This window comes from Staphylococcus simulans (genome assembly GCF_002902285.1).
Classification (GTDB): Bacteria; Bacillota; Bacilli; order Staphylococcales; family Staphylococcaceae; genus Staphylococcus; species Staphylococcus simulans.
Map to the genome: position 1 here is coordinate 1 of NZ_PPRU01000039.1, position 57,671 is coordinate 57,671.

Annotated in this window: 60 protein-coding genes, 2 rRNA genes, 1 pseudogene and 1 other annotated feature (1 of these 64 running past the window's edge); of the genes and pseudogenes, 46 read left to right on the plus strand and 17 right to left on the minus strand. The window is 37.7% G+C overall.

The genetic code is table 11. From position 1 onward, the window contains the following. Together CD112_RS09185 and rrf are read left to right on the plus strand one after the other, a co-directional pair. A 23S ribosomal RNA gene (locus CD112_RS09185) occupies positions 1-196 on the plus strand; the annotation flags it as partial. A gap of 70 nt (positions 197-266) precedes the next feature. Further along, positions 267-381, plus strand: a 5S ribosomal RNA gene (gene rrf / locus CD112_RS09190). Between the two features lie 106 nt (positions 382-487). On the opposite strand, the gene CD112_RS09195 is transcribed toward rrf, so the two are convergent. The 3 genes from CD112_RS09195 to pdxR all read right to left on the minus strand — a co-directional run bounded on the left by CD112_RS09195 (position 488) and on the right by pdxR (position 3,611). After that, positions 488-1,654 (minus strand): MFS transporter, encoded by a 1,167-nt coding sequence (locus tag CD112_RS09195; RefSeq protein WP_226956283.1) that lies wholly within the window; start codon positions 1,652-1,654, stop codon positions 488-490. A gap of 99 nt (positions 1,655-1,753) precedes the next feature. Beyond that, positions 1,754-2,224 (minus strand): GNAT family N-acetyltransferase, encoded by a 471-nt coding sequence (locus CD112_RS09200; RefSeq protein WP_002481304.1) that lies wholly within the window; start codon positions 2,222-2,224, stop codon positions 1,754-1,756. 19 nt (positions 2,225-2,243) lie between these two features. After that, complete coding sequence (pdxR, locus tag CD112_RS09205; protein ID WP_096754484.1) at positions 2,244-3,611, minus strand: MocR-like pyridoxine biosynthesis transcription factor PdxR; 1,368 nt, start codon at positions 3,609-3,611, stop codon at positions 2,244-2,246. A 96-nt stretch (positions 3,612-3,707) separates the two neighbouring features. Between pdxR and pdxS the strand changes: the two genes are divergently transcribed. Both pdxS and pdxT read left to right on the plus strand, forming a co-directional pair. Beyond that, positions 3,708-4,595, plus strand: coding sequence for a pyridoxal 5'-phosphate synthase lyase subunit PdxS (gene pdxS, locus CD112_RS09210; RefSeq protein ID WP_002481306.1), 888 nt, complete (start codon positions 3,708-3,710; stop codon positions 4,593-4,595). Position 4,596: 1 nt separating this feature from the next. Further along, positions 4,597-5,175 (plus strand): pyridoxal 5'-phosphate synthase glutaminase subunit PdxT, encoded by a 579-nt coding sequence (gene pdxT, locus CD112_RS09215; protein ID WP_002481307.1) that lies wholly within the window; start codon positions 4,597-4,599, stop codon positions 5,173-5,175. A 40-nt stretch (positions 5,176-5,215) separates the two neighbouring features. On the opposite strand, the gene CD112_RS09220 is transcribed toward pdxT, so the two are convergent. The 3 genes from CD112_RS09220 to CD112_RS09230 all read right to left on the minus strand — a co-directional run bounded on the left by CD112_RS09220 (position 5,216) and on the right by CD112_RS09230 (position 7,473). Then, positions 5,216-5,701, minus strand: a complete 486-nt coding sequence (locus CD112_RS09220; protein WP_023016298.1) for a GNAT family N-acetyltransferase — start codon at positions 5,699-5,701, stop codon at positions 5,216-5,218. A gap of 17 nt (positions 5,702-5,718) precedes the next feature. Then, positions 5,719-6,162: an ASCH domain-containing protein gene (locus tag CD112_RS09225; protein ID WP_103364206.1), complete on the minus strand. Its 444-nt coding sequence runs from the start codon at positions 6,160-6,162 to the stop codon at positions 5,719-5,721. A 99-nt stretch (positions 6,163-6,261) separates the two neighbouring features. Beyond that, the gene (locus CD112_RS09230; RefSeq protein ID WP_002481310.1) at positions 6,262-7,473 is read right to left on the minus strand and encodes a NupC/NupG family nucleoside CNT transporter; all 1,212 of its coding nucleotides are present in this window, start codon (positions 7,471-7,473) and stop codon (positions 6,262-6,264) included. Positions 7,474-7,644: 171 nt separating this feature from the next. Here CD112_RS09230 and CD112_RS09235 point away from each other — a divergent pair, with 171 nt between their 5' ends. The 28 genes and pseudogenes from CD112_RS09235 to tuf all read left to right on the plus strand — a co-directional run bounded on the left by CD112_RS09235 (position 7,645) and on the right by tuf (position 38,604). Continuing rightward, positions 7,645-8,106: a CtsR family transcriptional regulator gene (locus CD112_RS09235; RefSeq protein ID WP_023016300.1), complete on the plus strand. Its 462-nt coding sequence runs from the start codon at positions 7,645-7,647 to the stop codon at positions 8,104-8,106. 119 nt (positions 8,107-8,225) lie between these two features. Then, positions 8,226-8,630 (plus strand): annotated as a pseudogene (locus tag CD112_RS09240) (UvrB/UvrC motif-containing protein); the annotation flags it as partial. A 3-nt stretch (positions 8,631-8,633) separates the two neighbouring features. Next, positions 8,634-9,638 (plus strand): protein arginine kinase, encoded by a 1,005-nt coding sequence (locus CD112_RS09245; protein WP_002481313.1) that lies wholly within the window; start codon positions 8,634-8,636, stop codon positions 9,636-9,638. Between the two features lie 11 nt (positions 9,639-9,649). Then, entirely contained in the window at positions 9,650-12,115 is a 2,466-nt protein-coding gene (locus CD112_RS09250; protein ID WP_061054915.1) for an ATP-dependent Clp protease ATP-binding subunit, read from the plus strand. Positions 12,116-12,402: 287 nt separating this feature from the next. Beyond that, a complete protein-coding gene (gene radA / locus CD112_RS09255) occupies positions 12,403-13,773 on the plus strand; it encodes a DNA repair protein RadA (protein ID WP_002481315.1) in 1,371 nt (456 codons plus the stop codon). 27 nt (positions 13,774-13,800) lie between these two features. Next, positions 13,801-14,865 (plus strand): PIN/TRAM domain-containing protein, encoded by a 1,065-nt coding sequence (locus tag CD112_RS09260; RefSeq protein ID WP_103364207.1) that lies wholly within the window; start codon positions 13,801-13,803, stop codon positions 14,863-14,865. A 286-nt stretch (positions 14,866-15,151) separates the two neighbouring features. Beyond that, positions 15,152-16,606 carry a glutamate--tRNA ligase gene (gltX, locus tag CD112_RS09265; RefSeq protein WP_061054912.1) on the plus strand — a complete coding sequence of 485 codons (1,455 nt, stop codon included), beginning with the start codon at positions 15,152-15,154 and terminating at the stop codon, positions 16,604-16,606. A 298-nt stretch (positions 16,607-16,904) separates the two neighbouring features. Further along, positions 16,905-17,534, plus strand: coding sequence for a serine O-acetyltransferase (cysE, locus tag CD112_RS09270; protein WP_174165803.1), 630 nt, complete (start codon positions 16,905-16,907; stop codon positions 17,532-17,534). Next, the gene (gene cysS / locus CD112_RS09275; RefSeq protein ID WP_002481319.1) at positions 17,518-18,918 is read left to right on the plus strand and encodes a cysteine--tRNA ligase; all 1,401 of its coding nucleotides are present in this window, start codon (positions 17,518-17,520) and stop codon (positions 18,916-18,918) included. The genes cysE and cysS overlap by 17 nt, the downstream gene beginning before the upstream one ends. Next, the gene (locus tag CD112_RS09280) at positions 18,911-19,312 is read left to right on the plus strand and encodes a Mini-ribonuclease 3 (protein WP_002481320.1); all 402 of its coding nucleotides are present in this window, start codon (positions 18,911-18,913) and stop codon (positions 19,310-19,312) included. Before cysS ends, CD112_RS09280 begins: the two co-directional genes overlap by 8 nt. A gap of 4 nt (positions 19,313-19,316) precedes the next feature. Next, positions 19,317-20,060, plus strand: a complete 744-nt coding sequence (rlmB, locus tag CD112_RS09285; protein ID WP_002481321.1) for a 23S rRNA (guanosine(2251)-2'-O)-methyltransferase RlmB — start codon at positions 19,317-19,319, stop codon at positions 20,058-20,060. A gap of 3 nt (positions 20,061-20,063) precedes the next feature. Beyond that, the gene (locus tag CD112_RS09290) at positions 20,064-20,594 is read left to right on the plus strand and encodes an NYN domain-containing protein (protein ID WP_002481322.1); all 531 of its coding nucleotides are present in this window, start codon (positions 20,064-20,066) and stop codon (positions 20,592-20,594) included. 76 nt (positions 20,595-20,670) lie between these two features. Continuing rightward, entirely contained in the window at positions 20,671-21,246 is a 576-nt protein-coding gene (locus CD112_RS09295; protein WP_002481323.1) for an RNA polymerase sigma factor, read from the plus strand. Between the two features lie 112 nt (positions 21,247-21,358). Continuing rightward, positions 21,359-21,502, plus strand: a complete 144-nt coding sequence (gene rpmG, locus CD112_RS09300; protein WP_081600403.1) for a 50S ribosomal protein L33 — start codon at positions 21,359-21,361, stop codon at positions 21,500-21,502. Between the two features lie 46 nt (positions 21,503-21,548). Then, positions 21,549-21,755, plus strand: coding sequence for a preprotein translocase subunit SecE (gene secE / locus CD112_RS09305; RefSeq protein WP_023016303.1), 207 nt, complete (start codon positions 21,549-21,551; stop codon positions 21,753-21,755). Between the two features lie 14 nt (positions 21,756-21,769). Further along, positions 21,770-22,318 (plus strand): transcription termination/antitermination protein NusG, encoded by a 549-nt coding sequence (gene nusG / locus CD112_RS09310; protein WP_002481325.1) that lies wholly within the window; start codon positions 21,770-21,772, stop codon positions 22,316-22,318. A gap of 152 nt (positions 22,319-22,470) precedes the next feature. Further along, entirely contained in the window at positions 22,471-22,893 is a 423-nt protein-coding gene (gene rplK / locus CD112_RS09315; protein WP_002481326.1) for a 50S ribosomal protein L11, read from the plus strand. 194 nt (positions 22,894-23,087) lie between these two features. Next, positions 23,088-23,783 (plus strand): 50S ribosomal protein L1, encoded by a 696-nt coding sequence (gene rplA, locus CD112_RS09320; protein ID WP_002481327.1) that lies wholly within the window; start codon positions 23,088-23,090, stop codon positions 23,781-23,783. A 140-nt stretch (positions 23,784-23,923) separates the two neighbouring features. After that, positions 23,924-24,069: a sequence feature (ribosomal protein L10 leader region), on the plus strand. Between the two features lie 44 nt (positions 24,070-24,113). Beyond that, complete coding sequence (rplJ, locus tag CD112_RS09330; protein WP_103364209.1) at positions 24,114-24,617, plus strand: 50S ribosomal protein L10; 504 nt, start codon at positions 24,114-24,116, stop codon at positions 24,615-24,617. A 44-nt stretch (positions 24,618-24,661) separates the two neighbouring features. Next, a complete protein-coding gene (gene rplL / locus CD112_RS09335; protein ID WP_002481329.1) occupies positions 24,662-25,030 on the plus strand; it encodes a 50S ribosomal protein L7/L12 in 369 nt (122 codons plus the stop codon). A 281-nt stretch (positions 25,031-25,311) separates the two neighbouring features. Then, entirely contained in the window at positions 25,312-25,917 is a 606-nt protein-coding gene (locus tag CD112_RS09340; RefSeq protein WP_002481330.1) for a class I SAM-dependent methyltransferase, read from the plus strand. A 221-nt stretch (positions 25,918-26,138) separates the two neighbouring features. Continuing rightward, entirely contained in the window at positions 26,139-29,690 is a 3,552-nt protein-coding gene (gene rpoB, locus CD112_RS09345) for a DNA-directed RNA polymerase subunit beta (protein ID WP_023016305.1), read from the plus strand. A gap of 197 nt (positions 29,691-29,887) precedes the next feature. Further along, on the plus strand, positions 29,888-33,499 hold the full coding sequence (gene rpoC, locus CD112_RS09350; RefSeq protein WP_231911588.1) for a DNA-directed RNA polymerase subunit beta': 3,612 nt from the start codon (positions 29,888-29,890) through the stop codon (positions 33,497-33,499). A gap of 228 nt (positions 33,500-33,727) precedes the next feature. After that, positions 33,728-33,982 (plus strand): ribosomal L7Ae/L30e/S12e/Gadd45 family protein, encoded by a 255-nt coding sequence (locus CD112_RS09355; protein ID WP_002481333.1) that lies wholly within the window; start codon positions 33,728-33,730, stop codon positions 33,980-33,982. A gap of 97 nt (positions 33,983-34,079) precedes the next feature. Next, complete coding sequence (rpsL, locus tag CD112_RS09360) at positions 34,080-34,493, plus strand: 30S ribosomal protein S12 (protein WP_002481334.1); 414 nt, start codon at positions 34,080-34,082, stop codon at positions 34,491-34,493. Positions 34,494-34,563: 70 nt separating this feature from the next. Then, positions 34,564-35,034, plus strand: coding sequence for a 30S ribosomal protein S7 (gene rpsG, locus CD112_RS09365; RefSeq protein WP_002481335.1), 471 nt, complete (start codon positions 34,564-34,566; stop codon positions 35,032-35,034). 112 nt (positions 35,035-35,146) lie between these two features. Further along, complete coding sequence (gene fusA / locus CD112_RS09370) at positions 35,147-37,228, plus strand: elongation factor G (RefSeq protein WP_002481336.1); 2,082 nt, start codon at positions 35,147-35,149, stop codon at positions 37,226-37,228. A gap of 188 nt (positions 37,229-37,416) precedes the next feature. Next, a complete protein-coding gene (gene tuf / locus CD112_RS09375; RefSeq protein ID WP_002481337.1) occupies positions 37,417-38,604 on the plus strand; it encodes an elongation factor Tu in 1,188 nt (395 codons plus the stop codon). Positions 38,605-38,760: 156 nt separating this feature from the next. Here tuf and CD112_RS09380 read toward each other — a convergent pair whose 3' ends face one another. Then, positions 38,761-39,942, minus strand: coding sequence for a M20 family metallopeptidase (locus tag CD112_RS09380; RefSeq protein ID WP_002481338.1), 1,182 nt, complete (start codon positions 39,940-39,942; stop codon positions 38,761-38,763). A gap of 215 nt (positions 39,943-40,157) precedes the next feature. Between CD112_RS09380 and CD112_RS09385 the strand changes: the two genes are divergently transcribed. Beyond that, positions 40,158-41,345, plus strand: coding sequence for a glycine C-acetyltransferase (locus CD112_RS09385; RefSeq protein WP_103364211.1), 1,188 nt, complete (start codon positions 40,158-40,160; stop codon positions 41,343-41,345). Between the two features lie 109 nt (positions 41,346-41,454). Here the strand turns inward: CD112_RS09385 and CD112_RS09390 are convergent, their stop codons facing one another. The 4 genes from CD112_RS09390 to CD112_RS09405 form a co-directional block, all read right to left on the minus strand. Beyond that, entirely contained in the window at positions 41,455-41,646 is a 192-nt protein-coding gene (locus tag CD112_RS09390; protein ID WP_002481340.1) for a hypothetical protein, read from the minus strand. 78 nt (positions 41,647-41,724) lie between these two features. Continuing rightward, positions 41,725-41,916 carry a hypothetical protein gene (locus tag CD112_RS09395; protein ID WP_103364212.1) on the minus strand — a complete coding sequence of 64 codons (192 nt, stop codon included), beginning with the start codon at positions 41,914-41,916 and terminating at the stop codon, positions 41,725-41,727. Between the two features lies 1 nt (position 41,917). Further along, complete coding sequence (locus CD112_RS09400) at positions 41,918-42,937, minus strand: choloylglycine hydrolase family protein (protein WP_061054909.1); 1,020 nt, start codon at positions 42,935-42,937, stop codon at positions 41,918-41,920. Positions 42,938-43,045: 108 nt separating this feature from the next. Then, positions 43,046-44,047: a choloylglycine hydrolase family protein gene (locus tag CD112_RS09405; protein ID WP_061054908.1), complete on the minus strand. Its 1,002-nt coding sequence runs from the start codon at positions 44,045-44,047 to the stop codon at positions 43,046-43,048. A gap of 120 nt (positions 44,048-44,167) precedes the next feature. Between CD112_RS09405 and CD112_RS09410 the strand changes: the two genes are divergently transcribed. The 4 genes from CD112_RS09410 to CD112_RS09420 all read left to right on the plus strand — a co-directional run bounded on the left by CD112_RS09410 (position 44,168) and on the right by CD112_RS09420 (position 47,463). Next, positions 44,168-44,632: a GNAT family N-acetyltransferase gene (locus CD112_RS09410; RefSeq protein WP_002481344.1), complete on the plus strand. Its 465-nt coding sequence runs from the start codon at positions 44,168-44,170 to the stop codon at positions 44,630-44,632. A gap of 203 nt (positions 44,633-44,835) precedes the next feature. Then, complete coding sequence (locus tag CD112_RS09415; protein ID WP_002481345.1) at positions 44,836-45,798, plus strand: L-threonine 3-dehydrogenase; 963 nt, start codon at positions 44,836-44,838, stop codon at positions 45,796-45,798. Positions 45,799-45,957: 159 nt separating this feature from the next. Beyond that, positions 45,958-46,110, plus strand: coding sequence for a hypothetical protein (locus CD112_RS13625; protein ID WP_373364861.1), 153 nt, complete (start codon positions 45,958-45,960; stop codon positions 46,108-46,110). Between the two features lie 273 nt (positions 46,111-46,383). Beyond that, positions 46,384-47,463: a branched-chain amino acid aminotransferase gene (locus tag CD112_RS09420; RefSeq protein WP_002481346.1), complete on the plus strand. Its 1,080-nt coding sequence runs from the start codon at positions 46,384-46,386 to the stop codon at positions 47,461-47,463. A gap of 110 nt (positions 47,464-47,573) precedes the next feature. Here CD112_RS09420 and CD112_RS09425 read toward each other — a convergent pair whose 3' ends face one another. Next, complete coding sequence (locus CD112_RS09425) at positions 47,574-48,005, minus strand: GNAT family N-acetyltransferase (RefSeq protein WP_023015489.1); 432 nt, start codon at positions 48,003-48,005, stop codon at positions 47,574-47,576. Between the two features lie 153 nt (positions 48,006-48,158). On the opposite strand from CD112_RS09425, the gene CD112_RS09430 reads away from it, so the two are divergent. The 4 genes from CD112_RS09430 (at position 48,159) to CD112_RS09445 (ending at position 50,662) form a co-directional block, all read left to right on the plus strand. After that, entirely contained in the window at positions 48,159-48,554 is a 396-nt protein-coding gene (locus CD112_RS09430) for a YbaN family protein (protein ID WP_002481348.1), read from the plus strand. A 125-nt stretch (positions 48,555-48,679) separates the two neighbouring features. Continuing rightward, positions 48,680-49,393, plus strand: a complete 714-nt coding sequence (locus tag CD112_RS09435; protein WP_031262637.1) for an HAD family hydrolase — start codon at positions 48,680-48,682, stop codon at positions 49,391-49,393. A gap of 32 nt (positions 49,394-49,425) precedes the next feature. Then, positions 49,426-49,836, plus strand: a complete 411-nt coding sequence (locus CD112_RS09440) for a UCP033725 family protein (protein WP_023015488.1) — start codon at positions 49,426-49,428, stop codon at positions 49,834-49,836. A 22-nt stretch (positions 49,837-49,858) separates the two neighbouring features. Next, on the plus strand, positions 49,859-50,662 hold the full coding sequence (locus tag CD112_RS09445) for an HAD-IIB family hydrolase (protein ID WP_226956284.1): 804 nt from the start codon (positions 49,859-49,861) through the stop codon (positions 50,660-50,662). Between the two features lie 84 nt (positions 50,663-50,746). On the opposite strand, the gene CD112_RS09450 is transcribed toward CD112_RS09445, so the two are convergent. Continuing rightward, positions 50,747-51,412 carry a deoxynucleoside kinase gene (locus CD112_RS09450; protein WP_002481352.1) on the minus strand — a complete coding sequence of 222 codons (666 nt, stop codon included), beginning with the start codon at positions 51,410-51,412 and terminating at the stop codon, positions 50,747-50,749. Continuing rightward, a complete protein-coding gene (locus tag CD112_RS09455) occupies positions 51,405-52,022 on the minus strand; it encodes a deoxynucleoside kinase (protein WP_023015487.1) in 618 nt (205 codons plus the stop codon). Before CD112_RS09455 ends, CD112_RS09450 begins: the two co-directional genes overlap by 8 nt. 64 nt (positions 52,023-52,086) lie before the next feature. Between CD112_RS09455 and tadA the strand changes: the two genes are divergently transcribed. The 3 genes from tadA to CD112_RS09470 all read left to right on the plus strand — a co-directional run bounded on the left by tadA (position 52,087) and on the right by CD112_RS09470 (position 54,282). Beyond that, positions 52,087-52,587, plus strand: coding sequence for a tRNA adenosine(34) deaminase TadA (gene tadA, locus CD112_RS09460; RefSeq protein WP_002481354.1), 501 nt, complete (start codon positions 52,087-52,089; stop codon positions 52,585-52,587). Between the two features lie 237 nt (positions 52,588-52,824). Further along, positions 52,825-53,694, plus strand: coding sequence for a Cof-type HAD-IIB family hydrolase (locus CD112_RS09465; RefSeq protein WP_002481355.1), 870 nt, complete (start codon positions 52,825-52,827; stop codon positions 53,692-53,694). Between the two features lie 21 nt (positions 53,695-53,715). Continuing rightward, positions 53,716-54,282, plus strand: coding sequence for an NADPH-dependent FMN reductase (locus CD112_RS09470; protein ID WP_002481356.1), 567 nt, complete (start codon positions 53,716-53,718; stop codon positions 54,280-54,282). Positions 54,283-54,496: 214 nt separating this feature from the next. Here CD112_RS09470 and hxlB read toward each other — a convergent pair whose 3' ends face one another. The 3 genes from hxlB to nagB all read right to left on the minus strand — a co-directional run bounded on the left by hxlB (position 54,497) and on the right by nagB (position 56,498). Beyond that, entirely contained in the window at positions 54,497-55,042 is a 546-nt protein-coding gene (gene hxlB / locus CD112_RS09475; RefSeq protein WP_002481357.1) for a 6-phospho-3-hexuloisomerase, read from the minus strand. A gap of 3 nt (positions 55,043-55,045) precedes the next feature. Then, complete coding sequence (gene hxlA, locus CD112_RS09480) at positions 55,046-55,678, minus strand: 3-hexulose-6-phosphate synthase (protein WP_002481358.1); 633 nt, start codon at positions 55,676-55,678, stop codon at positions 55,046-55,048. A 91-nt stretch (positions 55,679-55,769) separates the two neighbouring features. Beyond that, a complete protein-coding gene (gene nagB / locus CD112_RS09485; protein ID WP_103364213.1) occupies positions 55,770-56,498 on the minus strand; it encodes a glucosamine-6-phosphate deaminase in 729 nt (242 codons plus the stop codon). Positions 56,499-56,838: 340 nt separating this feature from the next. Here nagB and CD112_RS09490 point away from each other — a divergent pair, with 340 nt between their 5' ends. Then, positions 56,839-57,198, plus strand: a complete 360-nt coding sequence (locus CD112_RS09490; protein WP_002481360.1) for a YojF family protein — start codon at positions 56,839-56,841, stop codon at positions 57,196-57,198. Positions 57,199-57,210: 12 nt separating this feature from the next. Further along, a protein-coding gene (gene bshB2 / locus CD112_RS09495) for a bacillithiol biosynthesis deacetylase BshB2 (protein WP_023015485.1) crosses the window boundary here: on the plus strand, positions 57,211-57,671 show its 5' portion. Its footprint extends 205 nt past the window's final position; 461 of the gene's 666 nt are visible here — the first part of the coding sequence; it begins with the start codon at positions 57,211-57,213; its stop codon lies off the right edge, out of view.

The following is a 57,671-nucleotide window of genomic DNA, read 5'->3' on the forward strand; positions in this document are numbered from 1 at the left end:
GCCAACGGCATAGCTGGGTAGCTATGTATGGACGGGATAAGTGCTGAAAGCATCTAAGCATGAAGCCCCCCTCAAGATGAGATTTCCCCAACTTCGGTTATAAGATCCCTCAAAGATGATGAGGTTAATAGGTTCGGGGTGGAAGCATAGCGATATGTGGAGCTGACGAATACTAATCGATCGAAGACTTAATCAAATTTCAAGTTTTGATTGGTCGAATTGAAATTTACTTACTATCTAGTTTTGAATGTATAAACATTCCATTGTCTGGCGACAATGGCAAAGAGGTCACACCTGTTCCCATGCCGAACACAGAAGTTAAGCTCTTTAGCGCCGATGGTAGTCGGACTTACGTTCCGCAAGAGTAGGACGTTGCCAGGCAAACACGAGATCCTGTAAAGGGTCTCTTTTTTTATGCTTATATAATGGTATGAATAAATAAATCGCCCGCTCTGTATTTAATGGTACACAGAGTGGGCGATTATGTTTATGAAGTAATAGATGAATGTTGTTTTTCGACATAAATAGATATTAATAAGAACATCAAACCGATGAGTGTAAGCAAAGGTGCAATTAAACTTAATGAGGCTACAGGTAAGTGTGTGATAACTAAACCCCCTACAAACGCACCTAACGCATTGCCTAAGTTGAAGGCAGATTGATTCAATGTACTGGCTAACGTAGGCGCATCTTGTGAAATCAATGTGCTCTTATATTGAAGAGAGGGACTCATACTAAATCCGATAACTCCAAATAAAAAGACGCCAAGTACCATTACAAGTCCATTGAACTGCATGAAATACAGAATTCCAAAATAGAGGATGAAGATTGTAAAAATTAATTGTAACGCCTTATTCAAATTCCAATCCGCAAGTTTACCACCGATTAAGTTACCTAGCGTGACACCCACACCAAAGATAATCAACATAAAGGAAATGAGATTTTCTTTAATATGTGTGACATCTATTAATACTGATGAAATGTAAGTAAAATACGCAAAGACACTGCTGAAACCAAACAGGGTTACTGCGAGCGTTAACCATAAACGCTTTTCTTTTAAGATTTTCAATTCGTCTAATACAGATGAAGCTTGACGCTCTTTTTGATTAGGAACAAAAATCATAATACCAATCAACGCTAATATTCCGATAATAGCTATAATCACAAAAGTCATCGCCCATCCGAATTGTTGACCGATTAATGTTCCAAAAGGTACACCTAAAATATTACTTAAAGATAGTCCCATGAACATCAACGCCATGGCACTTGCGCGATATTGCGGTTGTACCATACTTGCGGCTAAAATAGATCCGATTCCAAAGAAAGAACCATGCGCAAGTGAAGTGATAATTCTAGCTGTCATCATGAAGCCGTAACTTGTGCTGAATGATGAAGCTAAGTTACCAATAATGAAAATAGCCATTAAAAGCATTAATAAATATTTTCGATTAAGTTTGATGGTTATCATAACCAAAATAGGTCCGCCAATTGCGACACCTAAGGCATAGCCTGTAATTAATTGACCAGCTTGACTGACCGTCACATGGAAATCACGTGCGATATTGGGTAATAAGCCCATGATGACAAATTCTGTCATTCCAATCGCAAATGCGCCGATCGCAAGCATCCATATCGCAATAGGATATTTCTTCAAAATGACACCTCCGAAAATTCGCAAATATGGACTCGATTATACGTGAACCTTTAAATAGCGTCAATGCACTATATGATGTTTGATAAAAAGGTGACATATTTAAAATTGATAGGACATCACATGTTGCGGACCAGCTGGACCTTCTAATATACGTTTAGTATCGATATAGCCAAGTTTTTGATAGACATGAATGGCTTTAGGATTTTTAAAATTAACTGAAAGTACGATTTCATCAGTATTTGGAAAATGTGTACGCACATAGTCAGGTAATTGTGCCAAAGCTGCTTGTGCTAGACCTTGACCTTGCATACGTTCCGTAATAGAGAAAGACTTTACTAAGACAGCATTTGAATTTTGTGCTAAGGATGCACCTTCATCATTTTGATTCAGCCTCATAAAGCCAACTGGATGTTGTTGATGTAAAACAACGACAGGATATTCTCCAGGTGCTAAATCTTCAAGAGCCGCAAAGGGTAAGAGCGCAAAAGCACTTTCTGCTTCAGCAATTGTAAACTTCTCAAGGTCTTGATCATATTTAGAATCATATGGGACTAATTGAACGTCAGACATATTGTTTTTCTCCTTTAAGTCATTTTGTCAGTGTTTGAATCAATACACTAGTATGTGCTTCTAATTCATTATCTGGAATCCCCCCGAACCCGATAATAAATTTCGGTGCTGTAACATCATAATTCTCTTTCTTCATATAATTGATTAATGGGATGAGTTTGACATGATTTTGTTTCGCACGTTGTAACACCTCATCTAAATGCATGCCGTTTTGAACTGTTAATGTAAAATGCATGCCGGTTGTGGCACCTTCAATCATGAGTTGATTTTGATAGGGCTTTAAAGCTTCTAAGATATAAGTCAGTTTATGGCGATAAACTTTACGCATTTTATTCAAATGGCGATCAAATGAACCGTTTTCCATAAATTGCGCTACTGTATACTGCATTGGGGTAGGGACTGTATTACCTTCTTTGTTAGGTAAATCGTGATAATTTTTCATCAGTGCTTTAGGCAGCACCATAAACGCAATACGGCAACTTGGGAATAATGATTTAGAAAAGGTACTGATATAAATAACCTTTCCTGTCTTATCTAAACTTTGAAGTGCAGGAATCGGTTTACTGAAATAGCGGAACTCTGAATCATAATCATCCTCGATAATGAAACGGTCTTTATGTTGTTGGGCCCAGTTGATAAGTTGTGTACGGGTCTTTAAGTTCATCACATAGCCAGTCGGGAATTGATGCGAGGGTGTCACATATACCACTTGGCGATTGGAATTGAAAACTTGTGACATCTCAATTCCTTTTTTAGTAACAGGTACTTGTTTATAAGCTAATTCTTTTTTATCCAACACTTGCTTAATAGGTGGATAGCTTGGATATTCAATGATGTAAGAACGATCAGTGAGTATATCTGTTACTTGGTTGATTAACTGTTCAGTGGATGAACCGATAATGATTTGTTCGGGATGACAATTCACACCGCGACTATTAAAGAGATAATGTGCGATGGCTTGTCTTAATCTGAATTCACCTTGTTGATCTCCAGGCTGTAAAATATCTGGCATAGATTCATCAAAGACATCACGCGCATACTTACGAAATTGTTGCCACGGAAAGTGTTCTGTATCAATACGTGCCAAATCAAAGCGATAACGTGTAGTTGTTTCTTTTTGAGTTTGTTGAATCACTGCAGTTGGAGATTCTTTTGTGACTACTGGCAGTGATTCAATATCTGATACATAATAGCCTGACCGCGGCTTTGAATAGATATAACCTTCATCTAGTAAGTATTGGTATGCATGTTCAATTGTTGTATTACTGAGTGAATGATGTTCAGCAAGTCGGCGTTTAGAAGGGAAACGGTCACCAGATTGATACTGGCCTTCAATGATTTGTTCCTTCAACTTTTGATAAAGCTGCATATATAAAGGTTGTTTCATTCAACTGGCCTCCTAATATTTATCGAAATTGGTCCTTTAACACTATCAGTTTATCCTTTACACTGGATTTAATCAATGAGAAAAGGGGTATTTAGAATGTCTAAAATTGTAGGCTCAGATCGAGTAAAACGTGGAATGGCTGAAATGCAAAAAGGCGGCGTAATCATGGACGTTGTCAATGCAGAACAAGCTAAAATTGCAGAAGAAGCAGGCGCAGTAGCAGTTATGGCGCTTGAACGTGTACCATCAGATATCAGAGCAGCTGGCGGTGTTGCGCGTGCATGTAATCCTAAAATTGTTCAAGAAGTAATGGATGCTGTTTCAATTCCAGTTATGGCTAAATGCCGTATCGGACATATTACAGAAGCACGTGTGTTAGAAGCAATGGGTGTAGACTACATCGATGAATCAGAAGTATTAACACCTGCTGATGAAGAGTATCATTTATTAAAAAGCGACTACACTGTACCATTCGTATGCGGTTGCCGTAACTTAGGCGAAGCAGCACGTCGTATCGGTGAAGGTGCAGCAATGTTACGTACGAAAGGTGAACCAGGTACTGGTAACATCGTTGAAGCAGTACGTCATATGCGTCAAGTGAATTCAGAAGTGGCTAAATTAACAGTTATGCCAGATGATGAAATCATGACATTCGCAAAAGAAATCGGTGCACCATACGAAGTCTTAAAATCAATTAAAGACAATGGTCGTTTACCAGTAGTTAACTTTGCGGCAGGCGGTGTTGCGACACCTCAAGACGCAGCGTTAATGATGCAATTAGGTGCTGACGGTGTATTCGTAGGTTCAGGTATCTTTAAATCAGAAGACCCTGAAAAATTCGCAAAAGCAATTGTTCAAGCAACAACACACTACACTGATTACGAATTAATCGGTAAATTAGCTCAAGAGCTTGGTGAAGCAATGAGAGGCTTAGATGTAAATCAACTTTCATTAGAAGAACGTATGCAAGAGCGTGGCTGGTAAGATGAAAATCGGAGTCCTCGCACTACAAGGCGCAGTACGTGAACATTTGCGCCACATTGAGCTCAGCGGCCACGAAGGTATCGCAATCAAACGTGTTGAACAATTAGAAGAAATCGACGGCTTAATTTTACCAGGAGGTGAATCAACGACATTACGTCGTTTGATGAATCTGTATGGATTTAAAGAAGCTTTAGTCAACTCAGATTTACCGATGTTCGGTACATGTGCCGGATTGATTGTCTTAGCACAAGACATCGTCGGTGAAGAAGGGTATTTGAAGAAATTAGATATCACTGTAGAACGTAATTCGTTTGGGCGACAAGTGGACAGCTTTGAGTCTGAATTAGATATTAAAGGTATCGCAGAGGATATTGAAGCGGTCTTCATCAGAGCGCCGCATATTGAAAAAGTAAACAGTGACAATGTAGAAGTATTAAGTACAGTCGGCGACAAAATTGTCGCAGTTAAAGAAGGTAATTATTTAGGTGTTTCTTTCCATCCGGAATTAACAGATGATTATCGAGTAACACAGTACTTCATCGAACATATTGTTGCTGAAAGTAAAAAAGCGAATGTATAATCATTCAAAAAACGAGCAGCCATAACGGTTGCTCGTTTTTTTAGTCTGGAAATTTTTCTAAGTATATTAATCCTTCATGGTCAGGTGTGCTGTTTTGGTTAATATAATCATAGCCGCGCTTTCGATAAAATTGTACTGCGGTTATTGAAGCAGGGATAATGAGACGTTTTGCGCGATGATAATAATAGTCATCTTCTAAAGTATCCATAATCAGTTTACCTATACCTAATTTTTGATAATCAGGAGAAACAAAAATAGAAAAGAAGCATGATTCTGTTTCACTGCCATAGTAAGGACCAATCGCACCTGTACCGATTAATTGATTGTTTAATTTAAAGACATAGAAGTTGATATGCTCTGCTTTATGTTGAATGCTTTCAGGCGTGGTTTCTGTTACGTAACTTTCAATAGCTTCTTTCGGTTCATCTTTGATGTTGGTCGTTCTGAGTGTATGACATATTAAATCCACAACCGCTTGTGTATCTGATGCTTGAAATTTACTGATTTGTATCTTATTTAAGTCCATAATTTCACCTGCTTTATTTATTTAGTAAATAGACATTCAAATTCTTCACAGACCATGATTTGATCTTCATCAAAAGTTTGATTAATGCTTGCGTATTCAGGTATGAAAAAGTCGCGATGGACGTTTCTCCAATATGTTAAGGTTCGAGAACCTTCTCCTTCTTTATATGCGTGTTTTTCTGATACTTCACAGAAAGGGACTTGATATACTTTAGTATTTTTAATAATACAAACAGGATGATCTTGCGCATCTAGAACGATACTCAAATCGTTGACTTTTGGTAGAGGCCCTTCTTCCTCAATGTAGAAAGCTAAACCGCTGGTTGTCGCAGTTTTGATACTTTGTGTGACTAACTCAGCTAAGTCTGTAGCATCGACACCGAATTGCCAGGCGGTATAAGAAGCGTCTTGATAAATAGGATACTCAGTTATGAATTTGTCCCAAAATTCATCGATATTCATTATGACACCTCCATAATTAAGTGTTACTTTACACGAAAGTGGTTTGGAATGCAATATGAAAAAACGACTCCCTGATTGCGGAAGTCGTTTAAAAATGATTTACATGAATAGACCTGCGATAGCTGCAGAGATGAATGATACAAGTGTTGCACCGAATAGTAATTTAAGTCCGAAACGTGCAACCAAGTCACCTTTTTCATCATTTAATGATTTGATGGCACCAGAAATGATACCGATAGAACTGAAGTTTGCGAATGATACTAAGAAGACAGAAGTAATACCGATTGCACGTTCTGATAAACCATGCATTTTACCTAAGTCTAACATCGCAACGAATTCGTTTGATAATAATTTTGTAGCCATTAATGAACCTGCTTTAACTGCGTCATCCCAAGGAATACCTGTTAGGAATGCGAATGGCGCAAAGACAAATCCGATTAATGTTTGGAAGTCCCATTTAATTGAACCGCCTGATACAGCTGTAAAGATACCGCTGACAAGGCCATTAAGTAAAGCAATAATTGCGATATAACCAATTAACATTGCCCCTACAATAACCGCAACTTTAAATCCGTCTAAAATGTATTCACCTAACATTTCGAAGAAAGATTGTTTTTGTCCTGTTTCTTCTACTAATAATTTGTCGTCTTTTTCATCAACTGTATATGGATTGATAATTGAAGCGATAATAAATCCACCGAATAAGTTTAATACAATTGCTGTTACGACATATTTAGGGTCTAACAGTGTGAAGTAAGCACCGATAATTGAAGCGGATACTGTCGACATTGCTGAAGCAGTTAATGTATATAAACGGTGCTTCGGAATGTATGGTAATTGTTTCTTCAATGAAATGAATACTTCTGATTGTCCTAAAATAGCAGCTGCAACTGCGTTATATGATTCTAAACGACCCATGCCGTTGATTTTAGAGATCAAGAAACCTAAACCATTAATAATCATTGGTAAAATCTTAGTGTATTGTAAGATACCGATAATTGCTGAAATGAAGACAATCGGTAATAATACGTTGAAGAAGAATGGCGGTTGATCTGGATTGACGTATTTAAAGCCTCCAAATACAAAGTTAACTCCTTCTGCAGCTTTTGATAACAGATAGGCGAAGCCTTTCGCAATACCGCCGATGACTGTGATTCCTGCATTTGTTTTTAAGAGAACAAACGCGAAGATAAATTGAATCACAAGCAAGATACCAACGTAATGCCACTTAACATTTTTCTTGTCAGAACTAACAACAAGTGCGAGGGCTAAGAAGAAGACAATCCCTATTAAAGCAATAAGTATATGCATGTTATTTCTCATCCTTTTATTTTTTATTTCATCCAATATCATACAGGAAAAAAGCGCTTTCGAACATCCTATTTTTGACGATGTTGCAAATTTTTTAAATCATATTGGTTGAAAAAGGTCAAAGTTGGTCATATAATATAGTCAAAGAAGGTCAAAAAAGGGGTGATATCCATGCATAATATGTCCGACATCATAGAACAGTACATTAAGCATTTATTTGAAGAATCAAATAAAGATGTTGTTGAGATACAACGAGCGAATATTGCTCAACGTTTTGACTGTGTGCCTTCTCAACTTAATTATGTAATTAAGACAAGATTCACCAATGAACACGGTTATGAAATCGAAAGTAAACGCGGTGGTGGAGGTTATATCCGAATCACTAAGGTTGAAACCAAGGATACGAAAGGTTATATTGATCACCTCTTACAAATCATCGGCGATTCAATCTCTCAACAACAAGCACATTATGTGATCGAAGGATTGCTTGATAATCAATATATAACATTACGCGAAGCGAAAATGATGCTTGCAGTGGTAGATAGAGATACGTTAAGAATGGATGTTGCTGCAAGGGACATTGTCCGCGCAAACATATTGAAACAGCTATTGCCGGTCATTAATTACTATTAATAGTTAGGAGGCTGCACATGGCTGACACATTTGCACATGGAACAAAAACAAACGCACTTAAGTCACAAGAACACAATAGAATTAAAGCACAAAGTAATGAAGAGGAACCTACATGGCAGAACAATCAAGATGACATGGAAGGCTCTTTTGTTATAAAACAAATACTTCAACATTTGGCGTCTAAGCATGGTATTCAATTAGAAGACTTAAGCGTCAGAGAAGAGAAGAAGTGTCCTACTTGCCATATGACAATGAAAGATATTGCGTATAAAGGGAAGTTTGGGTGTGCACAATGTTACACTACCTTTAAAGAGGATATTGTAGATATTGTCAGACGTGTGCAAGGCGGACAATTTGAACATGTCGGTAAAACGCCTGTCTCCTCTCAGCACAAACTCGCATTAAAGAAAAAAATAGAAGCTAAAAATAAATATTTACAAGAATTAATAGAACAACAAGCGTTTGAAGAAGCGGCTGTCGTTCGTGATGAAATTAAAGCACTACAAGAAGAAAGCGAGGGATAACACATGAGCGAACATTCAATGTACATGAGTAGTTGGATGCAGCAGAATGAAACAACGCCGGTCGTGATGTCTTCACGTATACGACTTGCGAGAAACTTGAACAATCATGTTCATCCCTTAATGTTTACTTCAGATGTAGAAGGACAAAAAGTCATTAATGAAGTCCAAGATGCACTGCCTGATTTAAAAGTATTAAATATGCAGACCATCACGCATACAGATAAATTAAAATTAGTAGCGAAGCATCTGATCAGTAAAGAACTGATTGAACAGCCGGCTTCAGCGGTATTGTTGAATGATGATGAATCATTAAGCATAATGGTAAATGAAGAGGATCATATTAGAATTCAAACCATGAGTTCAGATATGGATTTAGAAGCACTTTATCAAGAAGCTTCAGAAATAGATGACCAATTAGATAGAGCACTTGATATCAGTTTTGATGAAGATTTAGGTTATTTAACAACGTGTCCAACGAATATTGGTACAGGAATGCGTGCAAGCGTGATGCTGCACCTTCCAGGACTTTCTATCATGAAGCGTATGAATCGCATTGCTCAAACTATTAACCGTTTCGGCTTTACGATTCGCGGTATTTTCGGAGAAGGTTCTCAAGTTTATGGTCACATCTATCAAGTTTCAAACCAATTAACCTTGGGAAGAACTGAGGAACAAATTATTGAAACGTTAACTGAAATCGTCCAACAAATTATTGCGGAGGAAATGCAGATTCGCAAACAACTGGATTATCATAACTTAGTTGAGATGCAAGACCGCATTTATCGCTCACTTGGTTTATTGCGCTACAGTCGCATAATGTCTATGGAAGAAGCATCGACGAGACTCAGTGAGGTCAAGTTAGGTATTGATTTAGGTTATATTGATTTACCAGAATTCAACTTCAATCAAATGATGGTAGCGATTCAATCCCCATTCTTGATTGACGAAGCACAACAAATTTCAATTAAAGAACAAAGAGCAAATATTATTAGAGAACATATAAAATAGGAGGTTTTGCTATGTTATTCGGTAGATTAACAGAACGTGCACAACGTGTCTTAGCACATGCACAAGAAGAAGCGATTCGTTTGAATCACTCAAATATCGGAACTGAACACTTATTGCTTGGTTTAATGAAAGAACCAGAAGGTATTGCCGCAAAAGTATTAGAAAGTTTCGGTATCACAGAAGACCTTGTTGTTACAGAAGTAGAAAAATTAATTGGTCAAGGTCAAGAACACATCGGCACATTGCACTATACACCGAGAGCGAAAAAAGTGATTGAACTTTCAATGGATGAAGCACGTAAATTACACCATAATTTCGTAGGTACAGAACACATTTTACTTGGTTTAATCCGTGAAAACGAAGGTGTAGCTGCACGTGTATTCGCAAACTTGGATTTAAATATCACTAAAGCGCGTGCTCAAGTTGTCAAAGCACTTGGCAGCCCAGAAATGAGCAATAAAAATGCACAAACTGCAAAATCTAACAACACACCGACACTTGATGGTTTAGCACGTGACTTAACAGTGATTGCTAAAGACGGCACATTAGATCCTGTTGTCGGCCGTGATAAAGAAATCACACGTGTCATCGAAGTATTAAGCCGTCGTACTAAAAACAACCCAGTGTTAATCGGTGAGCCTGGTGTAGGTAAAACAGCAATTGCTGAAGGCTTAGCACAAGCTATTGTAAATAATGAAGTGCCTGAGACATTAAAAGGTAAACGTGTGATGTCTCTAGACATGGGTACAGTTGTTGCCGGTACAAAATACCGTGGTGAATTCGAAGAAAGACTGAAAAAAGTTATGGAAGAAATTCATCAAGCAGGTAACGTTATCTTATTCATCGACGAATTGCACACATTAATCGGTGCAGGCGGTGCTGAAGGTGCCATTGACGCATCTAACATCTTAAAACCAGCACTTGCACGTGGTGAATTACAAGCTATCGGTGCAACAACATTAGATGAATACCGTAAACACATTGAAAAAGATGCAGCTTTAGAACGTCGTTTCCAACCTGTACAAGTGGATGAACCGACAGTTGAAGATACAATCTTAATCCTAAAAGGATTACGTGATCGTTATGAAGCGCATCACCGTATCAACATTTCTGATGAAGCGGTTGAAGCAGCAGCACGTTTAAGTGACCGTTATGTTTCAGATCGTTTCTTACCAGACAAAGCAATCGACTTAATCGATGAAGCAAGTTCAAAAGTAAGATTGAAAAGTCATACGACTCCTTCAAACTTAAAAGAAATTGAACAAGAAATCGAAAAAGTGAAAAACGAAAAAGATGCAGCTGTACATTCACAAGAGTTCGAAAATGCTGCAAACCTTCGTGATAAACAAACAAAATTAGAAAAACAATATGAAGAAGCGAAAAATGAATGGAAAAACAAACAAGGCGGCGCAAACACATCATTAACAGAAAATGATATTGCTGAAGTGATTGCGGGCTGGACTGGTATTCCATTAACACGCTTAAATGAAACAGAATCAGAACGTCTGTTGAACTTAGAAGACACATTGCATAAACGTGTTATTGGTCAAAAAGATGCTGTGACATCTATCAGTAAAGCAGTACGCCGTGCACGTGCAGGCTTGAAAGACCCTAAACGTCCAATCGGAAGCTTTATCTTCTTAGGACCAACAGGTGTAGGTAAAACAGAATTAGCACGCGCATTAGCTGAATCAATGTTCGGCGATGAAGATGCGATGATTCGTGTAGACATGAGTGAGTTCATGGAAAAACACGCAGTGAGCCGTTTAGTCGGAGCGCCTCCAGGCTATGTAGGTCATGATGACGGTGGTCAATTGACTGAAAAAGTAAGACGTAAACCTTACTCAGTTATTCTATTCGACGAAGTAGAAAAAGCACATCCTGATGTCTTCAACATTATGTTGCAAGTCTTAGATGATGGTTTCTTAACTGATACAAAAGGTCGTCGTGTAGACTTCCGTAACACAGTCATTATCATGACTTCAAACGTCGGTGCACAAGAATTACAAGATCAACGCTTTGCTGGTTTCGGCGGCGGCAGCGACGAAGGTGCAGATTACGAAACAATTCGCAGTACAATGATGAAAGAATTGAAAAATGCATTCCGTCCTGAATTCTTAAACCGTGTTGATGATATTATTGTCTTCCACAAATTGGATAAAGCTGAATTGAAAGAAATCGTAACAAAAATGGTCAGCAACCTTACTGAACGTCTATCTGAACAAGATATTAATATCGAAGTGACAGAAGCTGCGAAAGAAAAAATCGCAGAAGAAGGTTACGATCCTCAATATGGTGCACGTCCACTTATCAGAGCAATTCAAAAAACAGTTGAGGATAACTTAAGTGAGTTAATCCTAGACGGTAACCAATTAGAAGGTAAAGACGTAGTTGTGGATCACAATGGCGACAAATATGAATACAAAATCAATGATCGCCAAACAAAAGAAACTGAAGAAACAAAAACAAAAGCGTAATAAACGTAATGGTTAAACCAGATAAATAGATCAAGACTCCTTTTTAAGCAGTATTTATAACATGGCTGCTTAAAAGGAGTCTTTTTATATATTGTGATTTTGATAGTTTAAAGAGAATATAATATGTAGTTTTAAAGAAATTTGGTATGATGTGGTTAAAGATGAGAGTCAGATGATTGTATGAAATGTGTTTTCAGGTTTAGAATAAGAAATAATCAATGATAGCTTTTAAACCCTAGAGGGTGTAAAATAGATTTGTTTTTCACGAAAAAATAGGTGGTGTAAATTTGGCAAAAAAGAAAGTGACATTTGAATGTATGGCATGTGGTTATCAATCACCGAAATGGATGGGGAAATGTCCGAATTGTGGTGCTTGGAACCAAATGGAAGAAGTTATGACGCAAAAAGAAGCCCCAAGTGGCAGAGGGATGCGTACAAGAGAACAAACAGCTAAAGTAACAAAGTTAAATGATGTCCAACATGAATCTACACCGCGTATCCATACAAGTTCGAGAGAATTTGATCGTGTCTTAGGTGGCGGTATTGTCCAAGGTTCGCTCGTGTTAATCGGTGGGGACCCTGGTATTGGTAAATCGACATTATTACTTCAAATTTGTTCTGCGTTATCTCAAAATAAAAAAGTACTTTATATTACAGGTGAGGAATCACTGAATCAAACGAAATTGCGAGCAGATCGTTTAGAAGAAGATTCAAGTCAATTAAACGTGTTTGCGGAAACAGATTTAGAAGTTATTAAAGAAGCTGTTAAACAAACACAACCAGACTTAGTGGTAGTAGACTCGATTCAAACAGTGTATCATCCGGAAATCAGTTCAGCGCCTGGTTCTGTCTCACAAGTACGAGAAAGTACGCAAATTCTGATGGGGATTGCGAAACAAATGAATATCGCAACCTTTATCGTCGGTCATGTGACGAAAGAAGGACAAATTGCAGGTCCACGTTTATTAGAACATATGGTAGATACGGTACTATATTTCGAAGGGGACGAACACCATGCATATAGAATTCTGCGTGCAGTGAAGAACCGTTTCGGTTCAACGAATGAAATGGGAATCTTCGAAATGAAACATAGCGGTTTGAAAGGAGTTAAGAACCCTTCAGAGATGTTCTTAGAAGAACGTTCAACGAATGTAGCTGGCTCTACAATTGTTCCGACAATGGAAGGTACACGTCCTTTATTAATTGAAGTGCAAGCATTAGTGACACCGACAACATTTAATAACCCAAGACGTATGGCGACTGGTATCGATCATAACCGCTTAAATTTATTAATGGCAGTGTTAGAGAAGAAAGAAAGTTACTTGCTGCAACAACAAGATGCTTATGTCAAAGTTGCAGGCGGCGTGCGTTTAACAGAACCAGCTGTTGATTTAGCAATTATCGCAGCGGTTGCTTCTAGTTTTAAAGACCAACCTATCAACGGCATGGATTGTTTCGTCGGTGAAGTAGGTCTGACAGGAGAAGTACGACGTGTCTCACGTATTGAACAACGTGTTCAAGAAGCAGCGAAATTAGGTTTCAAACGTGTGATTATTCCTAAAACCAATATAGGAGGTTGGGACTTCCCAGATAATATTCAAGTTATCGGTGTAACCAGTGTGCATGAAGCACTGAACTTTGCATTGATGAAAAGCTGATACCACAGAGAGAAAGGAGGCTATCAGATGAATATTGTAAAGACAATTGTCATCATCAGTTATATGATTTTAGGTATCAGTTTGGGGATATTAATCATACCTGATATTGCGCACGATACAGGTTTTGCAGATACTTATGTATGGCTGACTAATAAATATATTGCTGGCATCATTGGTATGATTATATTCTTTGTTTTATTTGGTTTGTTGATTCCTAAAATCACCAGAGCTTTGCGTAAATTAGAAGGTTTTATTATGCGACACAACGCAATTGAAATCCTCTTTGCAGCCATAGGTTTGATTATGGGACTTTTTATTTCTGTAATGATCGCATTTATTTTAAATATTATCGGATCATCTTTATTCCTTCATGTTCTTCCTATTATCATTACAGTATTCTTAAGTTATTTAGGTTTTCAATTTGGTTTGAAGAAACGTGATGAGATGTTGGCTTTCTTACCAGAGAAAATGGCACGTTCTGCCTCAACGAATGCTTTACGTGCGAACCCTAAAATTTTAGATACGAGCGCAGTCATTGACGGTCGGATTTTAGAGATAATCAAATGCGGTTTTCTAGATGGAGAGATTTTGATTCCACAAGGTGTAATCAATGAACTGCAAGTGGTCGCAGACTCGACAGATAGTGTGAAAAGAGAAAAAGGACAACGCGGCTTGGATATTTTAAACCAAATTCATGATGCAGACCATCCTTCTCGCATTGTCCATCCGCAGAAGTCTTATAATCATATCGATGCGCTATTGATTAAACTTGCGCATAAATATAAAGCTGATTTAATTACGACCGATTTCAACTTGAATAAGATTTCACGTGTACAAGGTATTAAAGTGTTGAATGTGAATGATTTGTCTGAAGCGGTAAAACCAGCTGTGCGCCAAGGCGACCATATGAATTTATTAATAACTAAGATGGGTAAAGAACCTGGACAAGGTGTCGGCTATTTAGAAGATGGCACTATGGTAGTCATTGATGATGCGAAAACCTTAGTTGGCCAACATGTCAAAATTGAAATTACTAGTATTTTACAAACATCATCTGGACGAATTGTCTTTGCGAAATTAATTCAACAGTGAGCATCCCTTGTTTCACATGGAACAGAAGGGTAAACAGAGTTGATTCGTGTAAGCAAATGGGCTTACCAAATAAGGCTTGTAATGCTACAATAAGTAAGAATGGGTACAGAACTGCCTGGCTATTTATGTCAGTCAAACAGATAGGTCTTATCACTGCTTTTGACCTTGGTTTATCATGAATAATCAAGCACATTCTGAAGTATCACTGTCTCTGAATTATTAGAGATAGTTGAGTTCTCGAACTTTCTTTAATCAATAATCTAAAAATACAGGAGTGAACGAAATAATGAGTGAACGCGTAAGAGTCAGATATGCACCAAGTCCGACTGGTTATTTGCATATCGGAAACGCTAGAACAGCACTATTCAACTATTTATTTGCTAAACACTATGATGGGGACTTTGTCGTACGTATTGAGGATACGGATAAGAAACGTAACTTAGAAGACGGCGAATCTTCTCAATTCAGCAACCTGAAATGGTTAGGTCTTGATTGGGATGAATCTGTAGATAAAGACGGAGGTTATGGTCCGTATCGTCAATCTGAACGTGGTAAATTCTATAATCCTTTAGTAGAACAATTATTAGCAGAAGATAAAGCGTATAAATGTTACATGACTGAAGAAGAATTAGAAGCAGAACGTGAAGGTCAAATCGCACGTGGTGAAACACCTCGTTATGGTGGTAAACACGCACATTTAACAAAAGAAGAACAAGAAGCGTTTGAAGCAGAAGGACGCAAACCTTCAATTCGTTTCCGTGTGCCTAAAGGCAAAGTATATAAATTTGATGACATGGTTAAAGGTGAAGTGTCATTCGAATCTGATAACATCGGCGACTGGGTTATTGTGAAAAAAGACGGTGTACCGACTTATAACTTTGCGGTAGCTGCAGATGACCATTATATGGAAATCTCAGATGTTATCCGTGGTGATGACCATGTATCAAATACACCAAAACAATTAATGATTTATGAAGCATTCGGTTGGGAACCTCCACGTTTCGGCCATATTTCATTGATCGTCAACGAACAACGTAAAAAATTAAGTAAACGTGATGGCCAAATCTTACAATTCATCGAGCAATACCGTGACTTAGGTTACTTGCCAGAAGCATTGTTCAACTTCATCACATTACTTGGTTGGTCACCAGAAGGTGAAGAAGAAATCTTCTCTAAAGAAGAATTCATTAAATTATTCGATGAAAATCGTTTACAAAAATCACCAGCATTCTTCGATAAGAAAAAACTAGCTTGGGTAAACAACCAATATATGAAACAAAAAGACTCAGAAACTGTCTTTGAATTAGCGTTACCTCACTTAATCAATGCAGGGTTGATTCCAGAATCACCTTCAGAAGAAGATTTAGATTGGGGTCGCAAGTTAATTGGTTTATACCAAAAAGAAATGAGTTATGCCGGTGAAATCGTACCGCTTTCTGAAATTTTCTTCAGAGATGAAGTTGCATTAAATGAAGAAGAACAAGAAGTCATCAATGGGGAACAAGTACCAGAATTAATGGAACACTTATATGGCAAACTAGAAGAATTAGAGCCATTTGAAGCGGCTGAAATTAAGAAAACAATTAAAGCTGTACAAAAAGAAACAGGTATCAAAGGTAAACAATTATTTATGCCGATTCGTGTTGCGGTAACAGGCGAAATGCATGGACCGGAATTACCGAATACAATGGAAGTATTAGGTAAAGAAAAGGTATTAAAACGTTTGAAAAAATATCTATAATTTTAGTGGGTAACCTTGCTTGAATTTTCAGCATAAACCACCTATTATTAAAAGTAATTACTACTAAGGATTAGTAGATAATGGTTCAAGTCCAGAGAGTGTGCGGTTGCTGCGAGCACATCTTGAACATTATTGAATGCACCTTGGTTCAGACAATGATAAATACGGGATTTGAGAGAGTATATAAAAATAGTTTTTTGTATGCTGAAGAAGAGTGGAACCGTGCGAAGCACCTCTGACATTAAGTTGTTAGAGGTGCTTTCGTTATAAATAGGAGGGGAATAACTTGTTTAAAAGAATGAGAGACGATATAAAAATGGTATTCGAACAAGATCCTGCAGCTAAGACATCATTTGAGGTAGTAACAACGTATGCAGGATTGCATGCAGTATGGAATCACTTGCTTGCACATAAACTTTATAATAAAAAGCACTACGTGGCTGCACGTATTATTTCGCAAATATCACGCTTTTTCACTGGTATTGAAATTCATCCAGGTGCTAAAATCGGCAAACGTTTATTTATCGATCACGGCATGGGTGTGGTCATTGGTGAAACTTGTACGATTGGCGATAACGTTACAATTTATCAAGGTGTCACACTTGGCGGTACTGGCAAAGAAAAAGGTAAACGTCACCCTGACATTGGCGATAATGTCTTAATTGCGGCAGGTTCAAAGATTTTAGGAAATATCAAAGTAGACTCTAATGTCAATATTGGTGCGAACTCAGTTGTATTAACCAATGTACCAAGCTATTCCACAGTTGTCGGTATTCCTGGCCATATCGTGAAACAACATGGTAAACGTATCGGTAAAAACTTTGATCATTTCAACTTACCAGACCCGATTTACGAACAAATGAAACAATTAGAAAAGCAACTAGAGCAAGTGAAGAATGGAGAGATTCAAGATGATTACATTATATAATACATTGACGAGACAGAAAGAACCGTTTAAGCCGATAGAAGAAGGCAAGGTTAAGATGTATGTCTGCGGTCCAACAGTTTATAACTATATTCATATCGGTAATGCACGTCCAGCTATCAACTATGATGTTGTACGTCGTTATTTTGAATATAAAGGTTATGACGTTAATTATGTATCTAACTTTACGGACGTGGATGATAAATTAATCAAACGTTCAAAAGAGTTGAATGAAAGTGTGCAAGAAATCGCTGACCGTTACATTCAAGCTTTCTATGAAGATACAGGTGCGTTGAATGTCAAAAAAGCAACATCTAATCCACGTGTTATGAACCATATGGATGATATCATCGCATTTATCCAAAACCTAGTAGAACAAGGTTATGCTTATGAAAGTGAAGGCGATGTTTATTTCAGAACACGTAAGTTTGAAGGATATGGTAAATTAAGTCATCAATCTATTGATGATTTAAAAGTCGGTGCACGTATTGAATCAGGCGAACAAAAAGAAGATGCATTAGACTTCACGTTATGGAAAAAAGCGAAACCTGGAGAAATCAGCTGGGACAGCCCATTCGGCAAAGGACGTCCAGGCTGGCATATCGAGTGCTCAGTGATGGCATATCATGAATTAGGTGAAACAATTGATATCCACGCAGGCGGCAGTGACTTACAATTCCCACACCATGAAAACGAAATTGCACAATCAGAAGCGCATAACCATGCGACATTTGCGAATTACTGGATGCACAATGGTTTCATTAATATCAATAATGAAAAAATGAGTAAGTCATTAGGCAACTTCGTACTTGTACATGACATTATTAAAGAAGTAGACCCTGATGTATTACGTTTCTTTATGATCAGCGTACACTACCGCAGTCCAATCAACTACAACATGGAATTAGTCGAATCTGCGAAAGCCGGTTTAGAACGTATCCGTAATAGTTATCAAGCGATTGAAGAAAGAGAAGCGATTGCTTCAGATATCGAAGATCAATCAGATTATATTGAACAAATTGATGCATTGTTAAAACAATTTGAAACGGTTATGGATGATGACTTCAATACTGCTAATGCGATTACAACTTGGTATGATTTAGCGAAACTTGCGAATAAATATGTGATGGAAAACACAACATCTAAAAAAGTGATTGAACGCTTTAAAGAAGTATTCCAAATCTTCAGCGACGTTTTAGGAGTTCCATTAAAAGGCAAACAACATGATGAATTGTTAGATGAAGACATTGAAGCCTTGATTGAAGAGCGTAATCAAGCGCGTAAAAATAAAGATTATGCACGTGCGGATGAAATCCGTGATGAATTAAAAGCACAAAATATTATCCTTGAAGATACACCGCAAGGCGTGAGATTCAAACGTGGATAATCAAGAAAATATCAAACTGCTGAACCCATTATCTTTAGCATATATGGGGGATGCAGTTTTAGATCAATATGTCAGAACGCATATCATTTTGAAATTGCGTGCAAAACCGAATCGTCTGCATCAACAAGCAAAACGTTTTGTGTCTGCGAAAAGCCAGGCTATTACGTTGGAAAGTTTGATGCAGTCGGATTGGTTTACAGAAGAAGAATTAGAAATTGTGCGCAGAGGGCGTAATGCGAAAAGCCATACAAAAGCGAAAAATACTGACATTCAGACGTATCGTAAAAGCTCTGGTTTGGAAGCGGTGATTGGTTTCTTATATTTAGATCATCAATCAGACCGATTGGAATCATTGCTTGAGCGTATTGTGACTGAAGTCGAAGAAAGGGAGTGAGGATGTGGAAGATTCAGTAATTGTAGGGAGACATGCCGTGAAAGAAGCAATTACTTCTGGGCATCCCATCAACAAGATTCTGATTCAAGATGGCGTGAAAAAGCAACAACTTGATGAAATCTTAAAAAATGCAAAAAAGCAAAAATTGATTGTGCAGACCGTCCCAAAAACGAAATTAGACGGATTAGCTGAAGCACCGCACCAAGGTGTCGCAGCGTTGGTTGCGCCATATGAATATGTAGAGCTAGATGATTTGCTTGCGAAACTTAAAGCACAAGATCATTTACCAACATTAATGTTACTGGATGGTCTAGAAGACCCGCACAACCTAGGTTCCATTTTGAGAACTGCGGATGCAGCAGGTGTAGATGGTGTCATTATACCGAAACGTCGTTCTGTTGCTTTAACACAAACAGTTGCTAAAGCGTCTGCAGGTGCGATTCAACACATTCCGGTAACACGTGTAACAAACTTATCTCAAACGATGGATAAGTTAAAAGAAGAAGGTTATTGGATTGCAGGGACTGCAGCTGATAACGCAACAGATTACCGTCAAATGAGTGCAGATATGCCACTTGCCATTGTTATCGGTAACGAAGGACATGGTATGAGCCGACTTGTTAAAGAGAAGTGTGATTTTTATATAAAAATCCCTATGGTCGGTCATATTAACAGTTTGAATGCATCTGTTGCCGCAAGCTTAATGATGTATGAAATTTATCGAAAACGTCACCCGGTTGGAGAATAAGCTATGAAGCACAAGGATCGGTATTTAATCATCGACGGTTACAATATGATTGGTCATAGTCGTGCTTTATCAGAATTGGCTAAAGAGAATTTAGAAGAAGCCAGAGAAAAGTTGTTGCTGGCTATCGGCAACTATAAAGCAACTGTGGCAGACGATGTGATATGTGTGTTTGACGCTTATGAACAAGAAGGTAATGAAAGTGAATTTTATTACCACGGGGTACGAACGATTTTCACAAAAGAACATGAAACAGCTGACAGCTTTATAGAACGATTTGTATATGGGTTATATGACAAACATACAACCCATATTGCTGTTGTTACGAGTGATATGAGTGAACAGCACGCTATCTTCGGTACGGGTGCTTATCGTATTTCGTCTCGAGAAATGTGGCAGAACATTAAGTTGAATGAAGCGAGTGTTGAGTCATCAATGAAAACGTTCAATAATAATAAACCTCGAACACGTATCCAACTCACAGATGAAGTATTATCAGAATTTGAAAAAATTAGAAGAGGCGACCAAGAAAAATAAGATTTCTGTACATTGCTTATTTCATCAGCATTCCGCTATGATAAGTTCACTTTTATGAAAGGATCGAACTTACGTAATGCAGAAAACTTCCATACCTCAAGATATTGTCTCTCTTATACATCTTGCACAAATGCATGACGATCACGCGATGCATCAATTACTAGAAGTGTTGCAGCCGTTTATACGCAGTCGGCTGATTCATCCTTCGATTGCACCGCATGATTGTGATGACTTGATACAAGACATCTCCTTAAGAATCAGCAGAAATATTTATCATTTTAAAACGATAGAAACGATTCCGTTTGAACATTATTTCAATCGCTTAGTCAGCACTTCTAAATACGATTATTACAGAAGACAGAAGCGGCTGAGATTACAACAAGATTGTCTTGTTCAAGAAGCGGAGTGTAGTTATCGTACGCAATTGCCATCTGTCGAAGCACAACTCATTTTAAAAGAACGTTCGGAAATTCTGCTTAATTGTTGTAAGAAATTAAGCAAATTAGAGCGAGAAGTAGTACAATATATATTGGATGATTATTCCCCAAGTGAAACAGCACAAGCGATGGATTTAAGTGAAAAGGCGGTTTATAATGCCCTTCATCGTAGTAAAGTGAAGTTACGTAAAATGCAGGAATTATTGGATGCATAATTGCGTTTCGTTACACTTATAGATACAACTTACAATTCACTAGACGTTTGACAATTTGAGGGTTTCTTATGTATAGTTAGTGAGTATTTAATATAGGTAAGGTGAAGGTATTATGAAGAAAGTCCCGCTTAACTGTGAAATTTGCGGCAATAGAAACTATACCGTACCAAAGAACAGCAACCTTGCAGAAAGACTCGTGTTGAAGAAGTATTGCAAAAAGTGCAATGCGCATACAGTACACAAGGAATCGAAGTAATTGCTAAAGGCCAAGATGAAATTATTGATTAATTGGAGGTACGACAATGGCTGAAGATAAAAACAAAAAATCAAAAGCACCAAAAGAGAGTTTCTTCAAAGGCGTTATATCTGAGATGGAGAAAACGAGCTGGCCGACTGGTCAAGAACTCGTGAAATACACAACAATTGTAATTGTTACAGTGTTATTTTTCTTAATCTTCTTCTATGCCTTAGATTTGGGAATCGGTAGATTAATAGAATTAATTAGTTAATGAGGAGTGACAGCATGTCTGAAGAAGTTGGAGCAAAGCGTTGGTATGCCGTGCATACTTACTCTGGCTATGAAAATAAAGTTAAGAAAAATTTAGAAAAACGTGTTGAATCAATGAATATGACAGAACAGATTTTCAGAGTTGTCATACCTGAAGAAGAGGAAACACAAGTTAAAGACGGTAAAGCGAAGAAAATCACGAAAAAAACTTTCCCTGGCTATGTCTTGGTAGAGTTAGTCATGACAGATGAGTCATGGTATGTAGTACGTAATACACCAGGTGTAACAGGATTTGTTGGTTCAGCAGGTGCTGGATCAAAACCTAACCCGCTGTTGCCGGATGAAGTCCGCTTTATTTTAAAACAAATGGGAATGAAAGAAAAAACAATTGATGTTGAAGTCGAAGTTGGAGAACAAGTTCGTATCAAGTCTGGCCCATTTGCCAACCAAGTCGGTGAAGTACAAGAAATCGAAGCAGATAAATTCAAGCTTACAGTATTAGTAGATATGTTTGGCAGAGAAACTCCGGTTGAAGTTGAGTTTGATCAAATCGAAAAATTGTAATTCGAATAGGTGTTGATTTTACAATTTTTCAATGATATAATACTATGGTCGTCCTTTGGAAGAAGGAGGCCATTTCGTCACGAAATGTTTTAAGAGTGGGAGGGCAAAATTGAGCCCTGTGACCACATCACGATATCAAGGAGGTGCACATCGTGGCTAAAAAAGTAGAAAAAGTAGTTAAATTGCAAATTCCTGCAGGTAAAGCGAACCCAGCACCACCAGTTGGTCCAGCATTAGGTCAAGCAGGTGTGAACATTATGGGATTCTGTAAAGAATTCAACGCGAGAACACAAGAACAAGCAGGTTTAATCATTCCGGTAGAAATCAGTGTGTATGAGGATCGCTCATTTACATTCATCACTAAAACTCCACCGGCTCCAGTACTACTTAAAAAAGCAGCTGGCGTTGACAAAGGTTCTGGTGAACCTAACAAAAACAAAGTTGCTACAGTAACTAAAGATCAAGTACGTGAAATCGCTGAAACTAAAATGCCTGATTTAAACGCAGCAGACATCGAAGCAGCAATGCGTATTGTTGAAGGTACTGCTCGTAGTATGGGTATCACTGTAGAATAATAGCGTAAAGATGAGTTTGCTCATCTAACGAAACGAATAACAATCAGAAACGTGAAACAAACATGGCAGATGACAGTAAAGTTAATCCAATGAATAAAAATTGCGAACAGCTCACAAGGTCATCTGCTCTTAACTTGCATAAGCAAGTAATGTGGGAGGACATTCCGCTAAAACCACTAAAGGAGGAAATATAAATGGCTAAAAAAGGTAAAAAGTATCTAGATGCTGCTAAAAAAGTTGACCGTAATACTTATTACGCTGTTGAAGAAGCAATCAGCTTAGCTAAAGAAACTAGCGTTGCAAACTTCGACGCTTCTGTAGAAGTAGCATTCCGTTTAGGTATCGATACTCGTAAAAATGACCAGCAAATCCGTGGTGCAGTAGTATTACCACACGGTACTGGTAAAACACAACGTGTATTAGTATTCGCGAAAGGTGACAAAGCTGCTGAAGCAGAAGCAGCTGGCGCTGATTACGTAGGCGAATCAGAATACGCTAACAAAATCCAACAAGGCTGGTTCGACTTCGATGTAGTTGTAGCTACACCGGACATGATGGGCGAAGTTGGTAAATTAGGTCGTGTATTAGGACCTAAAGGTTTAATGCCTAACCCTAAAACTGGCACAGTAACTATGGATGTTAAAAAAGCGGTTGAAGAAATCAAAGCAGGTAAAGTAGAATACCGTGCTGAGAAAGCTGGTATCGTCCACGCTTCAATCGGTAAAGTATCATTCAGTACTGAGGATTTAGTTGATAACTTCAACACTATCCAAGATGTATTAGCAAAAGCTAAACCAGCTTCAGCTAAAGGTACTTACTTCAAGTCTGTTGCAGTTTCAACTACAATGGGTCCTGGTGTTAAAGTAGATACTTCAAACTTCAAACTATAATATAAATGAAATTTAAGAACTAGAGAAAATGTAAAAGTTGCAAAGTGCCAATCGTATCGATTCATATCTGAGACAGCTGAAAATATTTTCTCTAGTTTTTTAATTACTTATTGACATATCACATTGAAACAGTTATATTGATAAATGTGATTATTTTACCTAAGACAGTAGGAGTTAGAGATAACTTAAAACTTGATCCTACCGAGGCTAAAATTGACTTGAACGTGAACTATGAAACTTTCAAGCACTTTTTGCCGTAGGGTGAAAGTGCTTTTTTATTGGGTAAAGCTCAAAAAAAGCACCGAACAAAATATGTATGGAGGTGTCTAAATGTCTGGAATTATTGAAGCGAAAAAACAATTAGTTGAACAAATCGCTGATCAACTTAAAAATTCTGTTTCAACAGTAATCGTAGATTACCGTGGTTTAACAGTAGAAGAAGTAACAGAATTACGTAAACAATTACGTGAAGCTGGTGTTGAGTACAAAGTTTACAAAAACACTATGTTACGTCGTGCTGCTGAACAAGCGGGAATCGAAGGTCTTGACGAATTCTTAACAGGTCCAACAGCTGTTGCAACAACTACTGATGATGTAGTTGCTCCTGCAAAAGTTATCGCTGGATTTGCTAAAGATCACGAAGCTTTAGAAGTTAAAACAGGCGTAATGGAAGGTAGCGTTATCTCAGCAGAAGAAGTTAAAACTGTTGGTTCATTACCATCACACGACGGTCTTGTTTCTATGTTACTTTCTGTATTACAAGCTCCTGTACGCAACTTCGCTTATGCGGTTAAAGCAGTTGGAGAATCTAAAGAAGAAGAAAGTGCTGAATAATCAGTACACACAATTAATTATTTAAAAAATGGAGGAAATATATAATGGCTAATCAAGAACAAATCATTGAAGCAATTAAAGAAATGTCAGTATTAGAATTAAATGACTTAGTAAAAGCAATCGAAGAAGAATTTGGTGTAACTGCAGCAGCTCCAGTAGCAGCAGCAGGTGCAGCAGGCGGCGGAGACGCAGCAGCAGAAAAAACTGAATTTGACGTTGAGTTAACTTCAGCTGGTTCATCTAAAATCAAAGTTGTTAAAGCTGTTAAAGACGCAACTGGTTTAGGATTGAAAGACGCTAAAGAATTAGTAGACAACGCTCCTAAAGTAATCAAAGAAGCTTTACCTAAAGAAGAAGCTGAAAAACTTAAAGAAACATTAGAAGAAGTTGGCGCAACTGTAGAATTAAAATAATTCTATTGCCACAGCCAATAACTAAATGAAAAGAGAACGAGGCTAATAACCATTGTTAATGTGTGAAACTTAGTTTCACAGCCTGAATTCTTTGAGAAATGAAAACCCCGTTATTGAGTTAACGGGGTTTTTCTAATGAGTACAACTCATTTTAGAACGAAAGGTATTTATAGCAAATGACTGATGAAATGTGTATCCTTAAAGTAAAGGGTAGACTTGTCTTTGTTGAAATGGAAGAGTATACTCGAACAGCTTCTAATGTAAAGTAATGAGGTGTAAGCATGAGTCATTATTATGACAAAGATCCTAAAGTTGAAAGTCATAAAGAGACATTTAAATACCATTATCATCAAAATGAATTGAATCTAGTGACTGATGCAGGTGTATTTTCTAAAGGGAAAATAGACTTTGGCTCAGATTTATTAGTTCGTACATTTTTAAAAGAACATCCACCAGGACCTAAGAAGACGATTGTTGATGTGGGTTGCGGTTATGGACCGATTGGTTTGATGATTGCGAAAGTATCTCCGCATCACCATGTTATTATGTTGGATGTGAACCACCGAGCACTAGATTTAGCAAAAGAAAATAGTGAGAAAAACCATATTGAAAATGTCACTGTAAAAGAGAGTGATGGTTTAGCTGAAGTTCCGGATAATTCTTGTGACATGATCGTGACGAACCCGCCAATCAGGGCAGGGAAGTCAGTGGTTCATGGCATTTTAGAAGACGCACATGAGAAGTTGAGAGCTGAAGGTGAATTATACGTTGTAATTCAGAAAAAGCAAGGTATGCCTTCGGCGAAAAAGAAGATGGAAGCTGTTTTTGGTAATGTAGAAACCTTAACCAAAGAGAAAGGGTATTACATTTTGAAAAGCAAGCGTTAACCATTGACAACCATATTAATTTCTGATATAGTTATAGAATGTAAAAATTTATGTTCAAGAAGTGTGTACTTTTACGTATAAAATAACAAAGTAAATCTTTAATAACGCAGAATAGAAAATGGTATCATCGGGTGTGCTGCCGTTTTCTTTTTGTCTTGTTACCGTTTTGTTTATTTTAATATGTAAGAGACATTCGAACAATTTTTGAGGGGTGAATCTGTTTGGCAGGTAAATTTGTCCAATATGGAAGACATCGTAAACGTAGAAATTACGCGAGAATTTCTGAGGTTTTAGAATTACCAAACCTTATTGAAATTCAAACTAAATCTTATGAATGGTTCTTAAAAGAAGGCTTATTAGAAATGTTCCGTGACATTTCTCCAATCGAAGACTTCACAGGCAACCTTTCTTTAGAATTTGTAGATTATAGATTGGGTGAACCGAAATACGATTTAGAGGAATCTAAGAACCGCGACGCAACTTATGCTGCACCTCTTCGTGTCAAAGTGCGTCTTATTAACAAAGAAACAGGAGAAGTGAAAGACCAAGAAGTCTTCATGGGTGATTTCCCATTAATGACTGATACAGGTACTTTCGTGATCAATGGTGCTGAGCGTGTTATTGTATCACAATTAGTTCGTTCTCCATCCGTATACTTCAATGAAAAAATCGATAAAAATGGTCGTGAAAACTATGATGCGACAGTAATTCCTAACCGTGGTGCTTGGTTAGAATTCGAAACTGATGCGAAAGACATCGTTTATGTTCGTATCGATAGAACAAGAAAATTACCATTAACTGTATTATTACGTGCTTTAGGTTATTCAACTGATCAATCAATTATTGATTTATTAGGTGACAACGAATACCTACGTAACACTTTAGAAAAAGATGGTACTGAAAATACAGATCAAGCACTATTAGAAATTTATGAACGTTTACGCCCTGGCGAACCACCTACAGTAGAAAACGCGAAAAGCTTGCTTTACTCTCGTTTCTTCGATCCGAAACGTTATGACTTAGCAAGTGTTGGTCGCTATAAAATGAACAAAAAACTTCATTTGAAACATCGTTTATTCAACCAAAAATTGGCTGAACCGATTGTTAATACTGAAACAGGTGAAATTGTTGCTGAAGAAGGCACAGTTTTAGACCGTCGTAAACTAGACGAAATTATGGATGTTTTAGAATCTAACGCAAACATCGAAGTGGATGAGTTAGATGACAGCATCGTAAACGAACCTGTTGAAACACAATCAATTAAAATTTATGTACCAAATGATGAAGAAGGCCGTACAACAACAGTTATCGGTAATGCATTCCCTGATTCAGAAGTGAAATGTATTACACCAGCTGACATTGTTGCGTCAATGTCTTACTTCTTCAACTTATTGTATGGTGTAGGTCAAACAGATGATATTGACCACTTAGGTAACCGTCGTTTACGTTCAGTAGGCGAATTACTTCAAAACCAATTCAGAATCGGTTTATCAAGAATGGAACGTGTCGTTCGTGAAAGAATGTCTATTCAAGATACAGATTCTATTACACCACAACAACTTATCAACATTCGTCCAGTGATTGCATCTATCAAAGAATTCTTTGGTAGCTCTCAATTATCACAATTCATGGACCAAGCGAACCCATTAGCAGAGTTGACACATAAACGTCGTCTATCTGCACTTGGACCTGGTGGTTTAACACGTGAACGTGCACAAATGGAAGTACGTGACGTGCATTACTCTCACTATGGCCGTATGTGTCCAATCGAGACACCAGAGGGTCCGAACATCGGTTTAATCAACTCATTATCAAGTTATGCGCGTGTTAATGAATTTGGTTTCATTGAAACACCATATCGTAAAGTTGACCATGAGAAAAATGCGGTAACAGATCAAATCGATTACCTTACTGCAGACGAAGAAGACAGCTATGTTGTTGCGCAAGCGAACTCACGTTTAGATGACGAAGGTCGTTTCTTAGACGAAGAAATCGTTTGTCGTTTCCGTGGTAACAACACAACTATGGATAGAGAGAAAATGGACTATATGGACGTTTCTCCTAAACAAGTTGTATCTGCAGCGACAGCATGTATCCCATTCTTAGAAAACGATGACTCTAACCGTGCGTTAATGGGTGCGAACATGCAACGTCAAGCAGTACCATTGATGAACCCTGAATCTCCATTCGTAGGTACAGGTATGGAACATGTGGCTGCACGTGACTCAGGTGCTGCTGTAATCAACAAGCATTTTGGTCGTGTAGAACATGTAGAATCTAATGAAATTAAAGTACGTCGTATTATTGAAGAAGATGGTCAAGAATACGAAGGCGAAGTAGATGCGTATAGATTAGCTAAATTCAAACGTTCTAACTCAGGTACTTGTTACAACCAACGCCCAATTGTTAAAGTCGGCGACGTTGTATCTCAAGGTGAAATCTTAGCAGATGGTCCTTCAATGGAACTTGGTGAGATGGCACTTGGACGTAACGTAGTAGTCGGATTCATGACTTGGGACGGTTATAACTATGAGGATGCTGTTATCATGAGTGAACGTCTTGTTAAAGATGACGTTTATACTTCTATTCATATTGAAGAATATGAATCTGAAGCACGTGATACAAAACTTGGACCTGAAGAAATTACACGTGACATTCCTAACGTTGCTGAAAGCGCACTTAAAAACTTAGATGAACGCGGTATCGTTTATGTAGGTGCAGAAGTGAAAGATGGCGACATCTTAGTTGGTAAAGTAACACCTAAAGGTGTAACTGAATTAACTGCTGAGGAACGTTTATTACACGCAATCTTCGGTGAAAAAGCACGTGAAGTTCGTGATACGTCATTACGTGTACCACATGGTGCAGGCGGTATCGTACTAGATGTCAAAGTCTTCAATCGTGAAGATGGCGATGATTCATTATCTCCAGGTGTAAACCAATTAGTACGTGTTTACATCGTTCAAAAACGTAAAATCCACGTTGGGGATAAAATGTGCGGTCGTCACGGTAACAAAGGGGTTATCTCTAAGATTGTTCCTGAAGAAGATATGCCTTACTTACCAGACGGCACACCAATCGATATCATGTTAAACCCACTAGGTGTACCATCACGTATGAACATCGGACAAGTACTTGAATTACACTTAGGTATGGCGGCTAAAAACTTAGGAATCCATGTAGCTTCACCAGTATTCGATGGTGCCAACGATGATGATGTATGGTCTACAATCGAAGAAGCAGGTATGGCAAGAGATGGTAAAACTGTATTATATGATGGACGTACAGGTGAACCATTCGATAACCGTATCTCTGTTGGTGTAATGTACATGTTGAAACTTGCACACATGGTTGACGACAAATTACATGCGCGTTCAACTGGACCATACTCACTTGTTACACAACAACCACTTGGTGGTAAAGCACAATTCGGTGGACAACGTTTCGGTGAGATGGAGGTATGGGCACTTGAAGCTTATGGTGCTGCATACACATTGCAAGAAATCCTAACTTATAAATCTGATGACACTGTAGGTCGTGTAAAAACTTATGAAGCGATCGTTAAAGGTGAAAACATCTCTAGACCAAGTGTTCCGGAATCATTCCGCGTATTGATGAAAGAATTACAAAGTTTAGGTCTTGATGTTAAAGTCATGGATGAAAATGATAAAGAAATTGAAATGTCAGATATGGATGAAGACGATGTGCACGATCATAAAGTAAACATCCAACAATCTTCAATTCCTGAATCACAAAAAGAAACAACTGACTAATTCATTTCGGTGTTCAATAAGCAAATAGCGTAATGTTAAAAATTCAAATATTGCAAGGCTGCATTAGGCAATGTACTGCATTGCCTTTATGCACCTTTAATATTTTTCAATTTATTGATCATTTATCAATCAAATAGCACAGCTAATCTAAATTGAAGGAGGTAGGCTCCTTGATTGATGTAAATAATTTCCATTATATGAAAATCGGCCTTGCTTCACCTGAAAAGATTCGTTCATGGTCATACGGTGAAGTTAAGAAACCTGAAACAATCAACTATCGTACTTTAAAACCTGAAAAAGATGGTTTATTCTGTGAAAGAATTTTCGGACCTACAAAAGACTGGGAATGTAGTTGCGGTAAGTACAAACGTGTACGTTATAAAGGCATGGTTTGTGACCGTTGCGGCGTTGAAGTAACGAAATCAAAAGTACGTCGTGAAAGAATGGGCCACATTGAACTTGCGGCACCAGTTTCACACATTTGGTACTTCAAAGGTATCCCAAGTCGTATGGGTCTACTATTAGATATGTCTCCAAGATCACTTGAAGAAGTTATCTACTTCGCATCATATGTTGTGGTTGATCCAGGCCCAACAGGTCTTGAGAAAAAATCATTACTTTCTGAAGCAGAATTCAGAGACTATTATGATAAATTCCCTGGTCAATTCGTAGCGAAAATGGGTGCTGAAGGTATTAAAGACCTATTATCTGAAATTGACTTAGATGAAGAGTTGAAAGACTTACGTACTGAATTAGAATCAGCAACTGGACAAAGATTGACTCGTGCAATCAAACGTTTAGAAGTTGTTGAATCATTCAGAAACTCTGGTAACGAACCTTCATGGATGATTTTGGATGTACTTCCAATTATCCCACCAGAAATCCGTCCAATGGTTCAATTAGACGGCGGACGTTTTGCGACAAGTGACTTGAACGACTTATACCGTCGTGTTATCAACCGTAATAACCGTTTGAAACGTTTATTAGACTTAGGTGCGCCTGGTATTATCGTTCAAAACGAAAAACGTATGTTGCAAGAAGCAGTAGACGCATTAATCGATAATGGTCGTCGTGGCCGTCCAGTAACTGGTCCAGGTAACCGTCCATTAAAATCACTTTCACATATGTTGAAAGGTAAACAAGGTCGTTTCCGTCAAAACTTATTAGGTAAACGTGTTGACTACTCTGGTCGTTCTGTTATCGCAGTAGGTCCAGGACTTAAAATGTATCAATGTGGTCTACCTAAAGAAATGGCGTTAGAATTATTCAAACCTTTCGTAATGAAAGAATTAGTTCAACGCGAAATTGCGACAAACATCAAAAATGCGAAAAGCAAAATTGAACGTATGGAAGATGAAGTATGGGATGTTTTAGAAGACGTTATCAAAGAACATCCAGTACTCCTTAACCGTGCTCCAACATTGCACAGACTAGGTATCCAAGCGTTCGAACCAACATTAGTTGAAGGCCGTGCGATTCGTTTACATCCATTGGTAACAACAGCTTATAACGCTGACTTCGATGGTGACCAAATGGCCGTTCACGTACCTTTATCTAAAGAAGCACAAGCAGAAGCACGTATGTTAATGCTTGCAGCTCAAAACATCTTGAACCCTAAAGATGGTAAACCAGTTGTTACACCATCACAAGATATGGTACTTGGTAACTATTACCTTACTTTAGAACGTAAAGATGCAGTGAATACAGGTGCAATCTTTAACGATGCAAATGAAGTATTGAAAGCATACCAAAATGGTTATGTACACTTGCATACACGTATTGGTGTACATGCAGGTTCATTCAATAACCCTACATTCACTGAAGAACAAAATCGTAAGATCTTGACGACAACTGTCGGTAAAGTAATCTTTAACGAAATCATTCCGGATTCATTTGCTTATATTAATGAACCGTCTCAAACAAACTTAGAAGATAAAACACCTGATAAATACTTCGTCAGCGCAAGCGAATTAGGCGAAGGCGGCTTAAAAGCATACTTTGAAGACCAAGAACTTGTTGAACCATTCAACAAAAAATTCTTAGGAAATATCATTGCAGAAGTGTTCAATCGCTTCAGCATTACTGATACATCAATGATGCTTGACCGTATGAAAGACTTAGGTTTCAAATACTCTTCTAAAGCAGGTATCACTGTTGGTGTATCTGACATCGTGGTATTACCTGATAAACAAGAAATCTTAGATGAACACGAAAAATTAGTTGAACGTGTTCAAAAACAATATAACCGTGGTTTAATCACTGAAGAAGAACGTTACAATGCTGTCGTTGAAATTTGGACAGATGCTAAGGATGAAATTCAAGGTAAATTGATGAAATCCCTAGAAAAAACGAACCCAATCTTCATGATGAGTGACTCTGGTGCCCGTGGTAACGCATCTAACTTTACTCAGTTAGCTGGTATGCGTGGTCTGATGGCCGCACCATCTGGTAAAATCATCGAGTTACCAATCACATCTTCATTCCGTGAAGGTTTAACAGTGTTAGAGTACTTCATCTCTACTCACGGTGCGCGTAAAGGTCTTGCTGATACAGCACTTAAAACTGCCGATTCAGGTTACCTTACTCGTCGTCTTGTTGACGTTGCGCAAGATGTTATCGTTCGTGAAGAAGATTGCGGAACTGACCGTGGTCTACTTGTATCTGACATCAAAGAAGGTACAGAAATGATCGAACCATTCATCGAACGTATTGAAGGCCGTTACTCTAAAGAAACGGTACGTCATCCAGAAACTGATGAAGTTCTTGTGAAACCAGATCAATTGATTACACCAGAAATCGCAAAACGCATCACTGATGCAGGCATTGAACAAATGTACATCCGTTCAGCATTTACATGTAATACATGTCATGGTGTATGTGAAAAATGTTACGGTAAAAACCTTGCGACTGGTGAAAAAGTTGAAGTGGGTGAAGCGGTTGGTACAATCGCAGCACAATCTATCGGTGAACCAGGTACACAGCTTACAATGCGTACCTTCCATACAGGTGGGGTAGCCGGAAGCGATATCACTCAAGGTCTTCCACGTATCCAAGAGATCTTCGAAGCACGTAACCCTAAAGGTCAAGCAGTTATTACTGACATTGAAGGTACAGTCGAAGACATCAAACTTGCGAAAGACCGTCAACAAGAAATCGTGATCAAAGGTGCTAACGAAACAAGATCTTATCTTGCTTCAGGTACTTCACGTCTTAAAGTTGAAAAAGGCCAACACGTTGAACGTGGTGAAGTCTTAACTGAAGGTTCTATCGAACCTAAGAACTACTTATCAGTAGCAGGCTTAAATGCGACAGAAAGCTACTTGCTTAAAGAAGTTCAAAAAGTTTACCGTATGCAAGGTGTAGAAATCGACGATAAACACGTTGAGGTTATGGTTCGTCAAATGTTACGTAAAGTACGTATCATTGAAGCTGGTGATACAAAACTATTACCAGGTTCATTAGTAGACATCCACAACTTTACAGATGCAAACAGAGAAGCATTCAAAGACCGCAAACGTCCAGCAACTGCAAAACCAGTATTGCTTGGTATTACGAAAGCGTCTCTTGAAACAGAAAGCTTCTTATCAGCAGCATCATTCCAAGAAACAACTCGTGTCCTTACAGATGCAGCTATCAAAGGTAAACGCGATGACTTACTCGGCCTTAAAGAGAACGTTATTATCGGTAAATTGATTCCTGCAGGTACAGGTATGAGACGTTATAGCGAAGCTAAATACGAAAAACATATCGACCCTCAAGTAAAAGAAGCAGTTGAGGAACTTGCAGCGGATACAAATACACCGCAATAAAAAACTTTAGATTATAAATCAGCCAATACCACTTTCTGAATTAGAAAGTCGGTATTGGCTTTTCTATTCTTTGAAATACAGAGAGGATTAAGGATATCTGTTGAAATTTTCACCGAATTTGTTATCATTAAAAAAGTCAGCATTATATTAAATAATTGTGTTGACGCAACCTATGGAAAGTGTTACTATTATAAAGGTTGATGCAAGCAGAACTTTGGAGGATAATCAATGTCTAATGAAAAAGTTGCACGCTTAAACAAACACCATAAGGTTGTTGGTTTGAAAGAGACGCTCAAAGCACTCAAGAAGAACCAAGTTACATCATTGATTATTGCTCAAGACGTTGAAGTTTATTTGCTGTCAGACGTGTTAAGTAAGATCAATCATAGCGATATTCCTGTTTCATTTTTCGAAAGTAAAAAAGCTTTAGGAGAATATGCAGGTATCAACGTAGATGCAGCAGTCGTTGCTCTATTGAAATGAGAATTAGTAAGTAATTGCGCTTACTAAATTTTATTTAACCTAAAAATGAACCACCTGGATGTGTGGGATTATAAAACAGGAGAGGAGGACATCTTAAATGCCTACTATTAACCAATTAGTACGTAAACCAAGAAAAAGCAAAGCTAAGAAATCAGATTCACCAGCTTTGAACAAAGGTTTTAACAGTATGAGAAAACAATTTACTGACTTGAACTCACCACAAAAACGTGGCGTATGTACTCGTGTTGGTACAATGACACCTAAAAAACCTAACTCAGCGTTACGTAAATATGCTCGTGTTCGTTTATCAAACAACATCGAAGTAAACGCATATATCCCTGGTATCGGCCATAACTTACAAGAACACAGTGTTGTACTTGTACGTGGAGGTCGTGTAAAAGACTTACCTGGTGTGCGTTACCATATCGTTCGTGGTGCACTTGATACTTCAGGTGTAGAAGGTCGTATGCAAAGCCGTTCATTATACGGTACAAAACGTCCTAAAAAATAAGTTTAAGATTACGTAAATTTTCGAGATAAATTTTGAGATTATACTATAATATGAAGGGAGGACTCTGATTATGCCTCGTAAAGGATCAGTACCAAAAAGAGACGTCTTACCAGATCCAATTCACAACTCTAAGTTAGTGACTAAATTGATTAACAAAATCATGTTAGATGGTAAGCGCGGAACAGCTCAAAGAATTCTTTATTCAGCATTTGACCTTGTACAAGAACGCAGTGGTCGTGATGCAATGGAAGTATTCGATGAAGCAATTAATAATATCATGCCAGTATTAGAAGTTAAAGCACGCCGTGTAGGTGGCTCTAACTATCAAGTACCTGTAGAAGTACGTCCAGAGCGTCGTACGACTTTAGGTTTACGTTGGTTAGTTAACTATTCACGTCTTCGTGGTGAAAAAACTATGGAAGAACGTTTAGCTAACGAAATCTTAGATGCAGCTAACAATACAGGTGGCGCAGTTAAGAAACGTGAAGATGTACACAAAATGGCTGAAGCGAACAAAGCATTCGCTCATTACCGCTGGTAAGATTCAAGGTTTAACCCTGAGCGTGTTCAAATGGTATATTCCAAGGCATGCTTAGGGCATCGCCATATTCAAAGTATTTACTCAAGTAATTACTGGAAGGAGAAAAAATACAATGGCTAGAGACTTTTCTTTGGAAAAAACTCGTAACATTGGTATCATGGCCCACATTGACGCTGGTAAAACAACTACAACTGAACGTATCTTGTTTTACACAGGTCGTATCCACAAAATTGGTGAAACTCACGATGGTGGGGCACAAATGGACTGGATGGAACAAGAACAAGACCGTGGTATCACAATCACATCAGCAGCAACAACTGCACAATGGCATGATTACCGTGTCAACATTATCGATACACCAGGACACGTAGACTTCACAGTTGAGGTTGAACGTTCATTACGTGTACTTGACGGTGCGGTTACAGTACTTGATGCTCAATCAGGTGTTGAACCACAAACTGAAACAGTTTGGCGTCAAGCTACAACTTATGGAGTTCCTCGTATCGTATTCGTAAACAAAATGGACAAAATCGGTGCGAACTTCGAATACGCAGTAAGCACTTTACATGATCGTTTGGATGCAAACGCTCAAGCTGTTCAATTACCAATCGGTGCTGAAGACGAATTCGAAGCAATCATTGACTTAGTTACAATGAAATGTTTCCAATACAATGGTGAATTCGGTGAAGAAGTCGTAGAAATCGAAATTCCAGAAGACTACAAAGCGAAAGCAGCTGAAGCTCGCGAAACATTAATCGAATCAGTTGCAGAAGTTAACGAAGACTTAATGGAAAAATATCTTGAAGGTGAAGAAATTTCAGTTGACGAATTGAAAGCAGCAATCCGTCAAGCTACTTTAGATATCGAATTCTACCCAGTACTTTGCGGTACTGCATTCAAAAACAAAGGTGTTCAATTAATGCTTGACGCTGTAATTGACTACCTACCATCACCATTAGATGTTAAACCAATCATTGGTCACCGTGCTAGCAATCCTGATGAAGAAATCGTTGCTAGAGCAGATGATGATGCAGAATTCGCTGCATTAGCATTCAAAGTTATGACTGACCCTTACGTTGGTAAATTAACATTCTTCCGTGTGTACTCAGGTACTATGAACTCTGGTTCATACGTGAAAAACTCTACTAAAGACAAACGTGAACGTGTAGGTCGTTTACTACAAATGCACGCGAACACTCGTAAAGAAATCAGCACAGTTTACTCAGGCGATATCGCAGCTGCGGTAGGTCTTAAAGAAACTGGTACTGGTGACACTTTATGTGGTGAGAAAAATGACATTATCTTGGAATCAATGGAATTCCCAGAACCTGTTATTCACTTGTCAGTAGAACCAAAATCTAAAGCTGACCAAGATAAAATGACTCAAGCTTTAGTTAAATTACAAGAAGAAGACCCAACATTCCATGCACACACTGATGAAGAAACTGGACAAGTTATCATCGGCGGTATGGGTGAGCTTCACTTAGACATTCTTGTAGACCGTATGAAAAAAGAATTTAACGTTGAAGCTAACGTTGGTGCGCCAATGGTTTCATACCGTGAAACATTCAAAACACCAGCTAAAGTTCAAGGTAAATTCTCTCGTCAATCTGGTGGTCGTGGTCAATACGGTGATGTTCACATTGAATTCACACCAAACGAAGTTGGCGCAGGATTCGAATTCGAAAACGCTATCGTTGGTGGTGTAGTTCCACGTGAATACATTCCATCAGTTGAAGCTGGTCTTAAAGATGCTATGGAAAACGGTGTATTAGCTGGTTATCCATTAATCGACGTTAAAGCTAAACTTTACGATGGTTCTTACCATGATGTCGATTCATCTGAAATGGCCTTCAAAATCGCTGCTTCATTAGCACTTAAAGAAGCTGCTAAAGTTGCAGATCCAGTAATCTTAGAACCAATGATGAAAGTTGAAATCTTAATGCCTGAAGAATACATGGGTGACATCATGGGTGACGTAACAGCTCGTCGTGGACGTGTTGATGGTATGGAACCTCGTGGTAACGCTCAAATGGTTCGTGCATTCGTACCACTTTCAGAAATGTTCGGTTACGCAACTTCATTACGTTCTAACACTCAAGGTCGCGGTACTTACACTATGTACTTCGATCACTATGAAGAAGTACCTAAATCAATTTCTGAAGAAATCATCAAGAAAAATAAAGGTGAATAATTAAATTCCCTTTAGGAACTTGCACAAGAACTGACTTGACAGGTCTCCTGAATTGATTTTTTGCGGAAAATGCTTTATAAAGGAATTAGTCCTTTATACAACTTAACAATAAAGCTCTCATGATGGTGAGAAACTATCATGAGAGATAATTTAAATAACTTTTTAACAAGAAGAGGAGAGATTTCATAATGGCTAAAGAAAAATTCGATCGCTCAAAAGAACATGCCAATATTGGTACTATCGGTCACGTTGACCATGGTAAAACAACATTAACAGCTGCAATCGCAACTGTATTAGCAAAAAATGGTGACACTGTAGCACAATCATACGACATGATTGACAACGCTCCAGAAGAAAAAGAACGTGGTATTACAATCAATACTTCACACATCGAGTATCAAACTGACAAACGTCACTATGCTCACGTTGACTGCCCAGGACACGCTGACTATGTTAAAAACATGATCACTGGTGCTGCTCAAATGGACGGCGGTATCTTAGTAGTATCTGCTGCAGATGGTCCAATGCCACAAACTCGTGAACACATCTTATTATCACGTAACGTTGGTGTACCAGCTTTAGTTGTATTCTTAAACAAAGCTGACATGGTTGACGACGAAGAATTATTAGAATTAGTTGAAATGGAAGTTCGTGACTTATTATCTGAATACGACTTCCCTGGTGACGATGTACCAGTTATCGTTGGTTCTGCATTAAAAGCTTTAGAAGGCGACCCAGAATACGAACAAAAAATCTTAGACTTAATGCAAGCTGTAGATGACTACATCCCAACTCCAGAACGTGACTCTGATAAACCATTCATGATGCCAGTTGAGGACGTATTCTCAATCACTGGTCGTGGTACTGTAGCAACAGGCCGTGTTGAACGTGGTCAAATCAAAGTCGGTGAAGAAGTTGAAATCATCGGTATCACTGAAGAAAGCAAGAAAACAACAGTTACAGGTGTAGAAATGTTCCGTAAATTATTAGACTACGCTGAAGCTGGTGACAACATCGGTGCTTTATTACGTGGTGTTGCACGTGAAGACGTACAACGTGGACAAGTATTAGCAGCTCCTGGCTCTATTACTCCACACACAAAATTCAAAGCTGATGTTTACGTTTTATCTAAAGAAGAAGGTGGACGTCATACTCCATTCTTCACTAACTACCGCCCACAATTCTACTTCCGTACTACTGACGTAACTGGCGTTGTTCACTTACCAGAAGGTACTGAAATGGTTATGCCTGGCGATAACGTAGAAATGACTGTTGAATTGATCGCTCCAATCGCGATTGAAGACGGTACTCGTTTCTCTATCCGTGAAGGTGGACGTACTGTAGGATCAGGCGTTGTTACTGAAATCCAAGCATAATTTCGACTTAACTTAAGTTGATTTTTAATAGAGAGCTCCTCTTTTGAGGGGCTCTTTCTTTTACATATTTTTCTATTGATACGCTCAGTCGTGTGTTGTTTAACATAAAAAATGCGTACACATCATTTCTACATGTGTACGCATTTTTGTTTTGATTTAAAGACGTTCAGAAGATAAAACATTTTCTAATTCTAATATTTTTAAGAACTCGGCAGCTGCGTATTTCAATGCAGCTTCATCAATATCAAAGTAAGGGTTATGATGAGGGTAGTCTGTACCTTTTTGCGCATTACCACATCCTGTTAGAAAGAAAGCGCCAGGTCTCACACGTTGATAAGCTGAGAAATCTTCGCCTACCATCATCATATCTGCTTCAGTAAAGCGTAAATTCATATCATGAGCGGCTTGCTTAACTGTTTCATAAGCTTGTTCATTATTATGCACAGGGACATAGCCACGTTCATAATCCATTGTGTATTCAATATCATTCGCAAGCGCAAGCCCTTGTAGAAGCTTATCAAGTTTATTCATGATATGTGTTTGGAGCTCAGAATCAAATGTGCGCACTGTACCGCGACACATCGCAGAGTCGGGTATCACACTATCTGATGAACCGGCTTGAATCATTCCGAAAGTAACCACAGCTTGTTTAATCGGATCGACCGTACGTGAAACGATTTTTTGTGCGCTTAGAATAAATTCAGCTAATATCACAATCGGGTCAATCGTTTCATGCGGTTTAGCACCGTGACCGCCTTGACCTTGGATGGTAACGGTAAATTCATCAGGTGAAGCCATCATGGCGCCTGGACGTGAATAAATGATGCCTGTGGGATAACCACTCCATAGGTGGTTGCCGTAAACACTGTCTACACCTTCTAAAGCACCATCATCAATCATTTGTTGGGCACCGCCAGGAACAATTTCTTCACCATATTGAAAGATTAATACAACGTTGCCTTTTAAATGTGCTAAATGTTCATTAATTATTTGAGCAACGCCTAAGAGAATCGCAGTATGGCCATCGTGACCGCACGCATGCATACATCCTTCATTTTTAGAACGATAAGGTTTGTCGTTCAGTTCAGTAATCGGAAGGGCATCGAAGTCAGCACGTAAGGCGACTGTCGGGCCTTCGCCTTGGCCTTTAAATGTTGCGACAATACCGTTTTTTCCTACAGGTCTACGAATCGTACAGTCTAATTGTTCGAGCTGATTAACGATATAGTCGTGGGTGTTATGTTCTTCAAATGATAACTCAGGATATTGATGGAGATGTCTTCTGAGTTGAATCATAGTTTTTTCTTTATCGTGCGCAAGTTGATACCAATTCAACATGGTATTCACCTCTTCTGTAATTAATATAGATGTCCTTATTATAGCACGCGTTCCACAGAATAAACTTAAAACGTTCATGTTAAAATAACGCGTCATTTCGACCTTTTAATATACAAAATTTTGTTTTTTCAAAATAACTAATCAGTGTTAACTTTTCTATTATAATAAAATACGTTATGATATATGTAATCTAACACAAGGGGGATAATCAACCAATGGTTCAATCATTACATGGTTTTTTAGACGAAAACATTCAATATTTAAAGGATAATGGATTATACAACGAGATTGATATTGTCGAAGGGGCAAATGGACCGGAAATTACAATCAACGGCGAAAAGTATATCAATCTTTCTTCAAACAACTACTTAGGTTTAGCAACAGACGAAGACTTGAAAAAAGTTGCGAAAGAAGCAATCGATCATTATGGTGTCGGTGCAGGTGCAGTACGTACAATCAACGGTACACTAGATGTTCATGAAACTTTAGAAAACACATTAGCTGAATTTAAAGGAACAGAAGCAGCGATTGCATATCAATCTGGTTTTAATTGTAATATGGCAGCGATTTCTGCGGTTATGAATAAAAATGATGCGATTCTTTCAGATGAGTTAAACCATGCCTCTATTATCGATGGTTGCCGCTTATCTAAAGCTAAAATTATTCGCGTAAATCATTCAGATATGGACGACTTACGTCAAAAAGCGAAAGAAGCTGTAGAATCAGGTCAATACAATAAAGTGATGTATATCACTGATGGTGTGTTCAGTATGGATGGTGACGTAGCAAAGTTACCTGAAATCGTTGAGATTGCGGAAGAGTTTGACTTAATCACTTATGTCGATGATGCGCACGGATCAGGTGTTATGGGTAAAGGTGCTGGCACAGTAAAACACTTCGGTTTACAAGATAAAATCGATTTCCAAATCGGTACATTATCTAAAGCAATTGGTGTGGTCGGCGGTTATGTCGCTGGGACACAAGAGTTAATCGACTGGTTGAAAGTACAATCACGTCCATTCTTATTCTCAACATCTTTAACACCAGAATCTTCAGCAGCGATTACTGCCGCTGTACGTAAACTTATGGATTCTACAGAACTGCATGACAAACTTTGGGAAAATGCGAATTATCTTAAAGACGGCTTAAAAGAACTAGGTTATGATATTGGTGAATCAGCAACACCAATCACACCTGTAATTATTGGTGATGAAAAACAAACACAAGAATTCAGTAAACGTCTAAAAGACGAAGGAGTTTATGTGAAATCTATCGTCTTCCCAACAGTACCACGTGGTACAGGACGTGTACGTAATATGCCTACAGCTGCACATACTAAAGAAATGTTAGATGAAGCACTTGAGGCGTATAAAAAAGTAGGTAAAGAACTTGGCGTAATCTAAGTAGCTTTATAGAATCAATGAAGCGGAACTGTTCAGTTAATTGAACGGTTCCGCTTTTATTTTAGAAATCAGTCTATTAGATACTTAGCTGAGTCATTTCTTTTATTGTTTAAGTGATATATCTATGATCAAGATAAAACTTCTCTAATGGCTCGTTATCTTTGATGCATTGTTCAATACGTTCTAATGATTCTTCAAGTGTCATTTGTCTCAAAAACATTCTGCCTGGTGGTTCTCCAAATTTTTTCTCATAAGCTTTTTCAGCAGCTTCATAGGCATCAATCAATTTGTCATCATACATAGTTTTTCATTCCTTTGTGGTTGATTCAGAGGTGTCGTATATATTCATTTTATCCGTTGAGTGAATACACGAACGTACTTAACTCAAGTAGTGATTATCTAAATAAAACTTTTCCAATGGTTCGTTATCTTTCACACAGTCTTTCATAAGTTCCAAAGCATCTTCAGCAGGCATACCCCGTAAAAGCATTCTACTAGGAGCATCTTTAAACTTTTTAGTATAAGCACATACAGCAGCTTGATACTCTTTTTTAAATTGTTCATCATACATATTAATCTACTCCTTCATCATGGTGTGAATCGTGTTGTGACAGGGTGATATCTTTTAAATTTAATTGTGGCTTAATTTCATATGTTTTCTCTTCTTTTGAATCTAGTAAGACGTCTGTCAGTTGAATCGTATAAATATCTGAGCTGTTATAGTCTTTATAATAATACGTTAAGTGTTCACAATCGAGTATACATTGATATTGCGTATAATGAGGCTGCCCTTCGTGGAGTACGATGCCTCTCGGAATACTGACAGTGTCTAATAATTTGAATAGGTTATTTAAGCGCATCGTGTCGTCTTCAGCATCTTCAATCATTTGACGGAAATAAGCAGTTTTAACGAAACGTGCTGGCGAGGTATAACCTCCAGGCAATATTTCAGTATTTGTTTCGACATGGATTGGATCTACTAGTTTATCACCAAGTGTGATGGATGCTGATGGATCAAATTTAAAAGCTGTGTACTGTTGTAAATTCTGGTAGTGCCATTCTAAGTCAGGGTGATTAGTCAGAACTTGTACCGGATTATCTTTCAAAATCAGTTTACCACCATTTGGCACAAGAACAATACTTTGACCTGTTTGATCAGTGACGATGAAATGAAAGGCAGGTGTTTTACCAAGTACAGGGTTTTGTTCATCAATCAACCTCACATTACCAATCGTTTCTTTTAAATGTGAAATAGATGCGTTCGTACCTAAAAGCCACATAATGAATGATTCTGGACCTAAATTAATATGATGTGAAGCGGGTGCAGGCTTATATGTCGCAAAGTCATTGTTGTTTAAAATTGCGATAGAAAGACCTTTTTCATTGATGCCATCTGCGAACATCACATCGTCTATTTTCATCGCACTGCCTACAAAACCATAGTCAAAAGTGAAGGTTTTTCCATAAGTTGTTTCCCACTGATAGTTTCTTGGGATAACTTTAGGAAAAGCTTTCAGTTCAAACGCAAAGTCCATGGTCCGTGCTAAGTAAGTTGTGTCGTATTGTGAAGTAAAGGTAAAGCTCGTACACATATGTATCAGCCCCTTAATACCATTAAAAGTTATAATCAAATTGATAATACCATATGGATATAGAAAAAACGGAGCAGCTTCTCTATGTGCTTCTCCGTTTAGTTCTATTTACTGATGGTCTGAAGCTTCTTCAGTTAAATCAACCAGATTTAATTTAGGTTTTACTGTATAAGTAATCGCATCACTTGCGTTTAAAATCTCATCAGTCAGTTTGATTTGGTATACATCTGAACCGTTATAGTCTTTAAAGTAATAAGTGAGATGGTGTGTATCGACGATAGCTTGGTATTGTGTGTAATAAATCGTTCCTTCGTCTAAAACGACACCTCTTGGAATACTGACAGTATCGAGTAATTTAAATAAGTTGTTGAGTCGTTTATTCTCATCTTCCGCATCTTCGATAAATTGACGGAAATAAGCCATTTTAACGAAACGAGACGGAGAAGTATAACCGCCTGGCAGAACTTCAGTACCAGATTCAACACCAAAGGGTTTTACACTCTCAATGCCTAAGAGTGACGGTGAGGGCGCTTCGATATTGAAATGTGTATACTGTCTGACATTTTGATAATGCCATTCTAAGTTAGGGTTATTCGTTAATACACGAATGGGATTCTCTTTAATAATCAATTGACCGTCTGAAGGAATCGCAACGATACTTTGACCAGATTGATCTGTAATCATAAAGTGTAGTGGTGGAACGCTGTCTAATGCGGGATTTACTTGTTTAAGTAAACGAACATTATCTGCTTGTTCTTTAAAGTCTCTGATAGATTCATTCATGCCTAAAAACCACATAATGAATTCTTCAGGTTCTAGATTGATATTGTCATTAGAAGTAGAAGTCGCATAAGAAGCTTCTCCTTGATAATATAACACAGCAATGGATAATCCTTTTTCGTTTATGCCATCTCCGAATACCACACCATTGACTGTCATTGCAGTTCCTACAAAGCCGTAATTTAATTTAAAGTCACGACCATTGTTGCTTGTCCATTCATAATTTCTAGGAATAGCTTTCGGGAAAGAATTCAAACTAAATGAGAAATCCATGGTGCGTGCTAAATAGTTCGCATCATATTGAGATGTAAATGCAAAACTCGTACACATAAATGTGCCTCCTTAAAAACAGTAATCAGTACAAAAAAACGTTACAATAATCATAACATGACGCAAGTCAAGACTTCGAATAAAGTAATGCCAATAAGGTGTTGAGAGTGAGGGATACTGTTGGAAATTAAAATATGTGAGGATGCAGCTTTATTAGCACGTTTAAATCAAACTGTCCATGACATACATCATCAAGCCTACCCAGATATTTTTAAGCCTTATCATTATTTGGATACGCTAGATCTATTTCAAAAGCTCATGCATCAACCTGAGCATTATTTATTAGTCATTGAAACGGATAAAGGAGTAGCTGCTGGGTACTTGTGGGCGCAATTGGTAACGTTATATGAAACGCCATTTCGTTATGGGCAGAAGACGTTGTATATTCATCAAATCAGTATTGAACCAGAATTTCAGCATAAAGGTTATGGGCATGCACTCATGCAGTATATAGAAGAGGTAGCAGAAAAAGAGCGGTGTGACACAGTAGAATTGGATTATTGGGGGAAAAATAACGCAGCGGTTGATTTCTATGAGAAAGAAGGTTATGAATTTCTTCAAAAGCATTGCCGTAAAAATATTTGATGGTTTATCTAAATGATGTATCTTTGAAATAAATAGAAAAGTATAATTTTGCTCTTTTCAAATGTAAGCGCTTTACTTATTTTTGTACGTATGGTATATACATTAATAAGCATTTATAAAAATATAGTGTTAAATAACAAGAGAATGTACACCTCAGAAATACTACAGTTCTTTAGCGCACTTTTCAAAGGGGAGAGAGAAATATGAAAAGAATTATGATTACTGGCGCACTAGGGCAAATCGGGACTGAACTTGTATTAAAATGTCGTGAGATTTATGGAACAGATAATGTTTTAGCAACGGATATTAGAGAACCAGAAGCGGATTCTCTAATCAAAGACGGACCGTTTGCGATATTAGATGTAACAGATGCAGCACGCATGAATGAGGTTGTAGAGGAATTTCAACCAGATGCTTTAATGCATATGGCCGCATTATTGTCTGCGACAGCTGAGAAAGATCCAATGCTGGCATGGAATATTAATATGGGTGGTTTAGTCAATGCGTTAGAAGCGGCACGCCATCATAATGTACAGTTCTTTACACCAAGTTCTATCGGGGCATTCGGGCCAACAACACCTAAACGTGATACACCTGCGTTAACGATTCAACGACCAACATCTATGTACGGTGTAAACAAAGTATCAGGTGAGTTATTATGCGAGTATTACCATACTAAGTTTGGTGTAGATACACGAAGCGTACGTTTCCCTGGCTTAATTTCATTTGTGAAAGAACCAGGCGGCGGTACAACAGATTACGCTTGTGAGATTTATTTTGAGGCGGTACGTAAAGGTGAGTATACAAGCTTTATCGGTAAAGATACTTACATGGATATGATGTTTATGGATGATGCGATCGACGCAATTATTAAATTGATGGAAGCACCAGAAGAAAATATTGAAAATCGTTGTGCCTTTAACTTAAGCGGTATGAGTTTCGAGCCAGAAGAAATTGCCGCATCTATTCGTAAACAAATTCCAGAATTCAAAATGCACTATGAAGTAGATCCAGTCAGACAAGGTATTGCAGATAGCTGGCCAGATGCGATTGATACAAGTTGTGCAAGAAATGAATGGGGCTTCTCACCTAAATATGATTTAGACAAGATGACAGAAGCTATGTTGCAAGGGGTTAGAGAGAAAGAAGCAGCAACACAAAAATAATATAAGTATATGAATTAAATCAACAGGGCTGAATGTTTTCTAGGACCTATAGAAAATGTTCGTCCTGTTAATTATTATGTATAACGGCAGTAGACTAATGTTAAGTGGGTGACGATTAGATGACAACATCATCAAGAGATAGAAGCGTTATGGTTAAAAATTTTGCGAGAACAAAACCTAGAACATAAAATTGTCATCGCTAATAGCAGCTTTGGCCATAATGAACCAAAGTGTATCTTGCCATATGGAGTCAGTGCGACATTAGATGCTGATAAAGGAAGTTTTGAAATTAATGAAAGCGGATGTTCTTAATGAATAGAACGTCCATGCAAAGTGAAAATGAGATTGCTCACAGTTGCATTCAGAAATAGACTGTACAATAATGGAAGTGTAAGGAATATAGCAACTTTTAATTTGTATCAATGGGGAAATGTTAAAGAGAGATATAAATAACTGTGTTCAATAGAGGATTTGATTAGGGGCGTATTTTTTAAATTTTCTAAAAACTCATTGAATACACAGGCTTAGATTGCTATAATTTTAGTATTATCTTATTTATAAGCACAATTTTAGGAGGCAGAAATCATGTCAGAAAATGTTAAATTCGAGAAACGTGAAGAGCTTAAACAAAAACCAGATCCAAGTAACTTAGGGTTCGGTCAACACTTCACTGATTACATGTTAAGTTATGACTACGATGAAGATAAAGGTGGTTGGCATGATTTGAAGATTACTCCTTATGCACCGATCGAACTTGATCCCGCTGCACAAGGACTTCATTATGGCCAAGCAGTCTTTGAAGGATTAAAAGCATACAAACATAATGGAGAGGTTGATTTATTCAGACCTGACCAAAACTTCAAACGTATTAATCAATCATTAGCACGCTTAGAAATGCCGCAAATTGATGAAGAGTTATTATTAGAAGGATTAAAAGAACTTGTGAATGTTGAACGTGACTGGGTACCTGAAGGGGAAGGTCAATCATTATACATTCGTCCATTCGTCTTTGCGACTGAAGCAGGTTTAGGTGTACATCCAGCATCTCACTACAAATTATTAATTATCTTATCTCCTTCTGGTTCATACTATGGCGGAGACGCATTAAAACCAACACGTATTTATGTAGAAGATAAATACGTTCGTGCCGTACGTGGTGGTGTTGGATTTGCGAAAGTAGCTGGTAACTACGCAGCAAGCTTATTAGCACAATCTAACGCAAACAAAGAAGGTTATGACCAAGTATTATGGTTAGACGGTGTAGAACAAAAATACATCGAAGAAGTCGGAAGCATGAACATCTTCTTCGTTGAAAATGGTACACTTGTTACACCTGAATTAAACGGTAGTATCTTACCAGGTATTACACGTAAAACAGTAATCGAATTAGCTAAAGAACTTGGCTATAAAGTAGAAGAACGTCGTGTATCTGTAGATGAATTATTCGAAGCGTATGATAAAGGTGAATTAGATGAAGTCTTCGGAACAGGTACAGCTGCAGTTATTTCACCTGTAGGTGTCTTAAAATACGAAGACCGCGAAATCGTTATCAATAATAACGAAACAGGTAAAATCACTCAACACTTATATGACCAATATACTGGTATCCAAAGTGGTAAATTAGAAGACAAACACGGCTGGAGAGTTGTAGTTCCTAAAAAATAATTCGAATAAGAATTATAAATAGTGATAAAAAAACAGGTCAGAAGCACAGATAACAGTGTGTTTCTGACCTGTTTTGTCATTAATATAATTAAAGGTTTTTGCCGAGTGCTTTATAACTTCATATGTAAAATAGGATAATTTCTACCTTGGGCGTCTGTTTGAGAAGTTTTATAAACTTCAAAGCCATTTTTAAGATAGAATTCTATTGCGCGTTCATTATCCTTGTTAACATCCACATAACTTACTTTTCCTTGCTGGATTAAATATTGCAAGATTTCTGAACCATAACCTTGATTAAAGTGTTTTGGGTCTATAAAAAGCATTTCTAAGTTGTGATTGTGGGTTCCAGAAAAGCCGATCGCTTCTTGTTCATCAAACCACAAATAGGCTTCAACTTGTTGGAAGTAAGTAGGAATCTCTTGTTTTAAAGTGATTCTATCTTCTTCTTTTAAAAAGTTATGTGTCGCGATGACAGAGCTTTCCCAAATATCTAATGCTTTTGGAAAGTTGGCTTCTTGAAGCTTCATTTTATGTAATCTCATATAGGTTTCTCCTTAAGATTTTGACATACAAACTATCCTACAGAAAGTGCTAACTAAACTCAAGGTAGATAAAAGTAATAAGCAAACATATTATTGTTTACTAGTCTGTATTCTATTGTATAATTGAAAATGATTATCGGTAGAGGTGCTTTTATGAGATATATTTTAATTACGATAGGTTTAATTTCAGCTATCGTTGGTTTTATAGGAATCGTTGTACCTTTGTTGCCAACTACACCTTTTTTACTTTTAGCAGCTGTTTGTTTTTCAAGAAGTTCTGAAAGATTTAATCGTTGGTTAGTGAGTACAAAGGTTTACGGTGAATATGTGGAAAGCTTCAAAAGAGATAGAGGCTTTACTTTAAAGAAGAAGTTCAAAATTTTATTGAGTTTATATATTGTTATCGCATTTTCGCTTTATATGCTAGATAACTTCTATATCAGAATTGGTTTATTGATTATGGTGACCTTCCAAACGATTGTATTGTTTACGTTAGTCAAGACGTTACCAGAACCATCAAAGGACCGTCAAAACTGTGAGAAAGATTAATCGTTGATGCATTTTGTGCTTACATCCAATATAAAGGGTGTAAGCCTTTTTTAATTTCCTTCTTAATTCATAAATTGATAAAATGAAATAAAAGTATAAAGAAAGAAGCGTGGAAACTGATGACAATTAAATGGATCTTATTTGATAAAGATGGCACACTCATTGATTTTGATATGAGTTGGATGAAGATTGGTATTCAAATGGTAGATCAGTTTGTGGAACGTTTTATTTCAGAAGAAGATCAAGCACATGCTTACCAGACTTTAGGTGTGAATAAAGAAAAGAATCAAATAGAACCTGGTACACCGATGGCCTGTGGTTCGCTAGATGAAATTATTCAGAATTTCAATGCGTTAGCTGGAGAAGATGTGGGCGAGTGGACACGCAAGACGAGTCAGTATCTCATTGACCATAGAGTTCCTGAAATTAAATGGATTGATGGGATGGTGGAAGCGTTAGAAACATTAAAGGCAGATGGATATCATATTGGAATTATTACGAGTGATACGAAGAAAGGCACAGATCAATTTATTGAATCTACAGATACAGAAGCGTTCTTTGATTTAGTCATCTCTACTGAATCTAATGCGGCTGAAAAGCCAGACCCAGCTGTATTAAAGCCGCTCTTTGCGCAAGAGAAGGGGCTTAAAGCGGAAGAAATCGCAATTGTAGGCGATACACCTAATGATATACAAACCGCTGTTAACGCTGGCTTAGGACTGTCTGTAGCTGTATTGACGGGCGTAGGTCAAGCACATGAATTTAAACATGCGGATTATGTCGTAGAGAAAGCGCCAGAAATTGTTTCTATTTTAAAGGGTGAAGATACAGAATCCTAAGTTATCGTCACACATTAAATGAGGTGAAAATCATGAAAGAACAACATACAGTATTAGATGGACGTTATGCAGAATATCAAGGAGAAGTGTTTCGCGTCTTAAATGACTTTGGCAAGACTTTGCATTTGGTCACAGAGGATGCTGGAGCGCAGTCTTTAGGTTTTGAAGCGAAAACAACAAAGTATTCGAGTCATACATTGTTTTATAAAGACGTCAAACGTCAAGAAGTCGATGCATTATATGATTTGAAACATGAAGCACGTTATGGAGGTACGCTCTTTGATTTGTTTTTTGATGCGAAAGGTCAAAGTTATATTGGCACAAGTGAAGCGGATAAGGCAGAAGCCTTTGGTTTAAAAGAAACAGATGAAGGTTATTATAGTAAAGCTATCAATGATGACGATTATGAACCTGTGATTTACCGCGAAGAGTTAGAATTATAACCAAGGTTGGAGGGATGATATGATGCGTCAATTAATTTTATTTGATTTTGACGAAACGTATTATAAGCATCAAACCACGAAAGAAGATATTCCTGAACTACGTGAACTTGAATCGACACTGAAACAAGCTGAAGAAAAGCACCAAGTGATTACTGCAGTGTTATCAGGCAGTATCTTTGAAAGTATTATGGAGAAAATGAAACATGCGGAAATGGAATATAAACCAGACTTTATCTTTTCTGACTTATGTTCCAAATTATTTGAACTAGATGATAAAGACGAATATCAACGTTCTAAAGATTATGAAGAAGCTGTTTCAGAAACAACGTTCACTAAAGAAAAAGTTGATGAAATTATCGACAGCTTCGAGTCAGAACACCAAGTTGAACTTCATCCGCAAAGAGAATTCAGAGATGAAGAAACATTGTATGAATATTACTATTATGCACAAGGCGATGAAGAAAAAGACGAGCAGAATTTAAAAGATTTACAAGATAAAGCAGCGGCTTATGACTATGCGGTACATTATAATAAAACGAATCCTAAAGCAGGTGACCCTGAAGATGCGTATGATGTACACTTTACACCTAAAAACGCTGGCAAGTTATTCGCTGTGCGTTACCTGTTAGATATGTATGATCTTGATTCAGAAGGTGTACTAGGTTTCGGTGACAGTGGTAATGATGAGATTTATTTAAGTCATATCGGTCATCCGTTTGTGATGCATAATAGCACAGATGATGATATGAAAGATAAATTCCCAGTTACACGTTATGATTACTATAAAGGTTTGAATGATGAAATTAAACGTTTCTTTGATAAATAACTTCATACAAGTTTATTCAGAGTAAAAGAAAATCATGTATCTCGCTCAGTTAAGAGCAGAGATACATGATTTTTTGTTTGCTTATTATTTTCTAGTATCTACATTACGATAGACATCAATCACATGCGCAATTTTATCTAACACTGGATCTAGCGTGTCTAAACTTTCATGCAGATCATATTCATTAATGTTCACGCGTACGACAGGGCAGGCATTGAAGCTTGAAATCCATTCTTCGTAACGACGGAATAATTTTTTCCAGTATTCTGGATCTGTATCAATTTCCATTTGGCGACCGCGTTGTTTGATGCGCTCAATCACTTCATCGTAATCACATTCTAAATAAATTAAAACGTCTGGTTTTGGGAAGTAAGGTGTCATGACCATCGCTTCAAATAATTCTGAGTATGTTTTGAAGTCTTCAGGTGTCATCGTCCCTTGTTCTTCATGCATTTTTGCGAAGATATCAACGTCTTCATAAATAGAACGGTCTTGGATAAAGCCCCCGCCATATTCAAACATGCGTTTTTGTTCTTTAAAGCGTTCCGCAAGGAAATAGATTTGAAGGTGGAAACTCCAACGTTCAAAGTTATCATAGAATTTATCTAGATAAGGATTATGGTCCACATTCTCGAAAGAAGTGCGGAAGTTTAATTTTTTAGCTAAGGCACGTGTTAAGCTCGATTTACCGACGCCTACAGTACCTGCGATTGTAATCACCGCATCTTGAGGGATACCATAATTATTCATGCGTGTTGCCTCCTATCATTGATTGTACAATGTTTAATAGATACTCGTAATCGTCAGCGTGATTGACGAAATCCAAGTTTGTTGTATCGATGCGTTTCACCATTTTGCCTTCGGCTTCTAAAGATTCATAGAAGTGATGATAAGCTTCTTTTAAATTTAAAAGATAATCATCTTCAATTTGTGCTTCGAAGCTGCGATTGCGTTTGGCGATACGTTGTTTTAATACTTCTAAATCTGCATCGAGGAAGATTACGATGTCCGGCATCATAAGATCCTCAGTCAGAATATCGTAAATACGGTCAAACTTGTTGTATTCTGTATCTGTCAGTGTTTGACGCGCAAAGATTTTGTTTTTATAAACATGATAGTCACTGACAATACCGTTATGTAGTTGTTCTAGATCTTGAACCTGTTTGTAACGGTTACATAAAAAGAACATTTCAGTCTGGAAACTCCATTTTGAAATGTCGTCATAGAAATCAGATAAAAATGGATTTTCATCCACGATTTCTTGTGCTTCATGATAATCAAGAGATTGACTTAAGCGATGTGCTAAAGAGGATTTGCCTACTCCTATAGGCCCTTCAATAGCGATATAAGGTTGATTCATAAACAACACTCCAAGTGTTAAAATAGACAATAGTAATTGTATCACATGGTAAGGGATTGAACATATGACAATAGATGAAAAATATATGAAACTTGCATTAGATGAAGCCAAAAAAGCTGAAGCTATCGGTGAAGTACCGATTGGCGCACTCATTGTTAAAGACGATGAAATTATAGCACGTGCACATAATTTAAGAGAAACGATTCAACTTCCGACAGCCCATGCGGAACATATTGCGATAGAAAAAGCAGCTGAAGCAGTAGGGAGTTGGCGATTAGAAGATTGTACTTTATATGTCACTTTAGAACCTTGTGTGATGTGTTCTGGTGCGATTGTTATGAGCCGTATTCCACGCGTTGTTTATGGCGCTGCTGATCCAAAGGGCGGTTGTAGCGGCAGTTTAATGGATTTACTTCAAGAATCGCGTTTCAACCATCGTGCAGAAGTTGTGAGTGGTGTTTTAGAAGAAGAATGCGGTGATATGTTGCGGAACTTCTTCAAGCAATTAAGAAACAAGAAGAAACAAGCTAAGCAATCGCAAGAGGCTAATGACTTGAACAGTTAAAACAACTTTAGAAGAATGAAGATGTCTGCTTTTAAGAAGTGGACATCTTTTTGTTTGAAAAGCGTTAAAAAGTAAGAGATAGTTAAGAATGAGTAATGCCGATAGTTTCTACCCTCATAAATCGTACAAACAGACGATAGAAGTCTGTTATCAAAATTTGATAGAATGAGGTTAGACTTTGTTGTGAAAAGTAATTTTACGACACTACGGCTAAGACAAAAGAAACGAGGTTAATTCATGATTAAACTAATTGCGACAGATATGGACGGAACATTATTAAATGCAGCACATGAAATTTCAGAGGAAAATATTAAAGCGATTAAAGCAGCGCAGGCACAAGGGATTACGGTCGTGATTGCGACAGGTCGTGCTTTCTATGAAGCCAATGCGCCTGTGGAACCGACTGGATTGAAAGTCCCATATATTTGTTTGAATGGTGCAGAGGTTCGTGATGAATCATTCGATATTATGCATACATCAAGCTTGAATCATGAAATGATTGAACAAATTACACATGTTCTAGATCGAGAGGATATTTATTACCAAGTCTATACTAACCTTGGTATTTATACTGAAGATCCTCAAAGAGATTTAGATATTTATATTGATATTGCAGAACATGCAGGTCAAAAAGCAGATGTAGAAAAAATACATCGTCATATTCAACATCGTATTGATCAAGGCACATTAAAAGTAGTTGATAATTATGATCAAATCAGTGAAAGACCTGGTGAAATTGTGATGAAAATTTTAGCGTTTGACAGTGATATCGGTAAAATTGATCGTGTCAGTGCAGAACTTGCGAAACACACAAACTTAGCAATTTCATCATCAGCACGAGGTAATATCGAAATCACAAACGCTTATGCGCAAAAAGGGATTGCGTTAGAAGAAATCGCAAACCAACTCGGTATCAATATGGAAGATGTCATGGCAATTGGTGATAACATGAATGACGTATCGATGCTTGAAAAAGCGGGTTATCCTGTCGCAATGGAAAATGCGATGCCTGAAGTGAAAGAATACGCAAAATATGTGACAGATAACAACCAAAACAGTGGTGTCGGCAAAGCAATCAACAAAATGCTGGAAGAGCAATCAAAATAAATTAACTGGGGTGACTATTGAATGAAAGGTGTCATTATCGTAGGCAGTGCGCGTATTGATTCGCACACAAAAGCACTGGCACAATACTTAAAGGGACAATTCAATGAAAAGGATGTTGAAGCGGAAATTTTTGATTTAGCTGAGCGTCCAATCCATACATTAGATGTTTCTGGCGCAAGTAATCCGCCAGATGATTATCAAGCTAATGTGAAAGATTTACAAGAGAAGGCGAGAGAAGCGGACTTTATTATTTTAGGTACACCGAACTATCATGGTTCATATTCTGGTATCTTAAAGAACGCTTTAGATCATCTGACAATGGATGACTTCAAAATGAAACCAGTCGGCTTAATGGGGAACAGCGGCGGTATTGTAAGTGCAGAACCACTTTCTCACTTACGCTTAATTGTACGTACCTTATTAGGTATCGCAGTGCCTACCCAAATTGCGACACATGATTCAGATTACGGCAAATTAGATGATGGTACATTCTTCTTACAAGACGAAGAATTCCAATTACGTTCTCGTTTATTCGTTGAACAAATTGTATCATTCGCAGAAAGCCGTCCTTATGAACATTTAAAATAAAAGGATGCAAGCGTGTTAGTTCAGCTGATAAAATATCCTGTTTGATAATCTCTGCTTAGTGGTGGTGCAAGGTGATTTTACTTTGTGGACTATTTAAGCAGAGGTTTTTTATGAAGAGGTAAAATAGTTAAGTTATATGGTTACTAAAAAGCATAAAGAAAAGGCCTGTAAGTTAAAGAGATAAACTCAAAAGCTTACAGGCCTTTAATGTGATTTATTCTAAATTCGCATGATTTTGTTGCATCGTAGTTTCATCAATATTGAAGTCTTTCATGAAATCTAATACAACAGCATCTAAGAATAATTGTGCAGCTTGTTCGAATAAACTGCCTAAAGGTTGTGCTGAACCTTCAGCATCATGTTTTGTTCCGGCAGGCAATTCGATTGTGACATCTGCCAATTCACCGATTTTAGAATCAGGTTTTGTTGTGACTAACGCCACTTGTGCACCTTGATCTTTAGCTTTTTCAGCTAATAGGCGTAAGTGTTCTGTACTGCCTGAACCTGAAATGACAATAAACAAGTCGCCTTCATGGATAGAAGGTGTTGTAATACCGCCAATGATAAATGCAGGTTGTTCAAGCTGATTCAAGCGCATTGTAAATCCATTTGCGACGAATCCAGAACGACCTTTACCTGCTACGAAAATATTTTTGGCATCTTTGATTGCTTGTTCAAAGTTTTCAACATCTTGATCTTTAACATTAGATAACGTCGTTTTCAGTTCATCTAAAATCAATTGATATTGTAGTTTTGCCATAGCTTATTTCCCTTCAACTGCGTCGCGGCAAGCTTTTGCTGCTTCTACTGGGTCGTCGGCATTTGCGATACCGCCACCAACAATCACTAAGTCTGGTTCTTCAGCTACGATATCTTTGATTGTATCTGGTTTGATACCGCCAGCAACGGCAACTTTAGAATTTTTGATAACAGATTTAACTGTGTGTAAATCATCTAATGGAGATTTACCTTCAGCTTGTAAGTCATAACCAATGTGTACTGCGATATAATCAGCACCCATTTCATCTAATTCTTTAGCGCGTTGTTTAATGTCTTGAACAGCAATCATATCTACTAATAATTGTTTGTCATTTTTGTGTGCTTCTTCGACAGCAGCTTTGATAGAAGCGTCTTCAGCAACACCTAAGATTGTTACAACGTCAGCACCGAATTTAACTGCTTGGCTGACTTCATAGTCTGCAGCGTCCATAATTTTCATATCTGCTAGAACTTTAACACCATCGATGTTTTCATCCATATATTGAACGGCAGGCAGACCTTCGTTATATATGATAGGAGTACCGATTTCTACGATATCGACATAATCTTTCACTTTGTTAGCTAACTCTGCAGCGTCTTCTTTATTTAATAAATCAATTGCTAATTGTAGTTCCAAAATGATTCATCCTTTCATAATGTATGTGTTGTAACTTTTGCTTTACTTAGATTATTTACCCTTTTTAGTTTTTGACAAACAACAGTGAATTTTACTGTTCGGGTGCAGCTGCGTTATCTACGTAAACCTCTACATTAGGATGATCGTATAAAACTGTTGCTGGGACATCTTTGTCTTGAATGCCGCTCGCAAGTTTTGTAATCGCATCTTTCTTTTTCTCGCCAAACGCTAATAAGATAATACGTTTTGCAGATAAAATTGTAGAAAGACCCATTGAAATAGCTTGTTTCGGCACATCTTCTTCGTTATCGAAGTAACGGCTATTGGCTTGAATCGTACTTTCAGTTAAATCTACGACACGTGTAATACTGTCTTTTTCTGTACCTGGTTCATTGAACCCGATATGACCATTTTCCCCGATACCTAAAATTTGGATATCTGCAGGCCCTTTATCCTTAACCAGTTGTTCGTATCTTGCAGTTTCATCGTTTAAATCTTTCGCATCACCGATTGGTAAATGCACATTTTCTTCTTTGAAGTGTGGATAGCGATCGAATAGCACTTCATGCATATAATGATGATAACTTTCTGGATGATCGGCTGATAAACCGACATATTCATCTAAGTTGAATGTTTCTACATTAGAAACATCTAAGTCATTTAATTCCATCAGTTTAACTAAGTCAGAATAAACATCTACCATTGTACCTCCTGTTGCTAGACCTAGTTTACTTTCAGGATTCTCGTTCATTTGGTTGAACAGCTCGTAAGCTGTGTAGAATGATGCTTTCTCTTTATCCCCTAAATTAATAATTTTCACGTTGTGTGACCTCCTTATTTGTATCTATATATGAAGACATACATGTCCATTATAACGAGGTGAAGTTTAAACAGATAGTAAATCCCCCTCAAATTATAGGAATATTTCAATAACCTCTTTAGAAAGTGGAGGAACAGTTATATAATGTAAATATTGTTTCTAATTTAAGAATTGATAACCGAGAAAACCTATCGTTAATTCAAGAATGAGCAGTAGGTTATATTTATTGACGAGGATTTAGTACAATTAAATGATAAAGAGATTGATAAATAAATCAAGAATAACACGATATAGATGGGGTTCAACATTTGATTTTGCTTAGTGTAAGGGAGTGAGCAGCTTGGAGCCGATAGAATATGAGAAAGTACAAACGTTACTGGCATCTTATGTAGATCAACCTGTATACCTGCATGTTGAAACAACAAATGGTGCGTATGCGAACCATTTTGATCAACGTGTCTTTAATGCTGGAACGTTTTTAAGAAATATCAAAGTAGTCTTTGAACATGCCAAACTTAAGGGCGGTGGCAAAGAACCATTCAGAGTGGGTTTGAAACTACAAGATAATGGATGGGTTTATGTACAAGGACTGACACATTATGAAGTGAACGAGGATAATGAATTCTTGCTCGCTGGTTTTAATTATGAAGGGCAATTAGCGGCAGCGCTTGAAATCAGTGCTGTACCGTTTGAAATATAAGGAGGACGTATCATGTCAGAGGAAAGTCATGTATTAGTTATATTTCCGCATCCTGATGATGAGACGTTCTCATCAGCAGGAACATTAGCACGTTATATTGATGAAGGTGTTCCAGTTACGTATGCTTGTTTGACTTTAGGTCAAATGGCACGTAATTTAGGAAATCCGCCATTTGCGACACGTGAATCTCTGCCGAAAATCAGAGAGCGCGAGTTGGAAGACGCAGCAAAAGCGATTGGTATTAAAGATTTAAGAAAGATGGGTTACCGTGATAAAACAGTGGAATTCGAACCACATGAAAAAATGGACGGGATGGTTAAAAGTCTGATTGATGAATTGCATCCTTCAGTAATCATTTCATTCTATCCAGGTTATGCGGTACACCCAGATCATGAAGCAACAGCAGAAGCGGTAGTTAGAACAGTAGGACGTATGCCTAAAGCAGAACGTCCACGTTTACAATTAGTTGCTTT

Excerpts from the sequence above, each read along its gene's own strand:
- CD112_RS09295 (WP_002481323.1), top strand. The coding sequence starts at position 20,671 with ATGCAGAAAACTTCCATACCTCAAGATATTGTCTCTCTTATACATCTT.
- rplA (WP_002481327.1), top strand. The coding sequence starts at position 23,088 with ATGGCTAAAAAAGGTAAAAAGTATCTAGATGCTGCTAAAAAAGTTGAC.
- gltX (WP_061054912.1), top strand. The coding sequence starts at position 15,152 with ATGAGTGAACGCGTAAGAGTCAGATATGCACCAAGTCCGACTGGTTAT.
- rplL (WP_002481329.1), top strand. The coding sequence starts at position 24,662 with ATGGCTAATCAAGAACAAATCATTGAAGCAATTAAAGAAATGTCAGTA.
- CD112_RS09220 (WP_023016298.1), bottom strand. The coding sequence starts at position 5,701 with ATGGACTTAAATAAGATACAAATCAGTAAATTTCAAGCATCAGATACA.
- CD112_RS09440 (WP_023015488.1), top strand. The coding sequence starts at position 49,426 with ATGAAAGAACAACATACAGTATTAGATGGACGTTATGCAGAATATCAA.
- secE (WP_023016303.1), top strand. The coding sequence starts at position 21,549 with ATGGCTGAAGATAAAAACAAAAAATCAAAAGCACCAAAAGAGAGTTTC.
- CD112_RS09380 (WP_002481338.1), bottom strand. The coding sequence starts at position 39,942 with ATGTTGAATTGGTATCAACTTGCGCACGATAAAGAAAAAACTATGATT.
- CD112_RS09385 (WP_103364211.1), top strand. The coding sequence starts at position 40,158 with ATGGTTCAATCATTACATGGTTTTTTAGACGAAAACATTCAATATTTA.
- tuf (WP_002481337.1), top strand. The coding sequence starts at position 37,417 with ATGGCTAAAGAAAAATTCGATCGCTCAAAAGAACATGCCAATATTGGT.
- CD112_RS09400 (WP_061054909.1), bottom strand. The coding sequence starts at position 42,937 with ATGTGTACGAGCTTTACCTTTACTTCACAATACGACACAACTTACTTA.
- fusA (WP_002481336.1), top strand. The coding sequence starts at position 35,147 with ATGGCTAGAGACTTTTCTTTGGAAAAAACTCGTAACATTGGTATCATG.
- CD112_RS09415 (WP_002481345.1), top strand. The coding sequence starts at position 44,836 with ATGAAAAGAATTATGATTACTGGCGCACTAGGGCAAATCGGGACTGAA.
- CD112_RS09235 (WP_023016300.1), top strand. The coding sequence starts at position 7,645 with ATGCATAATATGTCCGACATCATAGAACAGTACATTAAGCATTTATTT.
- CD112_RS09455 (WP_023015487.1), bottom strand. The coding sequence starts at position 52,022 with ATGAATCAACCTTATATCGCTATTGAAGGGCCTATAGGAGTAGGCAAA.
- CD112_RS09340 (WP_002481330.1), top strand. The coding sequence starts at position 25,312 with ATGAGTCATTATTATGACAAAGATCCTAAAGTTGAAAGTCATAAAGAG.
- hxlB (WP_002481357.1), bottom strand. The coding sequence starts at position 55,042 with ATGGCAAAACTACAATATCAATTGATTTTAGATGAACTGAAAACGACG.
- CD112_RS09395 (WP_103364212.1), bottom strand. The coding sequence starts at position 41,916 with ATGTATGATGAACAATTTAAAAAAGAGTATCAAGCTGCTGTATGTGCT.
- rpsL (WP_002481334.1), top strand. The coding sequence starts at position 34,080 with ATGCCTACTATTAACCAATTAGTACGTAAACCAAGAAAAAGCAAAGCT.
- CD112_RS09200 (WP_002481304.1), bottom strand. The coding sequence starts at position 2,224 with ATGTCTGACGTTCAATTAGTCCCATATGATTCTAAATATGATCAAGAC.
- CD112_RS09405 (WP_061054908.1), bottom strand. The coding sequence starts at position 44,047 with ATGTGTACGAGTTTTGCATTTACATCTCAATATGATGCGAACTATTTA.
- pdxS (WP_002481306.1), top strand. The coding sequence starts at position 3,708 with ATGTCTAAAATTGTAGGCTCAGATCGAGTAAAACGTGGAATGGCTGAA.
- CD112_RS09225 (WP_103364206.1), bottom strand. The coding sequence starts at position 6,162 with ATGAATATCGATGAATTTTGGGACAAATTCATAACTGAGTATCCTATT.
- CD112_RS09230 (WP_002481310.1), bottom strand. The coding sequence starts at position 7,473 with ATGCATATACTTATTGCTTTAATAGGGATTGTCTTCTTCTTAGCCCTC.
- CD112_RS09390 (WP_002481340.1), bottom strand. The coding sequence starts at position 41,646 with ATGTATGATGACAAATTGATTGATGCCTATGAAGCTGCTGAAAAAGCT.
- CD112_RS09245 (WP_002481313.1), top strand. The coding sequence starts at position 8,634 with ATGAGCGAACATTCAATGTACATGAGTAGTTGGATGCAGCAGAATGAA.
- nusG (WP_002481325.1), top strand. The coding sequence starts at position 21,770 with ATGTCTGAAGAAGTTGGAGCAAAGCGTTGGTATGCCGTGCATACTTAC.
- rpsG (WP_002481335.1), top strand. The coding sequence starts at position 34,564 with ATGCCTCGTAAAGGATCAGTACCAAAAAGAGACGTCTTACCAGATCCA.
- CD112_RS09260 (WP_103364207.1), top strand. The coding sequence starts at position 13,801 with ATGAATATTGTAAAGACAATTGTCATCATCAGTTATATGATTTTAGGT.
- CD112_RS09250 (WP_061054915.1), top strand. The coding sequence starts at position 9,650 with ATGTTATTCGGTAGATTAACAGAACGTGCACAACGTGTCTTAGCACAT.
- CD112_RS09430 (WP_002481348.1), top strand. The coding sequence starts at position 48,159 with ATGAGATATATTTTAATTACGATAGGTTTAATTTCAGCTATCGTTGGT.
- rpoC (WP_231911588.1), top strand. The coding sequence starts at position 29,888 with ATGAAAATCGGCCTTGCTTCACCTGAAAAGATTCGTTCATGGTCATAC.
- CD112_RS09420 (WP_002481346.1), top strand. The coding sequence starts at position 46,384 with ATGTCAGAAAATGTTAAATTCGAGAAACGTGAAGAGCTTAAACAAAAA.
- rplJ (WP_103364209.1), top strand. The coding sequence starts at position 24,114 with ATGTCTGGAATTATTGAAGCGAAAAAACAATTAGTTGAACAAATCGCT.
- CD112_RS09470 (WP_002481356.1), top strand. The coding sequence starts at position 53,716 with ATGAAAGGTGTCATTATCGTAGGCAGTGCGCGTATTGATTCGCACACA.
- tadA (WP_002481354.1), top strand. The coding sequence starts at position 52,087 with ATGACAATAGATGAAAAATATATGAAACTTGCATTAGATGAAGCCAAA.
- rpmG (WP_081600403.1), top strand. The coding sequence starts at position 21,359 with ATGAAGAAAGTCCCGCTTAACTGTGAAATTTGCGGCAATAGAAACTAT.
- cysS (WP_002481319.1), top strand. The coding sequence starts at position 17,518 with ATGATTACATTATATAATACATTGACGAGACAGAAAGAACCGTTTAAG.
- pdxT (WP_002481307.1), top strand. The coding sequence starts at position 4,597 with ATGAAAATCGGAGTCCTCGCACTACAAGGCGCAGTACGTGAACATTTG.
- CD112_RS09450 (WP_002481352.1), bottom strand. The coding sequence starts at position 51,412 with ATGAATAATTATGGTATCCCTCAAGATGCGGTGATTACAATCGCAGGT.
- CD112_RS09290 (WP_002481322.1), top strand. The coding sequence starts at position 20,064 with ATGAAGCACAAGGATCGGTATTTAATCATCGACGGTTACAATATGATT.
- cysE (WP_174165803.1), top strand. The coding sequence starts at position 16,905 with ATGAGAGACGATATAAAAATGGTATTCGAACAAGATCCTGCAGCTAAG.
- CD112_RS09425 (WP_023015489.1), bottom strand. The coding sequence starts at position 48,005 with ATGAGATTACATAAAATGAAGCTTCAAGAAGCCAACTTTCCAAAAGCA.
- CD112_RS09445 (WP_226956284.1), top strand. The coding sequence starts at position 49,859 with ATGCGTCAATTAATTTTATTTGATTTTGACGAAACGTATTATAAGCAT.
- CD112_RS09355 (WP_002481333.1), top strand. The coding sequence starts at position 33,728 with ATGTCTAATGAAAAAGTTGCACGCTTAAACAAACACCATAAGGTTGTT.
- pdxR (WP_096754484.1), bottom strand. The coding sequence starts at position 3,611 with ATGAAACAACCTTTATATATGCAGCTTTATCAAAAGTTGAAGGAACAA.
- CD112_RS09465 (WP_002481355.1), top strand. The coding sequence starts at position 52,825 with ATGATTAAACTAATTGCGACAGATATGGACGGAACATTATTAAATGCA.